Origin of the sequence: Chelatococcus sp. HY11 (assembly GCF_018398335.1) — a bacterium.
Lineage (GTDB): Bacteria > Pseudomonadota > Alphaproteobacteria > Rhizobiales > Beijerinckiaceae > Chelatococcus.
In genome coordinates, this window is the sequence record NZ_JAHBRX010000001.1 from 4557501 (window position 1) to 4615171 (window position 57671).

The window sequence follows — 57671 nt, forward strand, 5'->3', positions numbered from 1 at the left end:
GCCAGAGCTTCCTTCCCTGCAGAATGTGGGGGAGGAGAGAGCGTTTTGCTCACCGAAAAGATGGGCTCGCTTTGGCGATATCCCGCGCCTCACCCCTGTGCGACCTGGGAAGGCTTAAGCCGCCGTGCGAAACAGACCCCGGCATATTGGAACCTTGCCCGTCTTTCGCTAGCTAAAGGCGACGGGCACGGGAGCTGCTGAATGACGGAGCGGATGTTGGACGGGCGGCCGGGCTCGGGCGCGGTGATACATGGGGGACAGTGGCCTTCCCTGTCCATGATGACAGCCTTGACGGCGTTCGCCGGCTACGTGGACGCGGTGGGTTACATCAAGCTCGCCGGTCTCTTCCTCTCCTTCATGAGCGGGAACAGCACCAGTCTTGGTGTCAACCTCGCGGCGGGCCATGTTTCGATGGTCTTCGCCATCCTAAGCGTCGTTGGGTGTTTCGTTGCCGGCGTGGTGATCGGAACACTTCTCGCGGACACCATGCCCACCGCGAAAACCCGGGCGATCCTCGGGGTGGAAACGGTGCTCGTCGCAACTGGCCTGGGGCTGACCTTGGTTGGCGTGGGTTTCGCCAGCCTGATGCCGCTGGTGATGGCGATGGGCATGCAGAACGCACTCCACCGCACGATCGTCGGAGCGGATGTCGGCAAGACATTCGTCACAGGCGTGCTGGTGGCGCTCGGACAGGCCGCTACACGGGCAATGCGGTCGCGGAAGTGGCATCCTGAGATCGGCTTGCTCGCGCTCTCGTGGGCAACTTTCGTCGCCGGTGCGAGCGCGGGTGCGTGGACGCTCGCAGCCACATCCCTTGTATCGGCGCTATTGATCGCCCTTGGCGTGATCCTCGTGCTGACGATCATCGCCTTTGTGTGTGAGCGTTAGCTGTTCCGGGCGATAAGCCGCTCGACAATTGTGCGGGTTTGTTCAGCGGGCCGTTGATGTGAGGGGGCCGGAATCCCAGCCTCGGGGGGGCGCGCGCGATTCAAAATTCAGGAGCAAGCAACGGAGTTTCAGCATCCCCGGGTCGTTTTACGGTTCTCGGCATAGAGCAACCGTTCGACCTTGCCCGCTTTTGGTGATCAGATTGGCCATCAACGCGGGTTCGATACGGTCGAACCAGCATGTAAGGTGTCGTCATGCTAGAAGGTTTGGATCGCGCAAGCTTGGACTTCCGAATGGCAACCCAGTCTGATCCACGCTGGCAGGCGGTGGTCACACGCGATGTGTCAGCCGACGGCGGCTTTGTCTACGGCGTGAAGACCACGGGTGTATACTGCCGGCCGTCCTGTCCCGCGCGGACCGCGAAGCCCGCCCACGTCACGTTTTTCGCAAGCGGTCAGGAGGCGACCGCCGCGGGCTATCGACCCTGCCTGCGATGCCGGCCTGATGACACTCCGCGGGGGGAGCGAGATGCCGCGCTGGTGGCGAGGGCCTGCCGGCTCATCGAGGCGGCGGACAGCCCACTCAGGCTCGAGAAGCTCGCGGCTGCCGTCGGCCTGAGCCCTTCGCATCTGCATAGGCAGTTCAAGACCATTACGGGCATCACGCCCAGGGCCTACGGCGCGGCGGCGCGCATGCGCCGGATGCGTGATGAGCTTGGGGACAAGCAGACCAGCATAACCGCAGCGATCTATGACGCTGGCTTTGCATCAAACAGCCGCTTTTATGAGACGTCCAATGAAGCGCTGGGTATGACGCCGACGCGATTCCGCAGTGGTGGGGAGGGGACAGCCATCCGTTTCGCAGTGGGTGAATGCTCGCTCGGCTCCATTCTCGTCGCGGCGACGGAGAAAGGCGTTTGCGCCATCACATTGGGCGACGATCCGGAGCATCTGGTCCGCGAGCTGCAGGATCGGTTTCCCAAGGCCGATCTGATCGGGGCAGATGCAGCCTTCGAGGCCATGGTCGCCAGGGTGGTCGGCTTCGTCGAGGCTCCGGCGCTCGGGATCGACCTGCCGCTGGACGTCCGCGGCACCGCCTTCCAGCAGCGCGTCTGGGATGCCTTGCGCACCATTCCTGTTGGCCAGACGGTGAGCTATGCCGCGATTGCGGAGCGGATCGGCGCGCCAAAGGCTGTTCGCGCCGTCGCGCAGGCCTGCGGCGCGAATACGATCGCCGTTGCCATTCCCTGCCATCGTGTCGTGCGCAATGACGGTGCGCTTTCCGGCTATCGCTGGGGTGTCGCGCGCAAACGCGCGCTACTCGCGAAGGAGGGCGTGCAATGACCGCGCCCGCCACGGTCCTGCCTCGGCCTCATCATGCGACGAAGGGTGATGTCGATGTCGCCCGCTTCGCCTGGGATGAGATCGCCACCACGCTCGATACCTGGGGCTGCGCGACGCTCGAGGCGCTCCTGGAGCCAGGATTATGCCGTGACATTGCCGCCCTCTACCCCGAGGAGACGCATTTCCGCAGCCATATTCACATGGCTCGTCATGGTTTCGGCAAAGGCGAATATCGTTACTTCAAATATCCGCTCCCCTCTGTACTGGCTGGGCTTCGTCATGAGCTCTATCCGCATCTGGCAGAGGTGGCTAATCACTGGAATGACAAGCTCGGCATAGCCCAGTGTTATCCGTTGGAGCATGCGGAATTTCTGCGGCAATGTAATGAAGCGGGGCAGGCGCGGCCGACGCCCTTGCTGCTGCAATATGGGCCAGGCGACTTCAATTGCCTGCATCAGGATCTCTACGGGGATCTCGCGTTTCCGTTGCAGGTCGCCATCCTCCTCTCGGAGCCGGGGCAGGATTTCACCGGCGGCGAATTCGTCCTGACGGAGCAGCGGCCACGTATGCAGAGCCGGGCGGAGGTGGTGCCGCTGCGCAAAGGCGATGCGGTCATCTTCGCGGTGAATGATCGGCCGGTGACAGGCACCCGTGGCACCTATCGTGTCAAGATGCGCCATGGCGTCAGCCGTGTCCGCTCCGGCCGGCGGCACACCGTCGGCATCATCTTCCATGACGCGCGCTAGCATCGCTTCCACCCCCTTGCTCCTGGACACCGTCGAGACGCCTGTCGGCGGTTTCTTGCTCCTGAGTGACAGTCAGGGGTTGCTCCATGCCGCTGATTTTGCCGATTGCGAGGCGCGTTTGCTGGCGCTGCTTCGCCGGGGCAGAGGGGCCGCGTCGCCGGAGATGGAGCGCGGCGCCGTCCCGGCCGCCTTGAAACGCAGGCTGGCGGACTATTTCGCCGGCGATATCCGTGCGATCGACAGCATCGCGCTCGCGCCGCGAGGCACGGATTTCCAGTCGGTCGTCTGGGCTGCGTTGCGGACAGTGCCGCCTGGATCGACGCTGAGCTATGCCGGCATGGCCGAAGCCATCGGGCGCCCGGCCGCGATGCGCGCCGTGGGCCATGCCAATGGCGCCAACCCCTTTTGCATCATCGTTCCGTGCCATCGCCTCACCGGCGCGGATGGCGGTCTTGTCGGTTATAGCGGAGGACTGGCGCGCAAGAGATGGCTGCTCGACCATGAGCGGCGCCATGCCACGCCGGTCTGAACGGCCGCTGGTAGCTGGTGCTTGAGCCGCTTTCAGACGCCGGTTTTTCTATTCCTAACGTTTTTTTCCCAGCCGAATACGCTGCGGCCGCCGAACAGCGGCGCTTCATCGAACTCCTTGCGAACGATTGTTCCGAAATCGGGGCCTTTCGCGTAGCGTTCCATCTGGCGGGCCTGGTCGTCGAGGCGCTTCAGGGCGGCCAGCTCCTCGTCGCGGCCGAGACGTCCCTTCTCCACGGCCGATTTCATGACCCTGATGGTCTCGTCATAGACCTTCAGCGGAACAGGGAAGGGGTGCCGGTCCTTGCCGCCATGCGCGAAGGAGAAGCGGGCGGGATCAGAGAAGCGGCAAGGCGTGCCGTGCACGACCTCGGCGACCGTCGCGAGCGCTTTCACCGTGCGCTGGCCGACGCCCGGCACCAGCAGGAGCTCGTTGAAATCCTTCGGGCCTCGATCCGCCGCCGCCGCCAGGGTGCCGTGCAGACGCCGCATGACGACATCGGCGGGTCTGACATCGTGATGGGCCGGCATGTCGAGATGAGGTAGAAGCGGCTGCAAAGCCTGGGGGCGAGGCGACTTCGGGGATGGCCCGTCGTTGAGGCGGGTGAGTTCACGCAGAATGGCGTCCGGGCCGGCGTCGTTGAGCAGTGTGAGCTGGTCGCGCCGCGACGGCGCGGCGCGCCTGTCGGCAAGATTGATGATCTTGCCCTGTTCGCGGCCTTCGATCGCGGCATGCGGGGAATCGAGGAAGCTCTCAAGCCCTTCCGATTGCCAGTGATAGCGGCGGGCCTGCCGACGGTCGCCGTTCATGCCCTGCTGAACGATGACCCACGATCCTTCGTCCGTGACGATGAAGCCGTGCAGATAGAGGTCGAAGCCGTCCTGCACCGCCGCGCTGTCGACCTTGGCCACCAAGCGGCTTGTATTCGCAAGGGCTGCGCCATCGAAGCCGACACGCTCGCCGATCGCGACCAGTTCATCGGGCGTCTTGCGGGAATGGGCGCCGCGCCCGCCACAGACATGGATGCCCAATTCGCCTGCCAAGGGCGTGAGGCCGCGCTTCAGCGCGCCGATGACGCTCGTGGTGATGCCGGAGGAATGCCAATCCATGCCCATGACGGCACCGAAGGACTGGAACCAGAAAGGATGCGCCAGCCGGCGCAGCAATTCGTCTCGTCCGTAATGCTGGACAATGGCCTCGGAGATCAACGCTCCAAGCCTGGTCATGCGCTGGCCGAGCCATGGCGGAACGCGACCTCCGTGGAGGGGAAGATTGGCGCTGCCAGCTCTATGAGCCACAGGAGCTTACCCTTCTCTGCGCGACGCCTATCGGATCAATGCGGGCGCCCAAGCCCTGAGACCTAGGCGCTCAACCGTTCGCGCGCAATGGTCAGGCGGATCGAAAGGCCCTCCCGTTGCCAATCACGCTCGATGTCTCCCCCGAGCTGTCCCCTGACTGTCGCATTGGTCAGAACATAGCCAAAGCCGGTGTTCTCCTTCTGGCGATCGGTGGGGGGGCCGCCGCGTTCCGTCCATGTCAGACACAACCGCGTCTCGTCGACGGCGCAGTCGATCGTCACCGTTCCCATGGGCGTCGATAGTGCGCCGTATTTGGCCGCGTTGGTCGCGAATTCATGTAAAAGCAGCGCGAAACTCGTAACCGCGCCGCCTGCGATCGTGATGTCGTCGCCATGGACGGCAGTCCGCGGCCTGCCGGACGGCTCGGCGAGGTCATAGGGCGCGAGGATCGCGGAAATGAGGGCGTGGAGCGTCGTGACCTGCGAGGTGCGCGCGCTTGCCTGTGATGTCTGCGGCACCGTGAGCGCGTGGGCCCGGGCGAGGGACGTCAGCCGTTCCAGGAGGTCTCTGGATAGTTCACTGGCACTCGCGGCCGAGCGCGTGCTGAGGGAGACGAGGCCGCAGGCCAGCGTGAACAGGTTCTTCACCCGGTGGTCCATCTCGCGGATCAGGAGGTGCTGCTGCTCCTCGGCGCGACGCCTTTCCGTGATGTCCCGCGCGATTTTCGATGCGCCGATAATGCGGCCGGAGGCATCCTTGACGGGCGAGATGGTCAAGGAGATCTCGATCAGGCTTCCATCCTTGCGCCGCCGGACTGTCTCGAAATGGTCAATGCGCTCGCCGGCGCGGATGCGCGCCAGGATCCGCGGCTCCTCGTCCTGCCGATCGAGCGGGATAAGCATCATCACCGGCCGGCCGACCGTTTCATCCGCAGTGTAGCCGAACAGCCGTTCCGCGCCGCGATTCCAACTGACGATCGTGCCGTCGAGGTCCTTGGCCAGGATCGCATCCTCCGATGACTCGACGATCGCGGCGTAGCGCTGCGCATCCTCATCGGCGAGTTTGCGATCGCTGAGATCAACCAGCATGTTAACCGCGCCGATCAGGTCCCCTGCCTCGTCGAAGAGCGGCGTCGGAAAGGCGAGAACGGGAACGCGTGTGCCGTCCGGCCGTTCGACGGCCATCTCGTGGCCGCGATTGGCCCGCCGTTCCTGGAGCGCCACCGCGAGCGGGGACCGGTCGTGTGGAAGTACCGAGCCCTGTGGCGTATAGAGCGTTACTGACCCGCAATAGCGGGTTTGTCCAAGCTTCGGATGCGTGCCCCACAACTCGGTCGCGGCCTTGTTATGGAATACGATGCGCCCCGCCGCATCCGTCGTGTAGATCGCTTCGGGCAGCGCGTCGAGAATCGCGGCGGTTGACAGTCCGGTAAGGCTGCTGTCGCGCAATGCGATCTTGGAAAGAGACCGCTTTGGAGGGCTGCTTTCCCGCCCGCGCGTTGCCGCGGATTGTCCGGATGGTTTCCGATGGGACGTGGGTACGCCTGTCACATCATCGATTGCGCCGCCCTTCGCCATCTCGCTCACCCCCCCTTCGCTGCTGGCCAAAGGAACTTAAGTTGGTCCGCGAGAGCCGCGGGCTCAGGCGGAAGCTCAGCTTATCGAAATCCGCCGCCTGAACCTAGTACAATCCCTGAGCAGTCAAGCCGTCGTCCTTGCCCGCTCGCGCCGCTGGCTTGTCACGCTATTCGACCTGGTAGGGGATGATGTTGCGTCGGCTGGCATCCATGGCGATCCGCCGGTCGATCGGCGGGACGGCGCGCTGGTGGCAATCGGCGCGCTCGCAGAGCCGGCAACTCACGCCGATCTTGACAAGCGGTGACGGGTTGCGCAGGTCCACCGCGTCGGAATAGACGAACTCGCTCGCATAGGTTAGCTCGCAGCCGAAGCCGATAGAGTAGCGCAGGCGCAGGGCGTCGAAACGCGCCTCGCCCTTGGTGATGGCCCGCGCGATGGAGAGGTAGCGCGCGCCGTCCGGCATCTCCGCGGCCTGCACGAGGAAGCGGTCCGGCGTCTCGAAGGCTTCATGGATGTTCCAGATGGGGCAGGCGCCGCCGTAGCGGGCGAACTGGAAGCGCGTGGCGCTGTGGCGCTTTGTGATATTGCCGGCGCGGTCCACCCTGAGGAAATAGGTCGGGATACCCTCAAGCCCCGGCCGCTGCAGGGTGGAGAGGCGATGGCAGACCTGCTCCATGCTGACGCTGAAGGTCGTCGCCAGCCGCTCGATGTCGTGCCGGACACGGCGCGCCTCCTCGAGGATATGGCTGTAAGGCATGACAAGTGCGCCGGCGAAATAATTGGCGAGCGCGGCTGCGCAGACCTTGCCGGCGTCCGGGCTGTGAAAGGCCGCGGAGGCGACGAGCTCGTCGATCGCCCCGCCATAGGCCAGAAACGCGAGATGTCGGGCCAAAGCGAAGGACTGCGTCGCGCGCGGCAGCGTATCATTGAGGATGATTAGTCCGCGATCCTTGTCGAGCCGGCTCACGAAATGCGAGCCGTCAGTCGGTGTCTGGCGCTCGATCGTGAAGTTGAACTTCGTTTCCAGATGCTCCGCCAGCGCATTGGCGGTGCCGCCCGGAGCACCGCCCCACTGCCGGACCAGTCTTTCGGCCGCGTGATCGAGGCTGTCGACGTAGTTGCCGATGAAGTGGAAGTAATCGCGCACTTCGTCGAAAGCCGATTGCTGCACCGGCGTGCCGCTCGATCCGCCCGAGGTCGTGAGTGCCTCGTCGAGCGCGCGATGCCGCTCCTCGAGGCGCCGATACAGGGCATGCAGATCGACGAGGGCGCGTCCCACCCGCGGGGCATGCAGCGACAGCGCCTTCAATTCGCGCAGCGTGATGTCCGGCGGGCCGAAGGCGGGGTCGCTCAGGAGTTCGCGGAGGGTGCCGACGAGCCGGTCGCTGTCATTATCCGAGAAGACGGACACATTCACACGCAGCACGCGGGCGAGTTCGACCACGACCGTACCGGACAGGCTGCGCTGGTTGGCTTCGATCTGGCTCATGTAGCTCGGTGAAACGCCGATGCGCTTGGCGAGCTCGATCTGTGTCCAGCCCCGCGCCTCGCGCAGGCTGCGCACCGCATCTCCAGCAAACAATTTCCGTGACATTGGGGACTTTGCGGTTAGCTAAATTGTCAGATTTACATTTTTACAATTTTGCACGAAAAGCCTTTGCAGGACAATATCTCTTCTGGATTATCGACGGCTGTGTTCTAATTTGCCCCATCCCATTTCGCGGACATGGGCGGACAATGCGCGACATATTGGAACGACTGGAAGAACGGCGCGAACAGGCGCGGCAGGGGGGAGGCGAGCGCCGGGTGACGGCGCAGCATGCCCGTGGCAAGCTCACGGCGCGCGAACGCATCGACCTTCTGCTCGATGAGGGATCCTTCGAGGAATTCGACATGTTCGTCGAACACCGCTCGACGGATTTCGGCATGGAGAAGCAGAAGATCCCCGGCGATGGCGTCGTCACCGGCTGGGGCACCATCAACGGGCGCAAGGTCTTCCTTTTTTCCAAGGACTTCACGGTGTTCGGCGGCTCCCTGTCGGAGGCTCATGCCGCCAAGATCGTCAAGATCCAGGACATGGCCGTGAAAATGCGCTGCCCGATCATCGGCCTGTTCGATGCCGGCGGCGCCCGCATCCAGGAGGGCGTGGCGGCGCTCGGCGGTTATGGCGAGGTCTTCAAGCGCAACGTGGTGGCCTCCGGCGTCATCCCGCAGATCTCGGTGATCATGGGCCCCTGCGCGGGTGGCGATGTCTATTCGCCGGCCATGACCGATTTCATCTTCATGGTGCGCGACACCTCCTACATGTTCGTCACCGGTCCCGAGGTGGTGAAGACGGTCACCAACGAGACGGTGACCTCGGAGGAGCTCGGCGGTGCGAAGGTTCACACGTCGCGCTCGTCGGTTGCCGACGGCGCCTTCGACAACGACGTCGAGGCGCTGCTGCAGATCCGCAGGTTCATGGATTTCCTGCCCGCCAACAACACCGAGGGCGCGCCGCACTGGCCGAGCCTCGACGAGCCGGACCGTGTCGAGACCTCGCTCGACACGCTCGTGCCCGACAATCCGAACGTGCCTTACGACATCAAGGAACTGATCCTCAAGGTCGTCGACGAGCGGGATTTCTTCGAGGTCCAGCAGGCCTTCGCCGGCAATATCGTGGTGGGTTTCGGGCGCATCGAGGGGCGCACGGTCGGCATCGTCGCGAACCAGCCGATGGTGCTGGCCGGCGTGCTCGATTCCGACGCCTCCCGCAAGGCGGCGCGCTTCGTGCGCTTCTGCGACGCCTTCGAGATCCCGATCGTCACCTTCGTCGATGTGCCCGGCTTCCTGCCCGGCACGGCGCAGGAATATGGCGGGCTCATCAAGCACGGCGCCAAGCTGCTCTATGCCTATTCGGAAGCCACCGTGCCGCTTGTCACGGTGATCACCCGCAAGGCCTTCGGCGGCGCCTATGACGTGATGGCCTCCAAGCATGTCGGCGGCGACGTCAACTATGCCTGGCCGACGGCGCAGATCGCGGTGATGGGCGCGAAGGGCGCGGTGGAAATCATCTTCCGGCAGGACGCCGGTGACCCGGACGCCATCGCCGCTCACACGAAGGGCTACGAGGAGCGCTTCATGTCGCCCTTCGTGGCGGCCGAGCGCGGCTATATCGACGAGGTGATCAAGCCGCATTCCACCCGCCGGCGCGTGGCTCGCGCGCTCGCCATGCTCGCCTCCAAGCGCGCGGAGACGCCCTGGCGGAAGCACGATAATATACCCTTGTGAGGAAGCGCCGGTGTTCTCGAAAATTCTGATCGCCAATCGCGGCGAGATCGCCTGCCGGATCATCAAGACGGCGCGGCGCATGGGCATCAAGACGGTCGCGGTCTATTCCGACGCCGACCGTGATGCGCTGCATGTGGCCATGGCCGACGAGGCCGTCGCCATCGGCCCGGCGCCTGCCGCCGAGAGCTATCTCGTGATCGACAAGATCATCGCGGCCTGCAAGCAGACCGGCGCCGAGGCGGTCCATCCGGGCTATGGCTTCCTCTCCGAGCGGGCAGCCTTTCCCGAGGCGCTCGCAGCCGCCGGGATCGTCTTCATTGGTCCCAACCCGGCGGCGATCGCCGCGATGGGCGACAAGATCGAATCGAAGAAGGCGGCGGCCGCCGCAAAGGTTTCAACCGTGCCGGGCTATCTCGGCGTGATCGAGAGCCCCGAGCATGCGGTGGCGATTGCCGGGGAGATCGGTTTCCCTGTGATGATCAAGGCCTCTGCCGGCGGTGGCGGCAAGGGCATGCGCATCGCCCATTCGGCGGAAGAGGTCGCGGAGGGCTTCGCGCGCGCCAAATCCGAGGCCGCTTCGTCCTTCGGCGATGACCGCGTCTTCGTGGAGAAGTTCATCACCGACCCGCGCCATGTCGAAATCCAGGTGCTGGGCGACAAGCACGGCCATGTCATCTATCTCGGCGAGCGTGAATGCTCCATCCAGCGCCGCAACCAGAAGGTGCTGGAGGAGGCGCCGTCGCCGCTGCTCGATGAAGAGACCCGCCGGGCCATGGGCGAGCAGGCCGTCGCGCTGGCGCAAGCCGTCGGTTACGATTCCGCCGGCACGGTCGAATTCGTCGCCGGCCAGGATCGCTCCTTCTACTTCCTCGAGATGAACACGCGCTTGCAGGTTGAGCATCCGGTGACGGAACTCGTCACCGGCGTCGATCTCGTCGAGGAGATGATCCGCGTGGCGGCGGGCGAGCCGCTGCGGATGGCGCAGAAGGACGTGAAGCTCGATGGCTGGGCGATCGAGAGCCGCATCTATGCCGAGGACCCGACGCGCAACTTCCTGCCCTCGACGGGCCGGCTCGTCACCTATCGTCCGCCCGCCGAGGGCGTCAGCGATGGCGTGACACTGCGCAACGACACCGGCGTCTACGAGGGCGGCGAGATCTCGATCTACTACGACCCGATGATCGCCAAGCTGGTGACCCACGCGCCGACCCGCGCCGCGGCCATCGCGGCGCAGGCGACCGCCCTGGACGCCTTCGCGATCGAGGGCATCCGGCACAACATCCCGTTCCTGTCGGCGCTGATGCACCATCCGCGTTGGCGGGAGGGGCAGCTCTCCACGGGCTTCATCGCCGAGGAGTTTCCGGAGGGCTTCAACAATGCGATCCCCGCCGGTGAGACGGCGCTGCGAATCGCGGCGGTGGCGACGGCGATCGACCACGTCTTGAACACGCGCAAGCGCCGGATATCAGGGCAGATGCCGACGGCGCGCCCTGTGACCTTCGCGCGCCAGCGCATTGCGCGGGTGGGGGATGAGCGCTTCGTCCTGACGGTGGATGGCGAGGCGGACAGCACGCTCGCGTTGGTCGCCGAGGACGGGCGTCGTATCTCGGTCGCCTCGTCCTGGCGTCCCGGTGAGCCGGTCTGGCACGGCGCCATCGATGGCGTGCCGCTCGCCATGCAGGTGATCGCCATCCCCAACGGCGTCAGGCTCGGCCATGCCGGCGCGATCGCCGACGTGCGGGTGGAAACGCCGCGCGAGGCGGAGCTCGCGGCGCTGATGCCGGTGAAGGTCGTCGCCGACAGCGGCAAGCAGTTGCTCTGCCCGATGCCGGGCCTCGTCAAGCTCATAGCGGTCACGGCCGGGCAGGAGGTGCGCGCCGGCGAGACGCTCGCCATCGTCGAGGCGATGAAGATGGAAAACGTGCTGAAGGCCGACCGGGACGGCACGGTCGCGCAGGTGCTTGCCAAGGAAGGGCAGAGCCTCGCCGTCGATGCCGTCATCCTTGAGTTTGCCTGAGGCACGCGGAGGAAGGTCATGATCGCCCATAGCGAGCCCGCTCCCGCCTCGGCCGAGGCCCACAATCCGGATCTTCCCGGCCCGAATATTCCTGGGCCCAATATTCCTGGGCCTAATATTCCTGGGCTGGAGCAGTGGCGTGCGCTGGTGGACAAGGTGCTCAAGGGCGCCGATTTCGAGCGTGTGCTGGTCGGCCGTACGGCGGACGGCATCAGCATCGATCCGCTTTATGCCAAGGCGAGCGGCGTCCCCCGGGCGTTGAGGGCGGAGGCCGGGCGCTGGGCGGTCTGTCAGCGGCTGGACCATCCCGACGGCGCGGAGGCGAACCGTCTGGCGCTGGCCGATCTCACGGGCGGTGCCGACGCGCTGACGCTCGTTTGCGAAGGCGCGCGCGCGGCGCGTGGTTTCGGCTTGCCAGTGGCGGCGATTCCGGCCGCTCTGAACGATGTCCATCTCGACCTGATCCGCCTGCGCGTCGAGCCGCCGCCCTTTGCCGGGCAGGCGGTATCGGCGGCGCTCAGTGCTGTCATCGCCAGGCGTGGCCTTGATGCCGGCTCGCTCGCCGTCGACTGGGGTATCGACCCCCTCGGGGATATGGCCTCGACCGGGACGGCGCCGAAACCGTGGCCAGAGCTCGCCGCCGATGCGCCGGTCTTGGTCGGGTCCCTGCGTGCGTCAGGATTCACAGGCGCGGTGCTGCGCGCTGACGGGCGCGTGCATCATGAGGCCGGCGCCACCGAGGCGCAGGAACTGGCGGCTGTGCTTGCCTCGGCCGTCGCCTATCTGCGCGCGCTGGAGGCAGCGGGCGTGCCGCTGGATCAGGCGCGGCGCGCCATCAGCTTCACGCTGGTTGCCGATGCCGACGAATTCCTCACGGTGGCCAAGCTGCGCGCGCTGCGGCGTCTCTGGGCCGAGGTGGAGCGCGCCTGCGGGCTGGCGCCTGAGCCCATCCAGCTGGCGACGGAAACGGCGTGGCGGATGACGACGCGGCACGATCCCTTCGTCAACATGCTGCGCAACACCATGGCCGTCTTCTCGGCGGCTGTCGGCGGGGCGGATGTCATCACCGTGCTGCCGCATACCGCGCCCCTTGGCCTTGCCGACGAATTCGCCCGACGCATGGCACGCAACACCCAGATCATCCTCGCCGAGGAAAGCAATATCTGGCGTGTCGCGGACCCGGCGGCCGGGGCGGGCGGCTTCGAGGCCTTGACGGCCGAACTCTGCGACAAGACATGGGGCCTGTTCCAGCGCATCGAGGGTGAAGGGGGGCTTGCCGCGATGCTCGCGAGCGGCGCGTGGCAGACGGAGGTGGCCACGGCGCGCGAGGCGCGCGCCAGGCAGATCGCGCGGCGCAAGCAGCCGCTGACCGGCACGACCGCCTTTCCCAATCTCGATGAGGCGCCGGTCACCGTGCTCATGCCGGCGGTGGAACTGCAGCCCGTCATCGCAACAGCCTTTCCTCCCATGAAAGCCGCCCGGGTGTCGGAGCCCATCGAGCGGTTGCGTGACCATGCCATGGCGCGCGGCTATACGGTGTTCCTCGCGACACTCGGCAAGCCGGCCGATTTCGCGGCGCGCGCGGGTTTCGCGCGGGGTGTCTTCGAGACGGGCGGGCTTCGCACCACGGGCAGCGAGGGCTTCGCGTCCTACGAGGCGCTCATTGCTGCCTATCGTGCGTCGGGAGCGCATGTCGCCTGCATCTGCTCGTCCGATGATCGCTATGACAGCCTGGCGGCCGATGCAACGATCGCGGGTGAGACATTGGCCGAGGAAGCGGCCCGCGGTCTCACGGCGGCTGGCTGCGACCTGGTAATGCTCGCCGGTGCCGGCGGGACGCGTGAGACGGCGCGGCGCGAGGCGGGTGTCCGCGACTTTCTCGTGGCCGGCATGGATGTGGTCGATTTTCTCGACAGGACGATGGCGCTGCTCGACGCGCAGGACGCGTCATCCGTGACGGAGGGCGGAGAATGAGCCGGATCCCCGATTTCACAACGGTGAAGCCGGCTTTCGCGGCGGCGCCCGATGCCCGCGTGCCGGGCGACGTCTGGGAGACGCCGGAGGATATCGCCGTCAAGCCCGTCTACGGCGAGACGGACCGGGAAGGGCTTGATTTCGTCGACAGCCTGCCGGGGATCGTGCCCTTCGTGCGCGGCCCCTATCCCACCATGTATGTCAACCAGCCCTGGACGATCCGGCAATATGCCGGCTTCTCCACGGCCGAGGATTCCAACGCCTTCTACCGCCGCAATCTCGCGGCCGGGCAGAAGGGGTTGTCGGTCGCCTTCGATCTCGCCACCCATCGCGGCTATGACAGCGACCATCCGCGCGTTGCCGGCGACGTCGGCATGGCCGGGGTGGCGATCGATTCGATCTATGACATGCGCACGCTGTTTTCAGGCATCCCGCTCGACAAGATGAGCGTGTCGATGACGATGAATGGCGCGGTGCTGCCGATCCTGGCGCTTTATATCGTCGCGGCGGAAGAGCAGGGCGTGTCGCCTGACAAGCTCTCCGGCACCATCCAGAACGACATTCTCAAAGAATTCATGGTGCGCAACACCTATATCTACCCGCCGGCCGGGTCGATGCGCATTATCTCCGACATATTCGCCTATACCTCGCAGAATATGCCGAAGTTCAATTCCATCTCGATCTCCGGCTATCACATGCAGGAGGCCGGGGCGACGGCGGATCTTGAACTCGCCTATACGCTGGCCGATGGCGTCGATTACATCCGCGCCGGGATCGCGGCGGGCCTGCCTGTCGACAGCTTTGCTCCACGCCTGTCGTTCTTCTGGGCGATCGGCATGAACTTCTTCATGGAAGTCGCCAAGATGCGGGCCGGGCGGCTGTTGTGGTCGCGGCTCGTCAAGCGCTTCAATCCCCGGTCCGACAAGTCGCTGGCGCTCCGCACCCACTGCCAGACCTCGGGCTGGTCGCTGACGGCGCAGGACGTGTTCAACAACGTGACGCGCACCTGCATCGAGGCGATGGCCGCGACCCAGGGCCATACCCAGTCGCTGCACACCAATGCGCTCGACGAGGCGCTGGCGCTGCCGACGGATTTCTCCGCGCGTATTGCCCGCAACACCCAGCTCTTCATCCAGCAGGAATCGGGCACGACGCGCATCATCGATCCCTGGGGTGGTTCCTATTATGTCGAGCGCCTGACCGCCGATCTCGCCGCCAAGGCGTGGGAGCATATCGAGGAGGTCGAGAAACTTGGCGGCATGGCGAAAGCCATCGAGGCGGGCATCCCGAAGCTGCGGATCGAGGAGGCGGCCGCCAAGACCCAGGCGCGTATCGATGCTGGCCAGCAGGTCGTCGTCGGGGTCAACCGCTTCCGTGTCGACAACGAGCCGCCGATCGACGTGCTCAAGGTGGATAATTCCGCCGTCCGCGCCCGCCAGATCGAGAAACTGGAGCGCCTGAAGGCCGAGCGTGACGCGGGCCGGGTCGCGGCGGCGCTCGCGGCGCTCGCCGAGGCGGCGCGCTCGGGTCAAGGCAACCTCCTCGCGCTCGGCGTGGATGCGGCGCGCGAAAAGGCGACGGTGGGCGAGATATCCTCGGCTCTGGAGACAGCCTGGGGCCGCCATAAGGCCGAGGTGAAGATCAATTCCGGCGTCTACAAGACGGCGTTTGGCGCCGATGACGACAGGCTCGCCCGCGTCAATCGCCTCGTCCGCGACTTCACGGATGAGGCGGGCAATCCGCCGCGCATTCTCATCGCCAAGATGGGACAGGATGGGCACGATCGCGGCCAGAAGGTGATCGCGACAGGCTTCGCCGATCTCGGCTTCGACGTGGTGATCGGCCCCTTGTTCGCGACGCCGGAGGAGGCCGCCGACCAGGCGATCGATCAGGATGTGCATGTGGTCGGCGTATCGTCGCTCGCCGCCGGACATCTCACGCTGGTGCCGGCGCTCAAAGCCGAGCTCGACAGGCGCGGCCGCTCCGACATCCTCATCGTCGTCGGCGGCGTCATCCCGCCGCAGGACTATGATGCCCTTTATGATGCGGGCGCCATCGCCATCTTCCCGCCGGGCACGCCCATCACCGATGCGGCCCTTGCGGTGCTCGACCGGCTGAGCAACCATCTCGGCTATCGCCAGAAGGACCCCGCAGACTATCTCTGACGGGCGGACGGGTTGTCACGAAAGGCAGGAGATAGCCATGATCGGACGCTTGAACCACGTGGCCATCGCCGTGCCGGATCTCGAAGCAGCGGCGGCGCTCTATCGCGACAGTCTCGGCGCCAATGTCACGCCGGCGCAGACCTTGCCTGCGCACGGTGTGCGGCTCGTCTTCGTCAACTTGCCCAACACCAAGATCGAATTGATGGAACCGCTCGACGAGAGCTCGCCGATCGCGTCCTTTCTGGCCAAGAGCCCGTCAGGCGGGATTCACCATCTCTGCTACGAGGTGGATGACATTCTGGCGGCGCGGGACCATCTCGTGGCCACGGGCGCGCGCGTGCTCGGCAGCGGGGAGCCCAAGACCGGCGCCCATGGCCTGCCGGTGCTGTTCCTGCATCCCAAGGATTTCAACGGCACTCTGATCGAGCTGGAAGAAGCCGCGCCTTAGCGCGCCGCATTCCGAGAAAATCCGCTGGTCATTCCGGGTCTTCGCGTCAGCGAAGAGCCCGGAACCCATGAACACGAGGGCGCACAAGAAAGCGCGTCGGGCCGGCGTTCCGTTGATTCACCGTGGTGTTCATGGGTTCCGGGCTCGGGCCTTATGGCGCGCCCCGGAATGACGAGGTGGTTCCGTGTGAATCACCATGCTCCAGCGCGCCGCCTCTGGGTAGCCTCGTCCAGCCTTGACGAGGCAGGTGACAATGTCCTGCATTGTATGCCACATTTGCGTGAGCCCTCGCGGGCTTGCATGAAATCGCTGGCTTCGCTTCAAGGCTGAGGTCTTCAATCAAAAGAGTTTCGCTTGCCGGAGGGGCACGTGAAGGTATTGAGCGCAAACGGGGTGACGTCGTGAGTGATAGTGTGAACAAGGCCGGGGTTAAGCCCGTCATCTCCGTCGCGAATTTGACCACATCGTTCCTTGTCGAGGGTCAGCTTCGCCCCGTTGTACGCAATATCTCCTTTGATGTAGCGCCGCGCGAAACCGTGGCCATCGTCGGTGAATCAGGCTCTGGCAAGAGCGTGACGGCGCTGTCGATCATGCGGCTTATCTCCGCCTCGAGCGGTCGTGTGGAAGGCTCCATCCGCCTCGGTGACCGGGATCTCCTGACTTTGCCTGAGCATGAGATGCGCAAGATTCGCGGCAACGACATCGCGATGATCTTCCAGGAGCCGATGACGTCGCTCAACCCGGTGCTGACGATCGGCTACCAGATCGCCGAAGCATTGATGCTGCACCGCGGCATGTCGCAGAGCGAGGCCAAGGCCGAGACGATCCGTCTCCTGGAGAAGGTGCGCATCCCTGCGGCGAAGTCCCGCTTCGATGAATATCCACACCGTTTCTCGGGCGGCATGCGCCAGCGCGTGATGATCGCCATGGCGCTCGCCTGCAAGCCGAAGCTTCTCATCGCCGACGAACCGACGACGGCGCTCGACGTCACCATCCAGGCCCAGATCCTCGACCTGATCAAAATACTCCAGGACGAGGAGGGCATGTCGGTGCTCTTCATCACCCATGACATGGGCGTGGTGGCCGAGATCGCCGACCGCACCGTGGTCATGTACAAGGGCGAGGCAGTCGAAGCGGGCGACACGGCAACGATCTTCAGTGCCCCGAAGGCGCCTTACACCCGTGCGCTGCTGTCGGCCGTGCCACGTCTGGGCTCGATGGAAGGCCGCGCGCGGCCGATGCGCTTCCCGGTGGTCGACAAAACGACGGGCGAGTCCGACGTGCCGGTGGAAACGCCGGACACGGTGAAGGAGAAGGACCGGCCGGTGCTCGAGGTGAAGAACCTCATCACCCGCTTCGACATCCACTCCGGGCTGTTCGGCGGGGTCTCGGGACGCGTGCATGCGGTGGAAAACGTGTCCTTCTCCGTCAAATCAGGCGAGACACTGGCGCTTGTCGGCGAATCCGGTTGCGGCAAGTCGACGACCGGCCGCTCGATCGTGCGGCTCGTCGAGCCGAATTCCGGCACAGTGATGGTCGACGGCCAGAACGTTCTGGAACTGAAGCGTGAGAAGCTGCGCGAGATGCGCCGCAACATGCAGATGATCTTCCAGGATCCCTTCGCGAGCCTCAACCCGCGCGCGACGGTGGGTGCGGCCATCGCCGAGCCGATCCTGACGCACGGCCTCGCTTCGAGGGCGCAGGCGCGCGAGATGACGGCGGACCTTCTGCACCGCGTCGGCCTCACCGCCGATATGGCGAGTCGCTATCCGCACGAGTTCTCGGGCGGCCAGCGCCAGCGCATCTGCATCGCGCGAGCCTTGGCGCTGAAGCCGAAGCTGATCATCGCGGACGAGGCGGTGTCGGCGCTCGACGTCTCGATCAAGGCGCAGGTGGTGAACCTGATGCTCGATCTGCAGGAGAGCATGGGCCTCGCCTATCTCTTCATCTCGCATGACATGGCGGTCGTGGAGCGCGTCAGCCATCGTGTGGCGGTGATGTATCTCGGCGAGATCGTGGAGATCGGTCCTCGCGCCGCGGTGTTCGGCAACGCGCAGCACCCCTATACGAAGAAGCTGATGGCGGCGGTGCCGATCCCGGATCCGGCCCGGCGCGGCCAGAAGCATCCGGTCTCGAACGACGAGATCAAGAGTCCGGTGCGCGCGGCCGACTACGTCCCTCCAGTTCGCGAATATCGCGAAGTCTCTCCGGGCCATTTCGTGCAGGTCTGGGGCGCTGAATGGGAACCCAAGACAGCGCTCGCCGCCTGATTGTTCAGCTGGACATAGCTCAGACCCCGGATCTTCGTTGATCCGGGGTCTTTTCTTTGGGGCGTGCGTTGAAATGCCCGAGTGGTTTCGGCGGGGGCCTTTTCGATTGCGAGGCCGGGCGGATCACCGGAGGGACGAGAGCATTCCCGACAGAACGGGGTTTGGAAGATACTCTGTCTCTCTGCCCGCCTTTGATTCCGGACGGGAGACCGCCGCGCGCTACCGTTGGAACTGCTTTTGAGCCTCGCAGTGGTGCGTTTGCCAGAATGGCTGCGGTCCGCTGCCAGCTTGACGATTGCCGGTGCCGCTGGCAACGATCGATAAATGCTAGTGATTGTGGCTCTCTTGCTGAGAATGTCGCACAGGAGCAGCGGGCCGATTGGAATGCCGGAAACTCTGCCGTGTTCCGCAAACATGTTGCTGCAGTCGGGTTTACGATGAGGACGACGGAATGAACGATGTAACTGACATGGCAGAGATCACGGCTGAGTTTCGCTCTGCCATGCGCACATTGGCCGGTGCGGTCTCCGTGCTGACGGTTGGTGAGGGCGACGACCGCAACGGCTTTACCGCCACGTCCGTGTCCTCCTTTTCCATGGAACCGCCGCGCGTTACCGCCTTCATCAACAAAAACGCCTCATCCTGGCCGACAATGAGGAAATACCAGGCCTTCGGCGTCAATATCCTTGCCGAGGGCCAGGAGGAGATCGCGGATCGGTTCGCCGGGCGTCATGGCACGAAAGGCCAGGATCGGTTCGCCGGGGCCACCTGGATCACCGCCGCCACCGGCGCTCCCCTACTGGAGGGAGCGTTGGTCGCTATCGATTGCAAGCTCGAAGAGGCGATCGAGCGCCATACCCATGCAATCCTGATCGGTCAGGTCTGCGCTGTCAGGCTTGCCGGCACCGACGTCGACCCGTTGCTCTACTGGCATGGCCGTTACCGCGCCCTCAAGTGAGAGCAGCTGACGGGGTGGGTGTGACGCCGGTCCCGTTTTTCAGCGCGTAAGCTGTTCATCGTGTTCTCGGAAAAGCGTAGCCGGCTTGCTCACAACGCAATGCCGGCTATCATCGTCCGCTTGTGCCAAAGATCAGCGTTTGCGCATTGATTTTGGACTTTATCGCCTCTTGCCCGAGCCGTTTCCTGTTTTTTAGGATGTGGACGCCTTCAGGTGAGGTCGATTGGAGTATCGGCATCAGGTGTCAGTGCCGCCTGGACCACATGCCAATAGAACAAGATGCGCTGAGGAAAGCACGGTCCCTCCATGGCCATTTCTTTCGCACTGATTAACTTGGCCGGCTACGTCGCGTTGCTGCTCTGGGGCACCCACATGGTCCAGACCGGAGTGCAGCGCGCTTTTGGGCCCCATCTGCGGACATTCCTCGGCTCGGCACTGCGGAATCGACTGTCCGCCTTTCTCGCCGGTCTCGGCGTCACGGCCGTCCTGCAGAGCAGTACGGCGACTGGCCTTATGGTGACCGGCTTTGCGGCGGACGGCCTGGTTCGCCTGATGCCGGCGCTTGCGGTCATGCTCGGGGCCAATGTCGGCACCACGCTGATCGTGCAGGTGCTGTCCTTCGACGTCGCCGCCTTCGCGCCCGGCCTGATCCTGTTCGGCGTCGTGATGTTCCGCCGCGATTCCAGCACGCGGCTGCATGATCTCGGGCGCGTCTTCATCGGGCTTGGGCTCATCCTGATCGCGCTGCATCAGATGCTGACGCTGATGGCGCCCTTTGAGAATGCGCCTGGCCTCAAGGTCTTGCTCGGAGCGGTTTCGACCCTGCCGATCATCGATGTGCTGCTGGGTATCATCGTCACCTGGGCGTTTCATTCCAGCGTGGCGGTCGTGCTGCTGATCATGTCGCTTGCGACCAACGGCGTCATTCCGCCGGAAGCCGCCATCGCCTTCGTCATCGGCGCCAATATCGGAACCGCGGTCAATCCCGTGCTCGAGGGAACGACGAGTGACGACCCGGCTGCCAAGCGGCTGCCCATTGGCAATCTGCTGAACCGGATCGTCGGTGGCGTTATCGCGCTCGCGCTGATCGATCCGATCTCAGGCTTGATGGTTCGCCTCGACGGGGATGCGGGGCGCATGGTGGCTGATTTCCACACCTTCTTTAATCTTGTCATCGCGGCTGTGTTCTTTCCGTTTCTCGGACCCTACAGTCGTTTCCTCGAGAAGATCTTGCCCGAGCGCGCCAAGGCGAACGATCCGGCGCAGCCGATCTATCTCGACAACGCCGCCAAGGAGACGCCGATCGTCGCGTTGGGCAGCGCCTCCCGCGAGGCCTTGCGACTGGCCGACATGCTGGAGAACATGTTACGGGGCGCGCGCGATGCCCTAGCCAAGGATGACCGCAAGATCATCAGCGAGACCAAGCGCCTCGATGATATTCTCGATAGCCTCAATACCGCGATCAAGACTTACCTCACCTCGATCGATCCCGAGGAATTAAGCGACGCCGATCATCGGCGCCTGAACGAGGTTCTCGCGTTTACAATGAATCTCGAACAGGCCGGCGATGTCATCGATCGCAACCTGCTGCCCCATGCCTCAAAGCGCCTCAAGCGAGGGCTCACCTTTTCCAAGGAGGGGCAGGAAGAACTGCTGGCTTTGATGGATCGGCTCATCGCCAACCTTCGAACGGCTGCGTCGCTTTTCATGACAGAGGACGCGCGGGCGGCGCGGCTTCTCGCGGAGGAGAAGGTAGCCTTTCGTGACGCCGAGAACGCTGCTACGGGCGCGCATTTTGCGCGTCTCCGCACCGGGCGCCTGGATACCACTGAGACCAGCTCACTGCATCTTGATCTTCTGCGCGACATCAAGCTCATCAATTCGCATATAGTCGCGGCCGCCGCCTACCCTGTACTTGAGCGTACAGGGGATCTGTTACCAAGCCGCATTGCGGCCACCGGCGAATAGTCCCGACGGATTTTGGTGGCAGAGATTTTGACAATGAGGATCTGTAATCGATGTTAAAGCCATCGGCGACCTTGTTCATTTTCTGTCTGATGGTCACTCCCTCTTACGCCGTCGATCCGCGACTGGAAGCCAGTCTCCGGAAGCTCGATCCGGCGGAGCGTTTCACGCAGCTTTGCGATGTTGAGGCGATGGCGCGCATCCGTCACGATGCAACTGCCTATCGTCCGGACCGTGCCCTCGCCGATGCCATCAGCCCCACCGAGCGCGACGGTGATCGGCTCACTGGCGCTGGCGGGGCTTTTCGCAGCGCCGGCCATTGGTATCGCTACAGCTTCAGCTGCGAGGCCAGCCCGGATCGCATGACGATTACGGCGTTTGACTATAAGATCGGGCCCATGATCCCCGAAGCGCAATGGGCGAAATTCGGGCTCTGGCAGTAGCGAAGACCTTATCCGGTGCCGTCGCGGCCACGGCCGCCGCTCCTTGAAGTCGTGTCTCGCCCATGCTTTGAGCGCAGATCAGCGTTCTATCATGGGAATTTGTGCCAGAATTGATGATATGTCATCTATTGGTAGGGCATCTAGTTCCGAGACCGTCATGTCTGTTCTTCCCTTCCAGGAGCGCAGCCGCCTTGGGCCGCTGCTCGCCCATGCCGCGCGCCAATGGCGCCGTGCTGTTGATCGCCACCTGCAACCCTTCGATTTGACGGAAGCGACCTGGCTTCCGCTGCTGCGCATTGCCCGCGCGCCGCATCCCATGTACCAGAAGGATCTGGCCGCATCCTTGTCGCTGGATCGTTCATCCGTCGTCCGATTGCTCGATTCGTTGCAGCGTGCCGGGTTGGTCGAGCGTCGTGAGGGGAGGGACCGTCGCACGAAGGCCATCGTGCTGACGGCGCTTGGCCATGCCACGGTGCAGCGCGTGGAGGTATTTGCGCGGGAAGTGCGCGAGATGGCGCTGGCGGATGTCGCCCCCGACGATCTCGCCACCACAATGCGTGTTCTGGATCATATCGCGACGGTTCTTTCCCCATCCGGTGAGGAGATCATCGCGTGAACGCCCCGATGAAGGAGCCTACGGCCGGCGGCCTGGTTGAAGAGCCACGTCCGAGGGTACCATTGTGGCTTCTCGCCTCGCTCACTTTCAGCGCGACGCTCGCCATGCACATCTTCGTGCCGGCTTTGCCGCAGGTGGCGCAGGATCTGAGCGCCAGCGTCGGTGCGATGCAGCTGACGATCAGCCTCTACATCCTCGGGCTTGCTGTCGGGCAGTTGATCTATGGTCCGATCGCGGACCGTTTCGGCAGACGGCCGACACTCATTGCGGGGCTATCCCTCTATATCATGGCCGGCATCGCCGCCGCGATGGCGCCGAGCGCGCATGCGCTGATCGCGGCGCGCCTGTTCCAGGCCATGGGTGGCTGTGTTGGGATGGTGCTCAGCCGCGCCATCATCCGCGATACCTCCAGCCCGCAGGATTCTGTCCGAAGCCTTGCACTCGTGAATCTGTTCATCACGGCCGGGCCTGCGGTCGCGCCGCTGATAGGCAGCGCGGTGATGTCCACGGCTGGCTGGCGCTTCATCTTTGTGCTGCTTGCCTTGTTCGGTGTGATGAACATCATGTTCACGGTGTGGCTTCTGCCGGAGACGCGGCGGGCGGGCGGCGACAATTCCGTTACGACGCTGGCGCGCAACTATCGCAGCCTTCTCACATCGCCTGCTTTCCTCGGCTACGCCATCGGCGGCGGCTGCGCCACGACGTCTATGTATGCGTTCATCGGTGCGGCCCCCTTCATCTTCATCAACGAGCTGGGGCGTTCCGCCTATGAGGTGGGGATTTATCTTGCGATCCTGGTCACCGGCATCTGGATCGGCAGCATCGTCGTCAGCCGTCTGATCATGCGCGTGCCGATCCGATCGCTCTTGATCGGTGGCAATCTCGTGAGCCTCGTGGCGGCGCTCGTGTTCCTTGGGGTCGTCGCAAGCGGACATCTCACCGTGTCCTGGGTCGTCGGCCTTATGTTCCTCTTCCTGTTCGGGGCCGGCTTTGCCGCGCCAACGGCTCTCACTCAGGCCGTCAGCGTCAACCCGAAGGTGGTGGGTTCGGCATCGGGACTCTACGGCTTCGCGCAGATGTCGGTGGGCGCGCTTTGCGCGGGGCTGGCCGGCGTCGGCTCGCATCCCGCGCTGGCGGCCGCCCTGGTACTGGGCGGCGCCACCATCGTCGCGCAGATCGCCTTCATGATCGCCCAGCGCAACGCGCCGAAGCTCCGCTAATGCAGGTCGGATGGTCGCGGGCTCGCCCCGCTCAGGAATAGACGAACCAAGTCGGAGACTTGGATGGTATCGGATGATGCCACCCAAGCTGGATCCGCCTTAGTTTTGTGAGGCCTGCTCGGCGAGCCACTGCCTGCCGAGGTTGACATCGGCCTGGGATAGGCCGTGTCCGGTGGGCAGCACGTGGTGTGTCACAGCCGCACCGGCCTCGGCAAGGGCGGCGGTGAGCCGGTTGGCATTCTCTTCGGGCACAATGGGATCCATCGCTCCAGAGAGGATGAGCACGGGATGCCCGGCCAGGCCCTGTGTGGGCGCCTCCGGCAGAGGGACCATGGCGCGCAGCAACACCGCGCCGGCCAGCGCATCCGGCTGGCGATAGAGGAGGGCGGCCGCGATATTCGCGCCATTGGAGAAGCCGACCGCAATCGGTGCCGCAAGCTCATAGGCCGCCCGCGCCTCGCGAACGAAGCCCGCGAGTTCGTCGGCGCGGCGGCGGACATCGTCCTCGTCGAAGACCCCTTCGGCGAGACGCCGGAAAAAGCGCGGCGCTCCACCCTCTGATACCTTGCCACGCGGTGACAGGAGCGCGGCGCCGGGCGCCAGCAGACGGCCGAGCGACAGGAGGTCGTTCTCGTCACCCCCGGTTCCATGCAGCAACAGGAGTGGAGCGAGGCCGGCCTGCGTGGCGGGTTCGAAGCGGTGGATAAACGACAAAGCGGCGCTCATGACGGCCTCCTTGCAAATCAGGTTAAGCGCTGTCCCGCGCCGCGAGGGCGCAGGACAGGTGTCTTGTCTTCGCTCGCCCGGGATTAGCCGAGCTCGGGAAGCACAGCCTCGATCTCCGCGCGGCGGCGCTCCAGGAACGACGGAAGCTTCAGCGCCTGGCCGAGCGAGGCCAGCGGCTCGTCGGCTGCGAAGCCGGGATCATCGGTCGCGATCTCGAAGAGCACATGGCCGGGTTCGCGGAAATAGACGGACCGGAAGTAATTGCGGTCCTTCTGCTCCGTGGTCTGGATGCCGTGGTTCTCCCGCAGCTTCCTGACCATCGCCTCCTGCGCGGCATCGTCAGCCGCGCGGAAGGCGACATGGTGAACCGACCCACCCCCCATGCGCGCCGGCAGGAACTCGCCGGCGGCGCGCAGGTCGACGATACCGCCGATCGCGGTATCGCCCGCCTTGTAGCGGATGAGCGTGCCCTCACGGCCGACTTCGCTGAAGCCGAGAACGTCCGTCAGGATCGCGCCTGTTGGTGCTGCGTCCTTGATCAGCAGGCTGACACTGTGAAAGCCGCGGATCGCGTTCTCCGCGGGAACGTCGCTGCCGCCCCATGCGGGTTCGGCTTCGATGCCCGCAACGCCGACGAGGGAAAGCCGCATGCCGTCCGGATCCTTGAACGCCAGCACCGTTTCACCGAAGCGTTTCTCCGGAGCCTGGTGCACCACGCCCTTCTCGACGAAGCGGTGCGTCCAGTACCCGATGGAACCCTCCGGCACGCGGAACACCGTCTCCTGCGTCTCGCCGACGCCGAGGCGGCCGGGCGCCACATGCTCCCACGGAAAGAAGGTGAGGATGGTGCCGGGTGATCCGGCCTCGTCCCCGAAATAGAAGTGGTAGGTGCCGGGATCATCGAAGTTCACCGTGCGCTTCACGAAACGCAGGCCGAGGACTTCCGTGTAGAAATGAAAATTGCGACGCGCGGGACCGGCGATAGCGGTGACGTGGTGAATGCCATTCTGGACCATCGATCGTACCCTCCTTCGGGGGAGCTTCGACGGACACGCATCCGGAAGCTCGGTGCCGGGCGGTCATGGCCGCCTTCGATGTGTCTAGAGATAGCGCCAATCGCTCGAAGCGCCAGGGTGTTTCCATTGCGTTGATGCAATGTCTGTTCTGCTTTTCTCGATATGAGTTTGCCGTTAAGCTCAGGGGCCCTTGGCCAACCCGGCCGATGGTTGTGGCATGGGGAGCCGCGTCATGGTTGAGCCTTTCAAGCATCTGGCCTGGGACGACTTCCGTCTGGTCAAGGCGATCGCGGACGCGCGCGGGTTACCCGCCGCCGCGGCGCAGATGGGCGTGAACCATTCGACCGTTTTCAGACGTCTCGGCCAGATCGAGGAGGCGCTCGGCGTCAAGCTGTTCGAGCGCCACCGGGCGGGCTACGCGCTGACGCCGGCGGGAGAGGAGATCGTCGCCGTCGCGGAACGGGTCGATGCCGACATCACGGCGGTGACCCGCAAGCTTGTCGGGCGGGAACTGGCGCCGGCCGGTGAACTGCGCGTCACCACCAACGACTCACTCCTGGTGCATCTTCTGACATCCCTGTTCGCCCAGTTTCGTGAGGCCTACCCGACGATCCAGCTTGACGTCGTGCTGACCAACCAGGCGCTCAACCTGTCCAAGCGGGATGCCGATGTCGCCATCCGCGCGACTGACAAGCCACCCGAGAATCTCGTCGGACGCCGCATCGCCAATGTCGCCTGGGCGCTCTATGGCCGGGCGAGCGACTTTCCCGACCCGGAGACCCAGCGCAACGCCGATCTTGCGACGCTGTGCAACAGGACCTGGGTCTCACTCGGTGACAATCTCGGCTCGCTCAATGTGGTACGCTTCGTGCGGACCCATATCGCGCCCGAGAATGTCGGCTACAAGGTCAATACGGTGCTCGGGCTCGCCGAGGCGATCGAGGCGGGTCTGGGCATCGGTCATCTGCCCTGTTTCATCGCCGATGCGCGCCCGTCGCTGGTTCGGCTGCAGCCCCCGGACAAGCAGTTCGAGGCGCAGCTGTGGCTTCTCACCCACCCGGACCTGCGCCACAACGCCCGCGTGCGCGCGCTGATGGATTTTCTCGCCGCCGAAATGAGCCAGTGCCGCCGCTATATGGAGGGTGACCTGATCTGACTCGGGGAGGCCGCCAGCGGTTCTCCCTCTCCCCGGCGGGGAGAGGGTTGGGGTGAGGGGAGTTGGCGCTGCTCGTCGGACCCCTCACCCTGTCCCTCTCCCACACGGGAGAGGGGACGCTAGCGAATGACCGCGCGGCCGCCTGCCGCTCGCCGTCGCCTCAGGCTTCCGGCGGAAGGAAGTGAATGTTGTGAAGCGCCGCCCGGCGCACGACCTCGGCCGGGTCGGGAACGCCGTGGATGGCGGTGAACAGCTCGAACAGCTTTTGCGTCGGGCTTACCCAGAACAGGCATTTGGCGGGCTGGTCACTCTTGTTGAAGATGCCATGGGCCTTGTCGCGCGGCAGGCGGGCGAGATCACCGGGGCCGGCCTTGTTCTCGACGCCTTCCAGCCAGAAGGTCAATTCGCCTTCAAGCATATAGATATATTCATCCTGGTCGGGATGGATATGCGGCGGCACGAAGGTGCCGGGCGGGAAGGTCGCGTGCCAGGAGAAGCTGTCGTCTGTTCGTGTCTTCGGCACATAAGTCTGGCCAAGGATATTCCAGGTGATGCCATCCAGACCGTCATTGGCCTTGCGAATACCTGCGGTCTCTGCAATCGACATGGGGTTTACCTCTCTTTTTACGCTCTTGGATTGGAGGGGCCGTTTTCAGTCAGCCTCACACATGGAGAAAGCGGTCCTTCACGCTCGGATCAGATTTCAGCGCGCTGCTCGTGCCGGTCCACACAACCGCGCCCTTTTCGATGACCACATGGCGATCCGCGAAAGTGGTCAAGGCATCGACATTCTTGTCCACGACGAGGATCGCCTGATGCTCGTTCTTGAGCTGGCGCAGGCAGTTCCAGATCTCTTCCCGGATCAGCGGCGCGAGTCCCTCAGTCGCCTCGTCGAGCATGAGAAGGCGGGGGTTCGTCATCAACGCGCGGCCGATGGCGAGCATCTGCTGCTCACCACCAGAGAGCTGGTTGCCGAGATTGCCGCGCCGCTCCTTGAGGCGTGGAAAAAGCGCGTAGATATCGGGCAGCGACCAGCGCGGCGCCTTGCTGCGGTCCGGGCCGGGCGAGGCCGTCGCGACCAGGTTTTCCTCCACCGTGAGATTGGGGAAGATCTGCCGGCCTTCCGGCACGAGGCCAATGCCCTGGCGAGCGACCCGATAGGCCGGCTGCCCCGCCAGCGGCTTGTCGTTGAAGCTCACCGAGCCGCCGGTCGCGGGCAACAGGCCGATAATGGTCTTGATCGTCGTCGTCTTGCCCATGCCGTTGCGGCCAAGCAGCGTGACGACCTCGCCGGCGCCGATCTCGAAGGAGATGTCGAAGAGAACCTTGGCAGGCCCGTAGGCCGCCTGGAGATCACGCACACGGAGCATCAGGCGGCCTCCTCGCCGAGATAGGCCGAGCGGACCTCCGCATTGTTGCGCACCTCATCGGCGGATCCCGTGGCGATGACGCGGCCGTAGACGAGCACGGAAATGCGATCGGCCAGCTGGAAGACCGCGTCCATGTCATGCTCGATCAGGAGGATGCCGAGCGTGCCCTTGAGGCTCTTGAGCGTCGCGATGATGCGTGCCGATTCCTCATGGCTCGTGCCGGCGAGCGGTTCATCAAGCAACAGCAGGCGGGGGCGTGTCGCGAGCGCGATGGCGAGTTCGAGCTGCCGTTTCTCACCGTAGGAGAGGAGACCGGCCGGCACGGCCGCGCGCGGCAGCAGGCCGAACTGGTTGAGGATGACCCGCGCGGGGGCGTTCAGTTCCTCCTCCTTGCTCGCGTTGCGGAAGAAACGGAAGCTCGACCCCGAGCGCCCCTGGACCGCGAGCGCGACATTCTCCAGCACCGAGAAGTCCGGCAGGATGGAGGTGATCTGGAAGGAACGGGCGAGGCCTCCCGCGGTGCGTTCCGCCATGGTCCGCTGCGTGATGTCCTCGCCCGCGAAGAGGATGCGCCCCGTATCGGGACGGGCGAGGCCCGAGATCTGGTGGATCAGCGTCGTCTTGCCGGCGCCGTTCGGGCCGATGATGGCGTGAAGCTCATTGGCGCCGACATGCAAGGACACGTCGTCCGTGACCTTCAGCGCTCCATAGTTCTTCGCAAGGTGATCGAGGACGAGAAGAGGTCCGTTCATAGCCTGGTTCACCGCCGCGTCCTCTCGATGAGGGGGGTGATACCGCCCCTGATATAGAGCACGCAGAGGATCAGGAGTGGGCCGAAGATGATGTGCCAATGCTCCGTGAACCCCGCGAGCACCTCTTCCGCCAGAAGGAAGACGATGGCGCCGGCGATCGCCCCATGCAGGGAACCCATGCCGCCGAGCACCACCATGAAGATCAGGTCGCCGGAGCGCTGCCAGCTCATGGTCGCCGGGCTCACGAACTCGCTGGTGTTGGCGAGCAGCACGCCGGCCAGCGCCGCGATCATGCCCGCGATGACATAGAGCACGAGCTGGTAGCGATAGGGCGAGAAGCCGATGGCCTGCATGCGCACCGGGTTCTGCCGGGCGCCCCGCAGCACACGTCCGAAACGGGAGGCGACCAGCATGCGGCAGGCGAGATAGACCACGCCCAGCGTCGCGAAGGCCGTGTAGTAGAGCATGCGGTCGTTGTCGAGCGGGTCAAAGCCGAAGAACAGGCTGCGGCTCGGCAGATTCATGCCATCGTCGCCGCCATAGGCCGCCAACGATGTAGCCAGGAAGAAAAGCATCTGCCCGAAGGCCAGCGTGATCATGATGAAATAGACGCCCCGGGTCCGCAGCGAGATGGCGCCCGTGATGGCCGCGAAAATGGCAGAGACCGCGAGCGCGGCGACGACCTGCAGGCCAATGCCGTTGATCCCGTGGCTGGCAAGTATGCCGACCGAATAAGCGCCGATGCCGATGAAGGCGGCGTGGCCGAAGCTGACGAGCCCGGCGTAGCCGATGAGGAGGTCGAGCGAGAGCGCGGCGAGGCCCAACACCATCACGCGCGTCAGGAGCGACAGGAGGAAGCTCTCCGTGCCGAACTGCGCGAGCCACGGCGCGATGGCGAGGCCCGCGAAGACGATGATCGGCATCACGAGCCGTCGCAGGTTTGGCGGCGCGTCTGCCGGCGCGCTTTGCTGGACCGGACGGGCGGCATCCGTCATCGCGGATCTCTCGGCATGGGGAGGCCTTTCACGCGCGTCACTCTCAACGTTTGGCCGGGAAAAGGCCGGCGGGTCGGATGCACAGGGTCACGGCCATCAGCACGTAGATCAGCATCGGGGCAATCGCCCGGCCGGTCTGGCTTGCCGTGGATGGATCAAGGATGGCGCGCAGCAGCATCGGCGCCATGAAGCGCCCGAGCGTGTCGACGACGCCGATGAGAAGCGCGGCCAGGAAGGCGCCGCGCACCGAACCGATGCCGCCGATGACGATGACGACGAAGGCAAGGATCAGCACGTTGTCGCCCATGCCCGGCTCGACCGAGAGGATGGGGGTGACCATCGCACCCGCGAAGCCCGCAAGCATGGCGCCGAAGCCAAAGACGAAAGTGAAGAGGAGCCGGATGTTGACGCCGAGCGCGGACACCATCGGCGCATTCGAGGCGCCGGCGCGCACGAGCATGCCGACCTTGGTGCGGTTGACGAGAAGGTAGAGCAACAGGCCGACCGCAAGGCCCGCGATGATGATGGCAATGCGGTAGACGGGGTAGCGCAGCCCGCCGATCAGCGGGATCGACCCCGACAGGATGTCCGGCACCGGGACGCTGAGGGGCGCAGCACCCCACAGGATCTTCACCGCCTCGTTCAGCGTGATGATCACGCCGAAGGTCGCCAGCACCTGATCGAGGTGATCGCGGTCATATAATTTGCGGAAGACGAGCACCTCGAGCAGAAGGCCGAAGGCGAGCGCCGTCGGCAGCGCCAGCAGGAGCCCGAACAGGAAGTTGCCCGTCAGTGCCGTGAACATGGCGGCGAGATAGGCTCCGACCATGTACTGGACGCCATGGGCGAGATTGATGAAGTCCATAACGCCGAAGACCAGCGTCAGGCCCGCGGCGATGAGGAAGAGAATGAGCCCGAACTGCAGGCCATTCAGCATCTGGACGAGGAACAGGCTCAGCGGCATCAGGCGCTCATGGTCGGCAGTAAAAGGAATGACATCCGCATCCGGTCATCCCGGAGTGGGGCGAAACGTGAGGCCTGGGATCCAGGCCTCCGGCTAGAGCGAATCCGACTTGCACGACATCCGATGCAACAATCCAAGTCGATAAATTTGCTCTTCGATTTCTTGCATCGAGCAAATCCCCGACAGAAGGGTTGCCCTTGGGACAGGTCGAAATTCCGGAGCCCCTTTTTGTCCCGTGTCATCAAGTCAGCCGCGACGCGTCGATCCCTCCCCTTGAGGGGAGGGATCAGTGGCGGCGGTTCCCCGATCCATGGATATGCTGGTGGCAAGTCCCGCATCAGCGGCGTCCATCCATTCCGGGCTCAGCCTGCGCCATCCCGGAATGACCTGTCCCCGCAGCGCTGACCTTAATTGGTCAGCGAGCATTCCTTCGCATAGGGATCCGCATAGTTCGTGAAGACCTTCTCCACGACCTCGGTCTGGAACTTGCCGTCCGGCCGCTTGGCAACCTTCGTCAGGTAGAAGTCCTGGATCGGATAGCCGTTGGCGCTGAACTTGAAGTTGCCACGCAGCGACTTGAAGTCAGCCTTCAGGAGCGCGGCGCGCAGCGCCTCCTTGTTGGAGAGGTCACCCTTCGTGGCCTTGACCGCGCTGTCGATGAGCTTGGCCGCGTCATAGGCCTGGAAGGCATAGCTTCCCGGAACCGAGTTATAGGCCTTCTCGTAGGCCGCCACGAAGGCCTTGTTCTCGGGGGTGTCGAGGTTCGGCGCCCAGTTCGAGCCCGCGAACATGCCGACAGCCGCATCCTTCTGGGCGGGAAGCGTCGATTCGTCCACCGTGAAGGCGGAGAGAACCGGGATCGTGAGGCCAGCCTGCTGATACTGCCGCACCAGGTTCACGCCCATGCCGCCCGGCATGAAGGTATAAATGGCGTCCGGCTGCAACGCGGCGATATTGGCGAGCTCCGACTGGAAGTCGAGCGTGTTGAGCGGGACATAGGACTCCGCCACGACCTCACCCTTGAAGTCGCGCTTGAAGCCGGCGATCGCGTCCTTGCCCGCCTGGTAGTTCGGCGCCAGCAGATAGACTTTCTTGTAGCCGCGATCCTGCGCCACCTTGCCCGAAATCTGGTGGACCTGATCGTTCTGGTAGGATGTGACGAAGAAATACGGGTTGCAGCTCTTGCCGGCGAGCACCGAAGGGCCGGCATTCGGGCTGATCAGGAAGGTCTTCGCGTCCGTCACCGGCTTCGAAATCGCCATCAGAACGTTGGAGAAGATCGGTCCGACGACGAAATCGACCTGATCGCGCTCAAGCATGCCCTTGACGCGGGTGACGGCGACGTCAGGCTTCAGTTCGTCATCGACGACGATCACCTCGGCCGGCAATCCGCCAAGCTTGCCGCCAAGCTCCTTGACGGCGAGTTCGAACCCGTCACGGGCCTGCTGCCCGAGAACCGCGGAGGGGCCGGAGAGTGAAACGATAACGCCGACCTTGACCTTGTCCGCCGCCACGGCAGCCTCAGTGAAGGCCTGCCCGGCAAGCAACGTCACTGCTGCGATTGCGCCGAGACCAAGGCGAGTTACGCAATCTTTCATATCTTCGATCTCCCCAACTTCTGTTCCCCTGGGTGGTGCGCTGCTTGAGGCGCTCACTTTGCCGTGGAGAGCTTATCATCTCTCCGAACGGATCGCTCGTCGAGCAATGCTTTGGGATGAAAGCCTCATGAAAGCCCTTGCCAGACGATAGTTCAAGATTAAAATAAATTCCATACAGGCCGCAAGGGCCTTGCGAGCCGCGCGATGAAAATGGTCGGCGCGGCGGCGCAAATCCTTGTGAGGCACCCCTTTTTCGGGTGTCGGCCTTCGACCGGATGGAGCGTGCGGACCCGCGATAAGGGGAGGGGCCGCACACGAGGGAGATGACGATGGCACACACGGCGCATGTGGACACCTTTGCGCGTGACAACCTGCCGGCCCGTGAATCGTGGCCGGAGATGATCTTCGATCGGCCCGAGTTCCAATATCCCGAACGCTTGAACTGTTGTGTCGCGTTTCTCGATCGCTGGATCGCCGAGGGGCATGGTGATGCGCCCTGCATGTTCGGTCTCGATGAGGCGTTGACCTATCGCGAACTCTACGAGCGTGTGAACCGCATCTGCAACGTACTGGTCAACGACCTCGGCCTCGTGCCCGGTGGCCGCGTTCTACTGCGCTCCGCCAATAATACGATGATGGTCGCGACTTATCTCGCCGTTCTGAAAGCGGGTGGCGTGGTCGTCGCCACCATGCCACTCCTGCGCGCCAAGGAGTTGGTCTATCCCATCGACAAGGCGAAGATCGCGCTTGCCCTGTGCGATCACAAGCTCGCCGACGAGATGGAAAAGGCCGCGAGCCAGACCTCCGCGCTGAAGCGCATCGTCTATTGGGGATCAGGCAAGAACGGTTCACTCGAAAGCCTGATCGCCGGGGCCAGCCCAGAGTTTACGGCCGTTGATACGGCCGCCGATGACGTCTGCCTCATCGCCTTCACGTCGGGCACGACCGGTGTGCCGAAGGGCACCATGCATTTCCATCGGGATATGCTGGCGATCTGCGACGGCTTCTCGCGCAACGTGCTGCGGCCGGTTGAGAGCGATCGCTTCATCGGCTCGGCTCCGCTCGGCTTTACCTTCGGGCTCGGCGGTATCGTGCTCTTTCCCATGCGCATCGGCGCCTCCTTCGTCGTGCTGGAGAAAGCCGGGCCCGACGATCTGCTGCCGGCTATCGAGAAATTCAAGGTCACGATCTGCTTCACGGCGCCGACGGCCTATCGCGCCATGATCCCGAAGCTCGATCAGTTCGATATCTCCACCTTGCGCAAATGCGTCTCGGCGGGCGAGGCCTTGCCGAAGAGCACCTTCGATGCGTGGTTGGCCGCTACCGGCCTCAAGCTTATCGACGGCATCGGCGGCACGGAGATGCTGCATATCTTCATCAGCGCGCGCGAGGAGGAGATCCGTCCGGGCTCGACCGGCAAGCCCGTCCCGGGCTTCGAGGCCAAGGTGGTGGACGACGAGGGCCACGAGGTGCCGCCCGGTACCCCGGGACGCCTCGCGGTGCGTGGCCCCACCGGCTGCCGTTATCTCGCCGACGAGCGCCAGCTCAAATTCGTCCAGAACGGCTGGAACATGACCGGCGACACCTATGTCATGGATGAGGACGGTTACTTCTGGTACCAGGCGCGCTCCGACGACATGATCGTCTCGTCGGGCTACAATATCGCCGGTCCGGAAGTCGAGGCGGGGCTTCTCACTCACGCGGCTGTCGTCGAATGCGGCGTCGTGGGGGCGCCCTGCGAGCAGCGCGGTCGCATCGTCAAGGCCTATGTTGTGCTGCGCGAGGGCGAACCGCGCGATGCCGACATGGTCAAGCGTCTGCAGGAGCATGTCAAAGCCGAGATCGCGCCTTACAAATACCCGCGCGAGATCGTCTTCGTGGACGAATTGCCGAAGACCTCAAGCGGCAAGTTGCAGCGTTATGCGTTGCGCGTGCGGGCCGAGGAAGAGGCTTTCACCGCCAAGGGAACAGCCTGATCCTTGAAGGGCGGGCTACTCCATGAAACGGGGCAGGGCATGACGGCAGGTATGGGAGCGCAAAATTGCGACGAGCGAGGTCGAGACTGGTACGAGCGCGAGTATAACCCGCGCGTCACGGTTCCCGAACTGCCGGACATCCTTGCTGACTGGATCGCGCGCTCCAAGGCCACGCGCGAGCGGCACCCACCGCTGGCCGACATCGCCTATGGCGCGCATCCTCGTGAGGTGTTCGACCTTTTCCGGGCGCCGCATGCGCGAGGGACCGTGGTTTTCATCCACGGCGGCTACTGGCGCGCGTTGTCGAAATTTGAAACGAGCTGGGTCGCGGATGCCTTCCTCGATCAGGGCCTGTCGGTCGCTCTTCTGAATTATCCGCTCTGCCCGGATGTGACGCTCGCCCATATCCGTGAGTCGGCGCTCAGCGCTTTCGCGAAGCTCTACGGGGACGTGCTGAACGACGACGAGCGCCGCAGCATCGTCGTCACCGGCCACTCGGCCGGCGGCTATCTCGCCGCGCTCCATCTCATGACGGACTGGACGGCACGGGGATTACCGGAGAAGCCGATCGCCGGCATCGTCTCCATTTCCGGCGTGTTCGAGCTTCTGCCGCTCCTCAACACCTCCATGAATGAGGCGCTGAGGCTCGATGCCACGGAGGCGGAGCGTCTCACCTTGCTCGGCCAGCCGTGGGTCACACCGGCCAAGGCTGCTTTCGCGGTCGGTGGCCGTGAGCCAGAAGCTTTCCATCGCCAGTCCTGCGACATGGCGGCTGGCTGGGCCGATCTCTCACCGCGATCCTTCGCGGTGCCGGGCACCCACCACTTCAACGTCTTCGATGGCCTGGCCGTGCCAGGCAGCACGCTCAATGCCGCCGTCATCGAGATGGTGGGCGAATAGATTTGTGGGCGGGGTAACACTTGCCAGGATCCCTTGGGCGCTGCCGATAGTCGGTAGCGTCCCCTCTCCCGTGTGGAAGAGGGACAGGGTGAGGGTTTACCGTTTGCTGTCATATCGAGGGTTTCCCCCTCACCCCAACCCTCTCCCCGCTGGGGAGAGGGGGCCTGTCACGCCCGGCGGCACGCTCTGTGCCGCTGTCGTCAAGATTCTGGAGTGATCGCTGGCGTTCCCTCTCCCGCTGGGAGAGGGACAGGGTGAGGGTTTGCGGTCCGTTGTCGTATGGAGGGTTTCCCTTCGCCCACCCTCTCCCCGCCGGGAAGAGGGGGCTGTCGCGCGAGCCGGACGCTAGGCCGCCTTGCCTTTGTCCGCCGCGAAGCCGGCGCGCTGGGCATAGCCGCGGACAATAGCTTCGCGCTCGGCGTAGCTCAGCACCTCTTCGATGTTCGTGAACCCCTCGGGCGCCAGCTTTTCCACCGCGTCGATCACGCCTTCCGGCCCGCCTTTACGGTTGGAATGCACGATCTCGGCCGTCTTTGGCAGCCGCTCGGCGTCATAGGCGGCGAGCGCCTGCATGGGATGCTCGGCGCGAACCAACGCATCACCCAGCGCGCGCGCATCGAGGATCGCCTGGGATGCTCCGTTCGAGCCCACGGGATACATAGGATGAGCGGCATCACCGAGGAGGGTGACGCGGCCGTGTGACCAGCGCGGCAGGGGGTTGCGATCGCTCAGGGGATATTCCCAGAAGGTCTCTGTCGCACGCATCAGCGCGTGGACGTCGACATGCGGGATACTGATCCCGGCGGTGTTTGGCGTCAGATCGTCCCAATGGCCCGGTCGCGACCAGTTCTCGCGGGCCGGCAGGCTTGTGCCATCCCCGAGCTTGCCGATGACCGCCCAGTTGGTGAAGACCGTGTCCGGTGTCGAGCCCTCGGCGATGGGATAAACCACCATCTTGGATTCAAGACCGCCGGCGATGATCATCGACCGGCCGGTCAGGAAGCGTGGCCAGTCCCGCGCGCCGCGCCACAGAACAAGGCCGTTCCAGATCGGCCCGCCCTCGTCGGGAAACAGCGTCCGGCGCACGACGGAATGAATGCCGTCCGCGCCGACAAGGATCTCCCCGCGTGCGGTTTCGACGGGCGTGCCGGCATGGTCGGTGAATTCAGCACTGACACCGCCTTCATCCTGGGTGAAGGATGCGAGCCGACGGCCTGTATGCACCTTGTCCGCGCCAAGGCGCTCGATCACGGCATCGAGGATGACCGACTGCAGCCGGCCGCGGTGGATGGAAAACTGCGGCACGTCGTGGCCGGCGTCGAGCCCGCGTGGCTCGTGCCACACTTCCTGGCCCTGCCGGTTGAGGTAAAAGAGCTCATGGGTGCGGATCGCCACGGCATCCAGACGGTCGAGGAGGCCAAGCGCCGCCAATTCACGAATGGCGTGGGGCAGGACATTGATGCCGACACCGAGCTCCTGGATGCTCGCCGCCTGCTCGTAGATTTCACACTCAAGGCCGCGGGCATGCAGCATCAAGGCCGTGGTCAGGCCGCCAATACCCCCGCCGACGATAATGGCCTTCATGGCTCGTTCCCCTCGTTCTCTGGATCGACGCTTTTCGACGCGGTTCTATGGGATCACGTCAATGCTTTAAGTTTAAAACAATAGCATAGGGCAGACGAGGGAGGGATACAAAAAATCGCGCCCGATCGAAAGACCGGACGCGTTGACGATCGTTCAGCTCTTCCGGGCTTAGAGGTCGCACCGCAGTTGCAGGTGAGGGGCAGCCCGCAACCCTCTCCCGACGGGAGAGGGGGGCCTGTCGCGCCAGGCGGCACGCTCAACGTCGCTGTCGTCGGGATCGTGGAGTGATCGCTGGCGTTCCCTCTCCCGGTGGGAGAGGGACAGGGTGAGGGTTTGCGGTCTGTCGTCGTAGTGGGCTTCCCCTCACTCCAATCCTCTGCCCGGGGGAGAGGGAGACATGCGTCGCGCCTTCTGCCATTCGAACGACTGTAGGGCGCAACGCGAGTTGGTCGACTTACGGCATGACCGCTTCGATGAGGAAGGGGCCGCGCCGCTTGAGGGCGGCCTCGAAAACTGTCGCCAGTTCATCGGTTGTCGTGACGCGGACGCCCTCGACACCCATACCCTTGGCTATGCTGACCCAATCGAGCGCCGGATCATCGAAGCCGAGCATGCGTTCGGCATTACGGCCGAATTCCTTGACGCCGACATTGCGCATCTCGCCTTGCAGGATCGCATAGGCGCGGTTCGAGTAGATGATCGAGATGACGTCGAGCTGCTCGCGTGCCTGCGTCCACAAGGCCTGGACGGTATACATGCCACTGCCATCGGCCTGCAGGCCAATGACCTTGCGGTCGGGGCAGGCGACGGCCGCGCCGGTGGCAAGCGGCAGGCCGATGCCGATGGAGCCGCCCGTCAGCGCCAGCATGTCGTGGGGGGCGGCAAGATGCGCGTAGTTATGGAAGGCGCCCGACGTGACGGCCTCGTCGCAGAGGATCGCGTTTTCCGGAACACGCTGCATGACGACGCGTGCGATGGCATCAGCCGTCAGCGGGCCGGAAGGCACCGCCGCGGTCAGGGCCTCGGCGTCGGGCGCGGGACGCAGCTGGACCTTGCGCGGCGCGCCCACTTCGTCGGCCAGCCATTCCAGCGCGGCGGTGAGGTCCTGTCCCGCCGCCGCGAGCGTGATCAGTTCGCAGTCGTTGCGCACCACGCGGCCCGGCTTGCCGGGATAAGCGAAGAAGGCGACCGGCACGGTTGCGCCGACCATGATCATCACATCGACGTCCTTGAGCGCCTCCACAGCCACATCGACCACATAAGGCACGCGCTCGTAGGCCACGCGACCCCGGCCGCGCTCGGCCCGCGCGTTTGATGTCGGCGCCATCACGCGTGCGTTCGCCGTCTGCGCGATCGCGTCAGCCACGCTGAGCGGCTCCACGCGCAGGGCGCGCCCGCCGAGGAGCAGGGCGACGCGCTTGCCGGAGCGAAGCGCGGCGGCGGCCGCCTTCACCGTCTTCTCGTCGATCCCCGGGGGCTTCGGGCGCTCGGAGCGCTTGATGGAACGCGGTGTCACCGCGCCCCAGGCCATGTCACCAGGCAGGATGAGCGTGGTTACACCCGGCAGCGAGACGGCGGCCCGCCAAGCTGCCGCCGCATCCTCGTCGATCGTCTCCGCATTGATGATCCGGCGCACCCAGTTGGACATGGGCTTTGCCAGACTCTCGATATCGCTGGTCAGCGGCGCGTCGTGCTGCAGATGGTAGCTCGCATGGTCGCCGACGACATTGATCATCGGCGTCTTCGCGCGTCGGGCGTTGTGCATGTTGGCGAGGCTGTTCGCGAGACCAGGTCCGGTATGCAGAAGCGTCGCCGCCGGCTTGTCCGCCATGCGCGCATAACCATCGGCGGCGGCCGTCACGACACCTTCGAACAGGCCCAGCACGCAACGCATGCGCGGCTTGGCATCGAGCGCCGCCACGAAATGCATCTCGGACGTCCCGGGATTGGCGAAGCAGACGTCGACGTCGTGGGCCAGCAGCGTGTCGCAGAGAAGATCGGCACCATTCATCAGTTCTGGCTCTCGGTCACGAGTTCGGTGAGGGCGGCCTCGAGGATGGCGAGACCTTCCTTTACCTGTGCCACGGGCGTGGTGAGCGGTGCAAGCAAGCGCACGACATTGGCATCCGGCCCGCAGGACAGGAGAATGAGGCCCTTGTCCTCCGCCCGGGCGATGAGCGCGCTCGTCAAGGCCGCGTCAGGCGCACGCGTCGCACGGTCCTTCACAAGCTCGAAGGCCGTCATGGCGCCGAGACCGCGCACGTCGCCGATGCAGGCGAATTCATTGCGCTTCGCCATCGCGGTCAGATGGTCGCGCATGATCTCCCCGATCTCGGCTGCGCGGCCGGTCAGGTTCTCTTCCTCGACCACGTCGAGCACCGCATGGGCGGCCGCCACGCCGATGGGGCTGCCGCCATAGGTGCCGCCGAGACCTCCGGGCGCTGCCGCGTCCATGATCTCCGCCCGCCCGGTGACGGCCGACAGCGGGAAGCCGCCGGCGAGCCCCTTGGCCATGGTCACGATGTCAGCCGCGACGCCAGCGTGCTCGGCCGCGAACAGCTTGCCCGTGCGGGCGATGCCGGTCTGGATCTCGTCGATGATCATGAGGATGCCGTGCTCGTCGCAGACCTTGCGAACCTCGCGCAGGAAATCGAAGGGCGCGACATAGAAGCCGCCTTCGCCTTGCACCGGCTCGACGATGATGGCGGCGACCCGCGCTGGGTCGACATCGGTCAGGAACAGGCTCTTCAGCCCAGCGATGGCCTGCGCCGTGTCGATGCCGTGATAGGTCTTCGGGAAGGGCGCGTGGAACACGTCGGCCGGGAAGGGGCCGAAGCCCTTCTTGTAGGGCACGACCTTGCCGGTGAGCGCCATGCCGAGCAGCGTGCGGCCGTGGAAGGCGCCGCCGAAGGCGATGACGGCCGGGCGGCCGGTGGCGTTGCGGGCGATCTTGACGGCATTCTCGACAGCTTCGGCGCCGGTGGTGACCAGCATCGTCTTCTTCGCGAAATCCCCTGGCGTCAGCCCATTGAGCCGCTCGGCGAGGCTGACGTAGCTCTCATAGGGCGCCACGTGGAAGCAGGTGTGGGTGAACGCCTGCGCCTGTTCGGTGACGGCGGCGATGACCTTGGGGTGGCAGTGGCCGGTGTTCACCACCGCGATGCCGGCGGCGAAATCGATATAGCGCTTGCCATCGACGTCCCACAGCTCGGCATTCTGAGCGCGCGCCACATAGATCGACTTGGTGGCCACGCCGCGTGCCACGGCGCTCTTGTGCCGGTCCGCCAACTGAGCTGTTGCATTCATCGCCATCGTCTCCCAGAAAATGCGCCACCCGCGTCCCTGCGCGAAAGTCGGCCTGCCAATGCGGCGGACGATAGTCTTGCCCAGAATTTTAAGCAATATGGATAAAATAGTCCGCAACATGTCGGAGCTGGATGGATGGAGTTTGACGTCGGTGCGCGGCTGCGCGAGTTGAGGGCCGCGGCGGGACTGTCGCAGCGCGATCTCGCGGAACGCGCGGGTGTGACGCATGGGTTGATCTCGATGATCGAGCGCAACCGCAACAGCCCGTCCGTGGCTTCGCTGCGCAAGATTCTCGGCGGCATTCCGACGACGATGTCGGAGTTCTTCAATGAGGACCAGGCAACCAACGACAAGATCTTCTTCGCGGCGACCGAACTGACCGATCTGACCTCCCGCGTCGTCCCGCGTGGGCGTGGCGCGGCCGGGCGCATGGCTTTCCGCCAGGTGGGCGACGCCCGCGCCCATGACCTGCAGATCCTGCACGAGCGCTACGAGCCGGGCGCCGACACCGGCCCGACGATGCTGGAGCATCCCTCGCGCGAAGGCGGCGTGGTCATCTCCGGCGAGATCGAGCTGACCGTTGGCGATCAGGTCCGGCGTCTGAAGGCTGGCGAGGCTTATCTGTTCGACAGCCGCATTCCCCATCGCTTCCGCAATATCGGCAAGGAGCCTTGCGAAGTCGTGAGCGCCTGCACCCCGCCTTATCTGTGAGGTGGCCGGCGCCCTATGCGGCGCTTGCTTAAAATATTAAGCGCGGCGACCAGCCCAGCCGTGCATCCGGCGTGCCCCGGTCAGCGCAAAAAGGCTTGCCCTGCCACGGCAGTTGCGGTCCATGTGGCGAAAAGGTCGGCGGATCGACGGAACGGATAGGGTGGAGGGTACTTTGGACGACAAGGCGATCTTGAGGGCGTTGTTCGATGCCGCGCTCGCGGCGGCCTACCCCGACGGCAAATTCGCAGGACGTCTGCCCGAGCCGCCCAAGGGACGTACCATCGTCATTGGCGCCGGCAAGGGGGCCGCGCGGATGGCGGCTGCCTTCGAGGCGGAATGGCCGGGCGCTTGCGAGGGACTTGTCGTCACGCGCTATGGCCACGGCATGGCGACGCGCGCGATCGAGGTTGTAGAGGCCGCTCACCCGGTGCCGGACGAGGCGGGGATGGCGGCTGCGGCCCGCATCCTGGCATTGGCGCAGTCCGCTGGCCCTGACGACCTCGTGGTCTGCCTTATGTCGGGCGGCGCCTCGGCCTTGCTGACCCTTCCGGCGGACGGCGTGACACTGGCCGACAAGCAGGCGGTCAACAAGGCCTTGCTGAAATCAGGCGCGCCCATCGGCGCGATGAACCAGGTGCGCAAGGCGCTCTCCGCCATCAAGGGGGGGCGGCTGGCCGCTGCCGCCGCGCCCGCCCGGCTCGTCACCTATCTCATCTCCGACGTGCCGGGCGATGAGCCGCGCAGCATCGGTTCCGGCCCCACCGTGCCGGAAGCCTCGGATGCGGAGGCCGCGCTCGCCATCCTGAAGCGGTATGAGATCGCCGTTCCAGCAGCCATCGAGGCGGCCATCCGCGCCAATGTGATCAAGGACGTGCCGGCGCCGGCGCCCATGCATATGCTGGCGACGCCGCATATGGCGCTCGAGGCCGCGGCAGCGAAGGCCAGGGAATTCGGCCTGACGCCGCTCATCCTCGGTGACGCGCTGGAGGGTGAGGCGCGCGAGGTGGCGACGGTGCTCGCCGGCATCGGCCGCTCGGTCGCCGAGCATGATGAGCCGGCAAAGCGCCCCTGTGTGCTGCTGTCTGGGGGCGAGACCACGGTGACCGTGCGCGGCAAGGGGCGGGGCGGGCGCAACGCGGAGTTTCTGCTGGCCTTCGCGCTGGCCTCCCAATCGGTGCCCGGGATCTCCGCGATCGCCTGCGATACCGACGGCATCGACGGCTCGGAGGACAATGCAGGCGCCATCGTCGACGGCGATCTGATCGCGCAGGCAAAGGCTCGGGGAATCGATCTCGTCGCGCATCTGGCTAATAACGACGCCTATTCCGCCTTCTCGGCCCTCGACAGGCTCGTCGTGACGGGTCCGACCCTCACAAACGTCAACGATTTTCGCGCCATCCTGGTGCGCTGAGCCGCGAGACGCGTTTGGAACCCGCCGGTCATCCCTGAGGTCGCGAAGCACGGCGTTCCGGGGAGGACTGTGGCCTCATCGCATCGCCGCCGTGATCGGATGCTGCACGTGTTGCCAATCCATTGCTTACCGAACGACGCGATGACATAAGCGAAACTGCGGATCTTGAGCAGGTTCACCGATGATCGATTGGTTGATGAAGAGGCCGGCATCGACGGTGCTGGGCGGCTGTCTCGCCCTGTTTCTGCTCTATGAGCTATCGGTCGTCTTCTTCGCCTATACCGGCGATGCTTATGTCAACAGCGACACCGTGACCCTTTCGGCGGAAATCGAGGGGCCGATCGCCCGGCTCGACGTGCATGAAAACCAGGTCGTTGCCAAGGGCGCCCCGCTTTTCACGATCGACCCAACGCCGTATCAGCTCGCCGTGGACGAGAGTACGGCGGCGCTTGCCAATGCCGAGGCGACACTCGCTCTCTCGCGGGACCGTTTGACCGCGTCCCAGGCGGACCTCGTCTCTGCCCAGGCGAGCGAGACGGCGGCGCGGCAGACCTATAATCGGGTCAGCAGCCTCGCGCGCTCCGAGTTCGCCTCCGGCCAGGCCATCGATGACGCGACGCGCGACCTTGCGACGGCGACGGCGCGCGCGGCAGCCTCGGCCGCCGATGTGGATGTGGCCCGACAGACCATTGCCGTGAATGCCGCAAGCGTTCAGCAGGCGCAGGCGACGCTCAATCGCGCGCGCTACCAGCTCGGCAAGACGGCGGTGATCGCGCCGGATGCAGGCCGCGTCGCGCCCTTCACGGCGCGCGTAGGGGATTATCTGCAGGTTGGCAACCAGGTGCTGACCCTCGTCACCGACAACAGGCGGCGGGTGGTGGCGAACCTGTCGGAGCGGCATCTGGCGCGTCTGCGGCCGGGGCAGCGGGTGTGGCTGACGCTTGGCTCCCAGCCCTGGGTCGTGCATGCCGGCCGGGTGACGAGCGTGGCGCCCGGCGTGGCGCGCTCGCCGACCGCGCCGCTCACGCTGCCTTATGTCGATCCGACGACCGACTGGGTGCGTCTGCCGCGTCGCTTCCCGGTCGATATCGCGCTCGACACGTGGCCCGCGGATCTCGGCTTCTACCTGGGTGCCGACGCGCGCGTTCTCGTCATCTTCTGAGGGGGCGGGGCGGATGGACGCGATCTCCCGCCAAAGCCTCGTGACTGCCGTGGCCTGTCTGATGGCGACGCTTATCGCCATCGCAGCCGGCCTTGAACAGCCTTTCTGGGCGACCATTACGGCCTTCATCGTCTCCAACGTCGACACATCGGCGCTGGTGACGAAGGCCGTGCTGCGGCTTGTGGGGACGGCGATCGGCTGCGTCATCGGCTATTTCGCGGCGGTGGCAATGGAAGGATTGCCTTTCGCGCAGGCGGCAGTCCTGTTCCTGGCCTCCGCGATCGGCACCTACGGCCGTTTTCGCAGCCGCTTCGGCTATGCGTGGATCCTCGGAGCCGCGAGCGTGATGCTGCTCGTCACCAGCAGCATGAGCGATCCGACGGACCTCTATATCTTTGCCTGGACGCGCTTCTACGAGATCTCCATCGGCGTCTTGGTCGCGACCGTGCTTGCCTGGGGCTTCTCGGCCAGCGGCCCCATCAGCCTTCAGCCGGCGCCGGTCGCTGTCGCCCGCGACGCCGCGCTGGAGCAGGGCTTGTCGGCGGGTATAGCGGCTGTCGTCATCGCGCTGCTCTGGAACTGGTTCGATCTGCCGAGCCTGCCGCAGGTCATCGTGACGAGCCTCGTCGTGGTCAGCCAGGATCTGGGGGCCTCACGCCTGCGCGGCGCGCAGCGGATGATGGGATGCATCCTTGGCGGCTGCCTCGGCCTCATCGTCATCCTGATCGACGCCGCCGATTTCCTGTGGTGGGCCGTCGCGCTCGTGTCAGGCATCTTCCTGGCGTCGCGCCTGCATCTCAGCCCGCACAAGCATGCCTATGTCGGCACGCAGATCGGCATCGCCTTCATGATCACGCTCGTGACGGGCGGCGGCCCGCCCGACAGCATCCTCGCCCCGGTCAACCGCCTCTCCGGCATGGTCGCCGGCGTGGCGGTGATGCTGACGGTGATGTGGATGATGAGCGGCAAGCTGCACCGCGCCGTGTCCGCCTGAGCTCGTATTCGCAATTTGCATAACACTTCGGCGCAGGTTGCGTCACAATCGCGGCGCGAAGGCCCTCGGCATCGTCACAGGTCGCATGCTTAAGGTCCGGGGCAATTCGGGGAAACGCCATGGAATTCCGCAATCTCGGCCGGTCGGGCCTGCGTGTCTCGGTGGTTGGTCTTGGCTGCAACAATTTTGGTGGCCGGCTTGATGTGGAGGCGACGCGCCGCGTCGTGCACAAGGCGATCGACGCCGGGATCACCCTGTTCGACACTGCAGACATCTATGGCAACCGAGGTGGTTCAGAAAGCCAGCTTGGGGAGGTCCTCGGTCCACGCCGCAAGGACATCGTGCTCGCCACCAAATTCGGCATGGCGATGGACGATGGGGACATCCTCAAGGGCGGCTCGCGCCGCTATATCATGTCCGCCGTCGAGGCGAGCCTGAAGCGCCTGAAAACCGACTGGATCGACCTCTACCAGCTGCACCGACCCGATCCGCTGACGCCGATCGAGGAGACGCTGCGCGCCCTCGACGATCTCGTCCGCGCCGGCAAGGTGCGCTATATCGGCTGCTCCAACCTGCCGGGCTGGCAGGTTGTCGAGGCATATTTCACGGCGCGTGAGCTCGGCATCAACGGCTTCGCCTCCGTCCAGGACGAATACAGCCTCGTCGAGCGCGGCATCGAGCGGGAGCTGGTGCCGGCCGCGTCCCGCTACGGCTTCGGTCTGCTGCCTTTCTTCCCGCTGGCGAGCGGCCTGCTCACAGGCAAGTACAAGCGTGGCGAGGCCGCGCCCGCCGGCACGCGCTTCGCCGAGCAGCGCTATGCCGATCGCTATTTCAACGATCGGAACTGGGACGTCGTCGAGGGCCTGCGCGGCTTCGCCGAGGCGCGCGGCCATAGCCTGCTCGAGCTCGCTTTCAGCTGGCTGGCAGCGCGGCCACTCGTCGCGAGCGTGATCGCCGGCGCCACCAAGCCGGAACAGGTGGAGGCCAATATCGAGGCCGCCGGCTGGCGTCTCACGGCGGAGGACCTGGCCGAGATCGATCGCATCACCGGCACGCCAGCCTGAGGGGAGCCGCACACCGTCCATGGCGTCCTCCAGTTGGCGCATCTTCCGGGAGAGGGATTTCTCTCTTTTCCTCAGCGCGCGCTTCTGCGCGTCGATCTCCCAACAGATCACCGATATCGCCGTTGGCTGGCTGGTCTATGACCTGACAGGCAGTGCACTTGCGCTCGGGCTGGTCGGCCTCGCGGCGTTCCTGCCCGTCATCAGTCTCGTGCTGGTGACCGGCCATGTGGCCGATCGGGTGGACCGCCGGCTCATCATGATGGCCTGTTTCGCTTTGAACACGCTCATCTGTGTCGGTCTCGCCCTCTTCGCCATCTGGCAGCCGCCCGAGGTTTGGCCGCTCTATGCGCTCGTCGTGCTGATGGGCGTGGCGCGGGCCTTCTACCAGCCGGCAAGCCAGGCCTTCGTGCCGAATCTCGTGCCTCGGCACCTCTTCGGCCAAGCCATAGCCTGGAGTTCATCGATCGGGCAGGTCGCTGTCATCGCCGGTCCGGCGATCGGTGGCCTCCTGTATATCGCGGGCGCCCATGTCGCTTTTGGGGGCGCGGCCCTGCTCTTCCTCGTGGCGGCGGTCGCGGTGACGCTGATCCGCCTGCGTGCGGAGAAGGTTCCGGCATCGAAGGTCAACTGGTCGACGCTCATCGCAGGATTGACCTTCATCCGCGGCAAGCCTGTGCTCTTCGGCGCCATCACGCTCGATCTCTTCGGCGTGCTGCTTGGCGGCGCGACCGCGCTCCTGCCCATCTATGCCAGCGACATCCTGCATATCGGCCCGGCGGGCCTGGGGCTTCTACGCAGCGCCCCGGCGGTGGGAGCGGCGGCGATGGCCCTGGTGCTGGCGCATCACCCGATCGCGCGCAACGCCGGCAAGCGCATGTTCGGCGCCGTCATCCTGTTCGGGCTGGCGACCATCGTCTTCGGCCTGTCGACGAACTTCTACCTGTCGCTTGGCGCGCTGGTCGTCCTCGGCGCCTCGGACATGATCAGCGTGTTCGTTCGCCAGACGCTCGTCCAGGCCGATACGCCGGATACCATGCGCGGCCGGGTGGCTGCCGTGAACACGGTGTTCATCGGCGCCTCGAACCAGCTCGGTGAATTCGAGTCCGGCACGCTGGCGGCCTTCATCGGCGCGGCGCCGGCCGTCGCGCTGGGCGGCCTTGGAACCATTGCCATCGCCTTGGCGTGGACCCGGCTATTTCCGACACTGCTCCACCGCGACAAGCTCGTCGAATAAGGTTGGCGCGTTGACTTTTGGCGGGAGTAGGCGTCTAGCTTCGGCAAGCGATGGTCCTCGTCAGAGGTCAAAAGGGAATGCCGGTGCGGGGTGTGTCACCCCAAGGCCGGAGCTGCCCCCGCAACTGTGAGCGGTTGAGGCGCGAACCACGACAGCCACTGGATCTGCCGTCCTTCCGGCGGGGGTCTGGGAAGGCGGTTCGCTCCGATGATCCGCAAGCCAGGAGACCTGCCTTCGCGATGGAAGCCATGGAACTGCCGGTGGGGCAGTGAAGGAGGTCGCGGTGTCGAATGTTGCTGTTGCGGGATTGGGTTCTCGCGCTGAGGTATTGAAAGTTGCCCTTGTTGCCTTTGCCATGGGCGTTGCCCTGGTGTTCGTGACGGGTTTCGCGCATCCCGAGGCCGTCCACAACGCGGCCCATGACACGCGCCACGCGCTGAGCTTTCCCTGCCACTGATCGCGGCATGTTCAATCGTGTGCTGGCCGTTGCCCTGGTGGCCGGCCTTGTTGCGGGACTTGCGATCGCGGTCCTGCAGCATTTCACCACGACTCCGCTGATCCTGGCCGGCGAAAAATTCGAGAAACCCGAGGGCACCGCCGCGCTTGGCGGCATGTCCGCCGGCCTGTTCGGCGCCCACATGGTTCAGACATCGGGCGTCATGCTGGCACATAACGTCGTCAAGGCGCATGCGCCGACAGGCGAAGGCGGCGACCACGCCGAGGGCTGGAGCCCCGCCGATGGCTTGGAGCGATCGGCCTTCACCGGGCTTACCACCATCGTCACAGCGATCGGTTTTGCCTTGATCCTGATGGCGGCTCTCCTGGTGGCGGGCGAGACGATCGATGTCCGGAGCGCGCTCGCCTTCGCGGCGGCGGCCTTCGTCGCAACCGGTCTCGCGCCAGCCCTGGGGCTCGCTCCCGAGCTGCCGGGGAGCGCGGCCGGGCCGCTCGTCGCGCGGCAGATCTGGTGGGTGTCCACCGCCGTCGCGACGGCAGTCGCGCTGTGGCTCCTCATCCGCACACCGGCTGTCTGGGCGAAGATCATCGGCATCCTCCTGCTCATCGCGCCACATGTCGTTGGCGCGCCGCATCCGGAGGCCTATGCCAGCGGCGCGCCCGCCGAGCTTGCCGGCCATTTCGCCGCGGCCTCGCTCGTCGTGCACGCGGCTTTGTGGGCCGCGGTCGCGGTCGCCGTCGGTTTCTTCTGGCCGCGCCTCGCCCGGCGCGCGGCATGAACGCACCTCAAACCGTCGCGCCAACCACGCTGATGGTCTGCGTGACCTGCCGGCGACGGCAGGGTGGCGCGACGGAAGGACCTTATGACGAGCCGGGGCGTGAGCTCGTGCAGACACTGGCTGAGCGGCTCGCCGCCGATGCCGATGTCACAGTCACGCCCGTGGAGTGTCTCTCGGTCTGCCGCAGGCCCTGTACGGTGGCCTTCGCCGCCCCCGGCAAATGGACCTATGTGATCGGCGATCTCGACGCCGACACGCATCTCGACGATCTCGTGCTCGCCGCCCGCCAGTATGCGGTGGCGGCGGACGGTATCATTCCCTGGCGTGAGCGCCCGCTGCCGATCCGTAAGGGTGTGGTCGCGCGTGTTCCGCCGCTCGTCTGCAAGATGGAAACGACCTCATGACCTCTCCTGTGGCGGCCACGGCCAAGGTTCCCTGCACCATCGTCACCGGCTTCCTCGGCGCCGGCAAGACGAGCCTCCTGCGCCACGTGCTCACCAACGCGGACGGGCGCCGGCTCGCCGTCATCGTCAACGAGTTCGGCGATGTCGGCATCGACGGCGAGATCCTGAAGGGCTGCGGCGTCGAGGCCTGCCCGGAGGACAATATCGTCGAGCTCGCCAACGGGTGCCTCTGCTGCACGGTTGCGGATGATTTCATCCCGGCGCTGGAGGGCCTGCTGGCCAAGGCGGAACCGCCGGAGCACATCCTCATCGAGACCTCGGGGCTCGCCCTGCCGAAGCCTCTGGTCAAGGCCTTCAACTGGCCGGCGATCGCCTCGCGCGTCACCGTCGATGGCGTCATCACCGTTGTCGATGGCGCGGCGACCGCCGCCGGGCGCTTTGCCGACGATCTCGAGGCGCTCGCCCGCCAGCGCGCGGCCGATCCCTCGCTCGAGCACGACAATCCCCTCGAGGAGGTCTTCGAGGACCAGTTGCTCTCGGCCGATCTCGTCATCCTCAACAAGGCCGACCTTCTCACGGGCGATGACGAGGCCCGGGTGCGCGCCGAGATCGCGGAAACCGTGCCGCGCGCCGTGAAGGTCGTCACCACCCGCGAGGGCGTGGTCGATCCCAAGGTTCTGCTCGGCCTCGGCGCGGCGGCGGAAAGCGACCTCGACGCGCGTCCTTCCCATCACGATGCGGAAGGGGAGCACGATCACGACGATTTCGACTCGTTCGTCGTCGAAATCCCCGAGCAGGGGGACGCGGAGGCGATGATCGCGCGGCTCAGGGCGGCCGCCGAAGCCCATGACATCCTGCGAATCAAGGGCTTTCTCGCCATCGCCGGCAAGCCGCTGCGGCTTCTCGTGCAGGGCGTCGGCGCCCGCTTCCAGCAGCAGTTCGAGCGCCCCTTCGCGGCCACCGAGGCGCGGGGCGGCCGGCTCGTGGTCATCGGCCAGAAGGGCTTCGACCGCGAGGCCGTGACGGCTGCCATCCTCGGCTGAGGGGAGGGGGCGATGCATCTCCTGCCGGTTACGGCTGTCGGGCTCGACCAGGCGGAAACGCCGGTCGACCTCGGCCAGACGCCGGCGGAGATGGTGATCCTCTCCTTCACCGACACGGACCTCGCCGCGCTCGCCACGGCCCATGAGCGCGCCGGCAAATCCCTTCCGACACTCCGGCTCGCCAATCTCCAGCGCCTCAGGCACCCGCTGTCGGTCGATCTCTATGTGGAGGAGGTCATCGATAAGGCGCGGATCGTCGTGATGCGCTGCCTCGGCGGGCTCGATTATCTCGACTACGGCCTCAACGAGATTGCCGCGAGTTGCATCAGGCGCGGGGCCATCCTCGTGGCCCTCGCCGGCGACGACCGGCCCGACGAGCGCCTCGCCGCCCTGTCGCGCGCCGACGGCGACTTCTACGACGCGCTGGACGGCTATTTCCGCGCCGGCGGCGTGGACAATCTCGGCGCGGCGCTTACGCTGATGGCTAATGCGCTCGGCGCAAGCCTTCCTATCGTACCCGCGCGCCCCGTACCGGCAGCGGGGGACTTTCCCCTGAAAGCGCCCGTTTCACCTCTCCCCGGCGGGGAGAGGTCGGACGCGCAGCGTCCGGGTGAGGGGGGGGCTTACGCTTCTCCGACGTTGCTCCCCCTCACCTCAGCCCTCTCCCCGCCGGGGAGAGGGAGTGGAGCCAGTCTTGCCCGGCCAGGGGCCAGTGAAGAAGAGGCCGGAGCGCAAGGCCCGGGTGAGGGCACTGGAAGCGCCGCCGCCGATCCCTCCCCTCCAGGGGAGGGTGGCGCCGCAGGCGCCGGGTGGGGCCCCGGCCTCCACCATTTCCACGCAGACAGACGCACGCTGACCCCACCCGACCTTGCCGGAGGCAAGGCCACCCTCCCCTGGAGGGGAGGGATCGCGGAGCCTTTCGCGGAGAGCGGCGCAACAGCGCTCATCCTGTTCTACCGCTCGGTCTATCTCGCGGGCGATACCGCACCGATCACGGCGCTGGCGGCGGCCCTCGTGGAACGGGGCCTCACCCCCGTCGCACTCTTCGTCTCCAGCCTGAAGGATCCCGAGGCGATCGCGATCGTCGAGGCGGCGATCGCGCGTCACAGGCCGGCGGTGATCTTGAACACGACGGCCTTCTCGGCGCAGCGGAACGAGGGCGGCAGCGTGCTCGATCGCGCCGACTGCCCTGTGCTGCAGGTGATCCTCGCCGGGGCACCGCGGGCGGCCTGGGACGAGAGCCCGCGCGGCCTCGGAGCCGCCGATTTCGCCATGAATGTCGCCCTGCCGGAGATCGACGGGCGGCTCACGACGACCGCGATTTCCTTCAAGGCCGAGGCACCGGCCAATCCGGCGCTCGAATTCGCCGTGGTGCGCCATCAGCCCGATCAGGCCCAGATCGCCCTCGTCGCGGAGCGCGCGGCGGGATGGGCGCGGCTCGCCGCCACGCCGCCCGCCGCGCGGCGCATCGCGGTGATCGTCGCCGACTATCCCTCGCGCGGCGGGCGCACCGGCTATGCGGTGGGTCTCGACACCGGCCGCAGCGCCGCCAATGTGCTGTCCTGGCTGGCGGGAGCGGGCTACGCGGCTGACAAGACCGTTCCGGCCGAGGCCATCCTGCTGCGGCTGGAAGCCGGCACGGAGCGCGCGGCGCTCAGCCTGTCACACTACCGGGATTGGCTTATGGCCACACCGCAAGCCTTCCGCGACGCGGTGACGGCGGCCTGGGGCGAGCCGGAGGACGACTCGGCGGTTGGGGACGGCGCGTTCTCCTTCCCTGTCCTGAGGGCCGGCCATGTCGTGCTCGCCCTTCAGCCGGAGCGCGGGCGAGACGCCGACCGCAAGGCGAGCTATCATGACCCGGCGCTGCCGCCGCGCCACGCCTATTGCGCCTTCTATGCCTGGCTTGCGCTCGGCCGGTCGGGCGGCGGCGAGGAGGTCGATGCCATCGTCCATCTCGGCACCCATGGCACGCTCGAATGGCTGCCGGGCAAGACCGCCGCGCTGTCGCCCGCCTGCGCGCCGCAGGTGCTGACGGGCGCGCTGCCGGTGATCTATCCCTTCATCGTCAATAATCCCGGCGAGGCGGCGGTGGCGCGCCGGCGGATAGGGGCGGTGACCATCGGCCATCTCACGCCGCCGATCAGCGAGGCGGGGCTCCATGGCGCGTCGGCCGAGCTCGAGGCGCTGGTTGATGAATACGCGGCCGCCGACGGCCTTGATAGCAAGCGCCAACGGCTCCTGAAATCCGCCATCGTCGACAAGGCGCGCGAGACGGGCCTTGCCGCCGAATGCGGCGCCGAGGCGAGCGATGACGACACGCTGATCACCGCGCTCGATGCCTGGCTGTGCGACCTCAAGGAGTTCGCCATACGCGACGGGCTGCATGTGCTCGGCGAGGCGCCCACACCCGCCTCCGGCGAGGCGATGGCGGTCTTGATGGGAGGCGCCGCAGCGGAAACGCGCCTGCGTATCGCGGCTTCTCCACAAGCGGAAAAAGCCGCGCTGCTGGCGGCGCTCGACGGGCGCTTCGTACCGCCGGGACCGGCGGGAGCGCCGACGCGCGGCCGGCTCGACGTGCTGCCGACCGGCCGCAATCTCACCGGGCTCGACCCGCGCGCCATCCCGACACGCACGGCGCTTGCCATCGGGGAGCGGGCGGCAGCGGAAGTGCTGCGACGCTATCTACAGGATCATGGCGACTGGCCGCGCGCGCTCGTCATGGACCTCTGGGCCTCGATGACGCTGCGCACCGGTGGCGACGACCTTGCCGAGGCACTGGTGCTGATGGGCGCACGCCCGCGCTGGGACCATGCCTCGAACCGTGTCACTGGCGTCGAGATCGTGCCCGGGCCGCGCATGGACCGGCCGCGCATCGATGTGACCTTGCGTATTTCCGGCCTTTTCCGGGATGCCTTCGCCCAGCAGATCACCCTGTTCGACCAGGCGGTCAAGGCGATTGCGGCGCTCGACGAGGAGGACGACTTCAACCCGCTCGCGGCCGCGCGGCGGCGCGGCGAGCCGCTCGACCGTATTTTCTCCGGCGCGCCGGGCACCTATGGCGCGGGGGTGTCCGCGCAGGTGCTGGATGGCGACTGGTCGGGGCGTGACGCCCTTGGCGCCAGCTATCTCGCGGCCGGCGGCTATGCCATCGGGGCCGACGGGACGGCGCGGCCGGCGTCCGAGGCCTTCAGGGAGCGCGTGCGGACCGCCGACGCGCTGGTTCACGCCCGCGACGACGGCGAGCGCGACGCGCTCGACACCGAGGACGTGGCCGATTTCGTCGGCGGCTTCGCGGCGGCAGCCGAGGCGCTCGGCGCGAGCCCCGCGCTCATCCATCTCGACACCAGCCGGCCGGACGCGCCGCGCGCGCGCCTGATGGCCGAGGAAATCGCCCGCATCGCCCGCAGCCGCCTCGCCAATCCGCGCTGGATCGCGGGACAGCTGCGCCATGGCTATCGCGGCGTCGCCGAGCTCGCGCAGGGGGTCGATGCGCTCTATGCCTTCGCGGCGACCTCGAACGCGGTCGGCCATCGGCCCTTTGAGCTGGTCTTTGACGCCTATGTCGCCGACGAGGCCGTGTGGTCGGCCCTGTCGGCCGCCAATCCCGCCGCTGCCCGCGCCATCGCCGCGCGCTTCGCCGATGCCCTGAAGCGCGGTCTGTGGCAGCCTCGCCGCAATTCGGTCTACGGGCGGCTCGCGGCCGCCCTCGATGCGATGCCGGAGGCTGCGCAGTGAGCGCGGCGACCGCTGCCGATCGCCGGCGCGGCTGGTGCCCTGGGGCCCTGCGGCCGATGGCGACGGGTGATGGCCTGCTCGTGCGGCTGCGTCTCACCGCAGGGTATCTGCCGGCGGCGACCGCGCGGCTGATCGCCGATCTCGCCATGCGCCACGGCAACGGGCTGATCGACCTCAGCAGCCGCGCCAATCTGCAACTGCGCGGCGTGACCGAGACAAGCCTCGGTTCGCTGCAGTCGGAACTGGCGCAAGCCGGCCTCCTCGATGAGAGCCCCGCCCATGAAGCCGCGCGCAACGTGCTGGCGAGCCCGCTGTCGGATTGCGACCCGACGGCCTTGTGCGACGCGCGCGGGGCGGCGCGAGCGCTGGAAGCGGCGCTGATGGCTGCCGCTGATCCCTCCCCTCAAGGGGAGGGTGGCCTTGCCTTCGGCAAGGTCGGGTGGGGAAAAAGGGCGGCGGATGTCTGGTCCCCACCCGGCGCCTGCGGCGCCACCCTCACCTTGAGGGGAGGGATCGGCGCGCCACTGGCTCTGCCGCCCAAGTTCTCCTGGATCGTCGACGACGGCGGCGCGCTGGCGCTGGACGACATCGCAGCCGATGTCCGTTTTCGCGCTGTCATGCACGAAGGCGTGGTGCTCTGGGCGGTCGGCCTCGATACGCTGGCGGGCATCGACTGGATCGGCGCCTCACCGCTTTCAGCCTTGCCGGATATCGCCCGCGCGATCGGCCTCGCCTTTGTCGAGGCGATGGCGCGGAATCCCGGCTTGCGCCGCATGCGCCAGCTCGATGCGGCGGGGCGGCGAGAGTTCGTCTTGGCGCTCGTCATGGCGCTTGCGCCGTTGCAGGCGGCACCCCCTCACCCCGGCCCTCTCCCCGCCGGGGAGAGGGCCGGGGTGAGGGGTATTCCGACACCCGGAATGGCAACAGACCCAGCCGTTCTCACGCTCGCCCTACCGTTCGGGCGCATGGCCGCGCGGCAGCTCGCCCTTCTCGCGGAGCTTGTCGAGGAGGGCTGCGGGGCGCTGAGGCTCGGGCCGTGGCGGCAGGCCCACCTGCCGGGGATCGCCCAGGGCCGGGCGGCAGCGCTGATGGCCAGCGCCGAGGCGGCCGGGTTCATCACGGCGGCCGGTGATGCACGGCTCGCCATCGCCGCCTGTCCCGGCGCGCCCGCCTGTGGCAGTGGGGAGATGTCGGCCCAGGAGGACGCGGTCCGTATCGCCACGGCGGCTGAGGATTTGGCGGACGCCGGCCTCAGCCTCCATGTCTCCGGCTGCGCCAAGGGCTGCGCGGCGCAGGCGACGGGGCGCCGTCCGCCGGGGCTGACACTCGTCGGCAGCGATGGCCGCTACGAATTGGTGCGCGGCGGCGCGGCCCATGCTAGGCCCATCGTCGCGCTCGGCGCGGCTGAGGCGGCGGCGGGGCTCGCGCGCCTCGCCGCCCATTGCCGGGCGCGCGGCGGCGCAGCCGCGCTGGCGGCGCTGGGCGACAGGGAATTGGCAGGGATGTTCGTGGCGTCTGATGGTTGAGGCAAGGAATTCCGATCGCGACTACATTCGCGAGGGTGACGAGATCTACCGGCGATCCTTCGCCATCATCCGCTCCGAGGCGCGGCTTGCGCGCTTCTCGCCGGTGGAAGAGCGGGTCGCCGTGCGCATCATCCACGCCTCGGGCATGGTCGAGGTGGCCGACGACATCGCCATGACGCCGGATTTCGCCGAGACCGCGCGATCGGCGCTCCGCGCCGGCGCGCCCATCCTCTGCGACTCCAAGATGGTCGCGAACGGCATCACCCGCGCGCGCCTGCCGGCGGACAATGCGGTGATCTGCACGCTCGACGATCCCTCCGTGCCGGGTCTCGTGCGCGAGATCGGCAATACGCGCAGCGCCGCGGCGCTCGAATTGTGGCGTCCGCATCTCGATGGCGCCGTCGCCGTCTTCGGCAATGCGCCGACCGCCGTGTTCCGCCTGCTCGAGATGCTGGATGCGGGAGCTCCCAAGCCTGCCGCCGTCATCGGCCTCCCCGTCGGCTTCGTCGGCGCGGCCGAGTCCAAGGAGGCGCTGATGGCCGATGGCCGCGTGCCGGCGCTCATCGTGAAAGGGCGCAAGGGCGGCAGCGCCATGGCGGCGGCGGCCGTGAACGCGCTGGCGAGGGACGCCGAGTGAGCCTTCCCCCCATCAAGCCCGGCACGCTCTATGGCGTGGGTCTCGGCCCCGGCGAGCCCGACTACATGACCGTGCGCGCGACACGCGTGATCGCGAACGCGGACATCATCGCTTTCTTCGCCAAGCGCGGGCGCTCCGGCCATGCGCGCACCATCGCCGGCGGGCTGATCGAGGCAGGCCGGCGCGAGATGCCGCTGATCTATCCCATGACCACTGAGATGCCGGCGGATTCGGCTGAATACCGCGCGAGCCTCGCGGCCTTCTATGAGGAGAGTGTCGCGGCGATCTCCGCCGAGCTCGCCGCCGGGGCGAGCGTTGCCGTGCTCTGCGAGGGCGACCCCTTCTTCTACGGGTCCTTCATGCATCTCTGGCGGCGGCTCTACGGCCGCTGGCCGCTCGAGGTGGTGCCGGGAGTCACCGGCATGTCGGGCGCCTGGACTCGGGCGGCCGCGCCGATCACCTGGGGGGACGACGTCCTGACGGTGCTCCCCGCGACTTTGCCCGAGGAGGCGCTGACCCGGCGCCTTTCCGAGACGGACGCGGCCGTCATCATGAAGCTCGGGCGGCATCTGCCGAAGGTGCGGCGGGCGCTTGAGGGAGCCGGCATCGCCGGCCGCGCCATCTATATCGAGCGCGGCACCATGGCGGACGAGCGCATCATGCCGCTCGGCGCGATGACCGACGCCGATGCGCCCTATTTCGCCATGGTGATCGTGCCGGGCGAGGGCAGGCGGCCATGATCGGGGCTGTGACATCGGAGAAGACAGGGGAGAAGGCAGAGGATAGGGCTGGCGACGAGGCCGGCTGGCTCGTGGTGGTGGGCCTTGGCCCGGGGCCTGACCGCTGGCTGACCCCGGCCGCTTCCGCCGTGCTCGACGCCGCGACCGATATCATCGGCTATGGCCCCTACACGGCGCGTTTGCCGGCGAGGGCGGGATGCGAGGTGCATGCCAGCGACAACCGCGTCGAGATCGAGCGCGCGCGCCACGCGCTGGAGCTCGCGAGCGCCGGGCATCGGGTCGCGGTGGTGTCGGGCGGGGACCCCGGCGTCTTTGCCATGGCGGCCGCCGTGTTCGAGGCTGTCGAGCATGGCCCGGGGGCGTGGCGCGCGCTCGATATCCGCGTCGAGCCGGGCGTGACGGCCATGCTGGCGGCGGCCGCCCGCGTCGGCGCGCCGCTCGGGCATGATTTCGCGGCGATCTCACTCTCCGATAATCTGAAGCCCTGGGAGATCATCTTGCGCCGCCTGCGGCTGGCGGCAGAGGCCGATCTCGTCATCGCCCTCTACAATCCCGTCTCCCGCGCGCGGCCGGACAAGCTGCGCGAAGCCTTCGCGGCTCTCGGCGCCATCCGCGCGCCGGAAACGCCTGTCATCATGGCCCGCGCGGTGGGACGTCCGGACGAGCGCATTGCGCTGACGACGCTTGGCGAGGCGCCGGGCATCGAGGCCGATATGGCGACCGTCGTGATCATCGGCTCCTCGGAAACCCGCCTCATCGCGCGCTCCGGCACGCCCTTCGTCTATACGCCGCGCAGCTATGGAGCCGCGCGGTGAGACGGCGAGGCCAGCTTCTTCGCCCGGGCCAATTTCTCGACCCAGGCCAAGGCTTCGCTTGGCTCGTGGAATGTCGGGACGTCGGGCTCGGGCGGCCGCGCGACCATCACGACGGGCAGACCGAGATTGCGAGCCGCCTTGAGCTTGGCGGCGGTCGCCGCGCCGCCGGCATTCTTGGTGACGAGCACGTCGATGGCATGGGCGTGCATCAGCGCTTCCTCATCCGCCAAAGCGAAGGGGCCGCGCGCCGTTATGAATGTCGCCTGCGGGGCGGTGAAGCCATCCGGCGCGTCGATGCTGCGCACGACATAGTGATGTTGCGGCGCGCCGTTGAAGGGCGCGAGCTCCTGCCGCCCGATGGTGAGGAAGACGCGGCGTGGCGTCGAGCCGAGCGCCGCCACGGCGGCTGCCATGTCGGGCACCACCTGCCAGCGATCTCCGGGTTCGGGCATCCAGGCCGGGCGGGTGAGGCGTGCGAGGGGAACGTCCCCAATGGCGCAGGCGCTCGCCGCATGGGCGGAGATCCGCGCCGCGAAGGGATGGGTCGCGTCGATGACCGCATCGATGCTGTTCGTGGCGAGATAGGTGGCGAGCCCCGCCACGCCGCCGAAGCCGCCGACACGGAGCGGGATCGGCGCCGGAGCATGCTCCCGGGTTCGACCGGCGAGCGACAGCACCGGCGCGATCTCAGCATTGTCCGCGACGAGAGCGGCAAGTCGGCTCGCCTCGGTCGTTCCGCCAAGGATCAGAAGGCTGAGCGCCACGGTGGGGCGCGGCGTTATGGGGGAGCTTGAGGCCATGTCCGGTCGCGATATCCTTTCATCCCGCGATATCCCTTCTTCCACGGTCGTGTCGAGAGCATCCTCGGCAACGCCCTGGCTTGCCAT

At 66.0% G+C, this 57671-nt stretch carries 49 protein-coding genes and 1 riboswitch (1 of these 50 only partly in view); of the genes, 34 read left to right on the plus strand and 15 right to left on the minus strand.

What is annotated here, in order from left to right:
• Nucleotides 1-201: 201 nt before the first annotated feature.
• The 4 genes from KIO74_RS20815 (at nucleotide 202) to KIO74_RS20830 (ending at nucleotide 3506) form a co-directional block, all read left to right on the plus strand.
• Nucleotides 202-888 carry a YoaK family protein gene (locus tag KIO74_RS20815; RefSeq protein ID WP_249731097.1) on the plus strand — a complete coding sequence of 229 codons (687 nt, stop codon included), beginning with the start codon at nucleotides 202-204 and terminating at the stop codon, nucleotides 886-888.
• A gap of 293 nt (nucleotides 889-1181) precedes the next feature.
• Entirely contained in the window at nucleotides 1182-2231 is a 1050-nt protein-coding gene (gene ada, locus KIO74_RS20820) for a bifunctional DNA-binding transcriptional regulator/O6-methylguanine-DNA methyltransferase Ada (RefSeq protein WP_213333720.1), read from the plus strand.
• Nucleotides 2228-2977, plus strand: coding sequence for a 2OG-Fe(II) oxygenase (locus KIO74_RS20825; RefSeq protein ID WP_213333721.1), 750 nt, complete (start codon nucleotides 2228-2230; stop codon nucleotides 2975-2977). The genes ada and KIO74_RS20825 overlap by 4 nt, the downstream gene beginning before the upstream one ends.
• The gene (locus KIO74_RS20830; protein WP_213333722.1) at nucleotides 2964-3506 is read left to right on the plus strand and encodes a methylated-DNA--[protein]-cysteine S-methyltransferase; all 543 of its coding nucleotides are present in this window, start codon (nucleotides 2964-2966) and stop codon (nucleotides 3504-3506) included. Before KIO74_RS20825 ends, KIO74_RS20830 begins: the two co-directional genes overlap by 14 nt.
• 32 nt (nucleotides 3507-3538) lie before the next feature.
• Here KIO74_RS20830 and KIO74_RS20835 read toward each other — a convergent pair whose 3' ends face one another.
• From KIO74_RS20835 to KIO74_RS20845, 3 genes are all read right to left on the minus strand, one after another.
• Nucleotides 3539-4804, minus strand: coding sequence for a DUF763 domain-containing protein (locus tag KIO74_RS20835; protein WP_213333723.1), 1266 nt, complete (start codon nucleotides 4802-4804; stop codon nucleotides 3539-3541).
• Nucleotides 4805-4866: 62 nt separating this feature from the next.
• A complete protein-coding gene (locus KIO74_RS20840) occupies nucleotides 4867-6381 on the minus strand; it encodes a PAS domain-containing HWE histidine kinase family protein (protein ID WP_213336092.1) in 1515 nt (504 codons plus the stop codon).
• 166 nt (nucleotides 6382-6547) lie between these two features.
• Complete coding sequence (locus KIO74_RS20845; protein WP_213333724.1) at nucleotides 6548-7975, minus strand: helix-turn-helix domain-containing protein; 1428 nt, start codon at nucleotides 7973-7975, stop codon at nucleotides 6548-6550.
• Nucleotides 7976-8118: 143 nt separating this feature from the next.
• Between KIO74_RS20845 and KIO74_RS20850 the strand changes: the two genes are divergently transcribed.
• The 11 genes from KIO74_RS20850 (at nucleotide 8119) to KIO74_RS20900 (ending at nucleotide 23727) form a co-directional block, all read left to right on the plus strand.
• Entirely contained in the window at nucleotides 8119-9651 is a 1533-nt protein-coding gene (locus KIO74_RS20850) for an acyl-CoA carboxylase subunit beta (protein WP_213333726.1), read from the plus strand.
• Between the two features lie 10 nt (nucleotides 9652-9661).
• Nucleotides 9662-11668 (plus strand): acetyl-CoA carboxylase biotin carboxylase subunit, encoded by a 2007-nt coding sequence (locus tag KIO74_RS20855; RefSeq protein ID WP_213333728.1) that lies wholly within the window; start codon nucleotides 9662-9664, stop codon nucleotides 11666-11668.
• A gap of 18 nt (nucleotides 11669-11686) precedes the next feature.
• On the plus strand, nucleotides 11687-13642 hold the full coding sequence (locus KIO74_RS20860) for a methylmalonyl-CoA mutase subunit beta (protein WP_213333730.1): 1956 nt from the start codon (nucleotides 11687-11689) through the stop codon (nucleotides 13640-13642).
• Nucleotides 13639-15807: a methylmalonyl-CoA mutase gene (gene scpA / locus KIO74_RS20865; protein WP_213333732.1), complete on the plus strand. Its 2169-nt coding sequence runs from the start codon at nucleotides 13639-13641 to the stop codon at nucleotides 15805-15807. Before KIO74_RS20860 ends, scpA begins: the two co-directional genes overlap by 4 nt.
• Before the next feature lie 37 nt (nucleotides 15808-15844).
• On the plus strand, nucleotides 15845-16255 hold the full coding sequence (gene mce, locus KIO74_RS20870) for a methylmalonyl-CoA epimerase (protein ID WP_213333734.1): 411 nt from the start codon (nucleotides 15845-15847) through the stop codon (nucleotides 16253-16255).
• A 401-nt stretch (nucleotides 16256-16656) separates the two neighbouring features.
• Nucleotides 16657-18525: an ABC transporter ATP-binding protein gene (locus tag KIO74_RS20875; RefSeq protein ID WP_213333742.1), complete on the plus strand. Its 1869-nt coding sequence runs from the start codon at nucleotides 16657-16659 to the stop codon at nucleotides 18523-18525.
• Between the two features lie 451 nt (nucleotides 18526-18976).
• On the plus strand, nucleotides 18977-19483 hold the full coding sequence (locus tag KIO74_RS20880; RefSeq protein ID WP_213333744.1) for a flavin reductase family protein: 507 nt from the start codon (nucleotides 18977-18979) through the stop codon (nucleotides 19481-19483).
• 306 nt (nucleotides 19484-19789) lie between these two features.
• Complete coding sequence (locus KIO74_RS20885; RefSeq protein ID WP_213333745.1) at nucleotides 19790-21451, plus strand: Na/Pi cotransporter family protein; 1662 nt, start codon at nucleotides 19790-19792, stop codon at nucleotides 21449-21451.
• Between the two features lie 50 nt (nucleotides 21452-21501).
• Nucleotides 21502-21891 (plus strand): DUF930 domain-containing protein, encoded by a 390-nt coding sequence (locus KIO74_RS20890; protein WP_213333749.1) that lies wholly within the window; start codon nucleotides 21502-21504, stop codon nucleotides 21889-21891.
• 157 nt (nucleotides 21892-22048) lie between these two features.
• Nucleotides 22049-22507: a MarR family winged helix-turn-helix transcriptional regulator gene (locus KIO74_RS20895; protein ID WP_213333751.1), complete on the plus strand. Its 459-nt coding sequence runs from the start codon at nucleotides 22049-22051 to the stop codon at nucleotides 22505-22507.
• Nucleotides 22504-23727, plus strand: coding sequence for a multidrug effflux MFS transporter (locus tag KIO74_RS20900; RefSeq protein WP_291979569.1), 1224 nt, complete (start codon nucleotides 22504-22506; stop codon nucleotides 23725-23727). Before KIO74_RS20895 ends, KIO74_RS20900 begins: the two co-directional genes overlap by 4 nt.
• Before the next feature lie 99 nt (nucleotides 23728-23826).
• Here KIO74_RS20900 and KIO74_RS20905 read toward each other — a convergent pair whose 3' ends face one another.
• The gene (locus KIO74_RS20905) at nucleotides 23827-24453 is read right to left on the minus strand and encodes an alpha/beta hydrolase (RefSeq protein WP_213333753.1); all 627 of its coding nucleotides are present in this window, start codon (nucleotides 24451-24453) and stop codon (nucleotides 23827-23829) included.
• Nucleotides 24454-24536: 83 nt separating this feature from the next.
• Nucleotides 24537-25469 carry a ring-cleaving dioxygenase gene (locus tag KIO74_RS20910; RefSeq protein WP_213333755.1) on the minus strand — a complete coding sequence of 311 codons (933 nt, stop codon included), beginning with the start codon at nucleotides 25467-25469 and terminating at the stop codon, nucleotides 24537-24539.
• A 232-nt stretch (nucleotides 25470-25701) separates the two neighbouring features.
• Here KIO74_RS20910 and KIO74_RS20915 point away from each other — a divergent pair, with 232 nt between their 5' ends.
• Nucleotides 25702-26625 (plus strand): LysR family transcriptional regulator, encoded by a 924-nt coding sequence (locus KIO74_RS20915; protein ID WP_213333756.1) that lies wholly within the window; start codon nucleotides 25702-25704, stop codon nucleotides 26623-26625.
• Nucleotides 26626-26785: 160 nt separating this feature from the next.
• Here KIO74_RS20915 and KIO74_RS20920 read toward each other — a convergent pair whose 3' ends face one another.
• The 6 genes from KIO74_RS20920 to KIO74_RS20945 form a co-directional block, all read right to left on the minus strand.
• Nucleotides 26786-27232 carry a cupin domain-containing protein gene (locus KIO74_RS20920; protein WP_213333758.1) on the minus strand — a complete coding sequence of 149 codons (447 nt, stop codon included), beginning with the start codon at nucleotides 27230-27232 and terminating at the stop codon, nucleotides 26786-26788.
• Nucleotides 27233-27287: 55 nt separating this feature from the next.
• Nucleotides 27288-27995, minus strand: a complete 708-nt coding sequence (locus tag KIO74_RS20925) for an ABC transporter ATP-binding protein (protein WP_213333759.1) — start codon at nucleotides 27993-27995, stop codon at nucleotides 27288-27290.
• Nucleotides 27995-28747 (minus strand): ABC transporter ATP-binding protein, encoded by a 753-nt coding sequence (locus KIO74_RS20930; protein ID WP_213333761.1) that lies wholly within the window; start codon nucleotides 28745-28747, stop codon nucleotides 27995-27997. The genes KIO74_RS20925 and KIO74_RS20930 overlap by 1 nt, the downstream gene beginning before the upstream one ends.
• Nucleotides 28748-28755: 8 nt before the next feature.
• A complete protein-coding gene (locus tag KIO74_RS20935; protein ID WP_213333762.1) occupies nucleotides 28756-29742 on the minus strand; it encodes a branched-chain amino acid ABC transporter permease in 987 nt (328 codons plus the stop codon).
• Nucleotides 29743-29785: 43 nt separating this feature from the next.
• Nucleotides 29786-30700: a branched-chain amino acid ABC transporter permease gene (locus tag KIO74_RS20940; protein WP_213336098.1), complete on the minus strand. Its 915-nt coding sequence runs from the start codon at nucleotides 30698-30700 to the stop codon at nucleotides 29786-29788.
• Between the two features lie 413 nt (nucleotides 30701-31113).
• Nucleotides 31114-32304, minus strand: coding sequence for an ABC transporter substrate-binding protein (locus KIO74_RS20945; protein ID WP_213333764.1), 1191 nt, complete (start codon nucleotides 32302-32304; stop codon nucleotides 31114-31116).
• 329 nt (nucleotides 32305-32633) lie between these two features.
• Between KIO74_RS20945 and KIO74_RS20950 the strand changes: the two genes are divergently transcribed.
• Together KIO74_RS20950 and KIO74_RS20955 are read left to right on the plus strand one after the other, a co-directional pair.
• Entirely contained in the window at nucleotides 32634-34280 is a 1647-nt protein-coding gene (locus KIO74_RS20950) for a benzoate-CoA ligase family protein (protein WP_213333766.1), read from the plus strand.
• A 39-nt stretch (nucleotides 34281-34319) separates the two neighbouring features.
• Nucleotides 34320-35180 carry an alpha/beta hydrolase gene (locus KIO74_RS20955; RefSeq protein WP_213333768.1) on the plus strand — a complete coding sequence of 287 codons (861 nt, stop codon included), beginning with the start codon at nucleotides 34320-34322 and terminating at the stop codon, nucleotides 35178-35180.
• A 345-nt stretch (nucleotides 35181-35525) separates the two neighbouring features.
• Here KIO74_RS20955 and KIO74_RS20960 read toward each other — a convergent pair whose 3' ends face one another.
• The 3 genes from KIO74_RS20960 to gabT all read right to left on the minus strand — a co-directional run bounded on the left by KIO74_RS20960 (nucleotide 35526) and on the right by gabT (nucleotide 40070).
• Nucleotides 35526-36764 (minus strand): flavin-dependent oxidoreductase, encoded by a 1239-nt coding sequence (locus KIO74_RS20960; protein WP_213333770.1) that lies wholly within the window; start codon nucleotides 36762-36764, stop codon nucleotides 35526-35528.
• Nucleotides 36765-37218: 454 nt separating this feature from the next.
• Nucleotides 37219-38775 (minus strand): acetolactate synthase large subunit, encoded by a 1557-nt coding sequence (locus tag KIO74_RS20965; RefSeq protein WP_213333772.1) that lies wholly within the window; start codon nucleotides 38773-38775, stop codon nucleotides 37219-37221.
• Entirely contained in the window at nucleotides 38775-40070 is a 1296-nt protein-coding gene (gabT, locus tag KIO74_RS20970; protein ID WP_213333781.1) for a 4-aminobutyrate--2-oxoglutarate transaminase, read from the minus strand. Before gabT ends, KIO74_RS20965 begins: the two co-directional genes overlap by 1 nt.
• Nucleotides 40071-40205: 135 nt before the next feature.
• Here gabT and KIO74_RS20975 point away from each other — a divergent pair, with 135 nt between their 5' ends.
• From KIO74_RS20975 to cobJ, 15 genes are all read left to right on the plus strand, one after another.
• Nucleotides 40206-40781, plus strand: a complete 576-nt coding sequence (locus KIO74_RS20975; protein WP_213333783.1) for a cupin domain-containing protein — start codon at nucleotides 40206-40208, stop codon at nucleotides 40779-40781.
• Nucleotides 40782-40902: 121 nt separating this feature from the next.
• Nucleotides 40903-42192 (plus strand): glycerate kinase type-2 family protein, encoded by a 1290-nt coding sequence (locus KIO74_RS20980; protein WP_213333791.1) that lies wholly within the window; start codon nucleotides 40903-40905, stop codon nucleotides 42190-42192.
• A 196-nt stretch (nucleotides 42193-42388) separates the two neighbouring features.
• A complete protein-coding gene (locus KIO74_RS20985; RefSeq protein ID WP_249731098.1) occupies nucleotides 42389-43354 on the plus strand; it encodes an HlyD family secretion protein in 966 nt (321 codons plus the stop codon).
• 13 nt (nucleotides 43355-43367) lie between these two features.
• Nucleotides 43368-44348 carry an FUSC family protein gene (locus KIO74_RS20990; RefSeq protein ID WP_213333795.1) on the plus strand — a complete coding sequence of 327 codons (981 nt, stop codon included), beginning with the start codon at nucleotides 43368-43370 and terminating at the stop codon, nucleotides 44346-44348.
• A gap of 119 nt (nucleotides 44349-44467) precedes the next feature.
• The gene (locus KIO74_RS20995; protein ID WP_213333803.1) at nucleotides 44468-45412 is read left to right on the plus strand and encodes an aldo/keto reductase; all 945 of its coding nucleotides are present in this window, start codon (nucleotides 44468-44470) and stop codon (nucleotides 45410-45412) included.
• A 19-nt stretch (nucleotides 45413-45431) separates the two neighbouring features.
• Nucleotides 45432-46646 carry an MFS transporter gene (locus KIO74_RS21000; RefSeq protein ID WP_213333810.1) on the plus strand — a complete coding sequence of 405 codons (1215 nt, stop codon included), beginning with the start codon at nucleotides 45432-45434 and terminating at the stop codon, nucleotides 46644-46646.
• 34 nt (nucleotides 46647-46680) lie between these two features.
• Nucleotides 46681-46896, plus strand: a riboswitch (cobalamin riboswitch).
• 33 nt (nucleotides 46897-46929) lie between these two features.
• Complete coding sequence (locus KIO74_RS21005; RefSeq protein WP_213323257.1) at nucleotides 46930-47103, plus strand: CbtB domain-containing protein; 174 nt, start codon at nucleotides 46930-46932, stop codon at nucleotides 47101-47103.
• Nucleotides 47104-47110: 7 nt separating this feature from the next.
• Nucleotides 47111-47881 carry a CbtA family protein gene (locus tag KIO74_RS21010; RefSeq protein WP_213333813.1) on the plus strand — a complete coding sequence of 257 codons (771 nt, stop codon included), beginning with the start codon at nucleotides 47111-47113 and terminating at the stop codon, nucleotides 47879-47881.
• Nucleotides 47878-48285 carry a DUF1636 family protein gene (locus KIO74_RS21015; RefSeq protein WP_249731099.1) on the plus strand — a complete coding sequence of 136 codons (408 nt, stop codon included), beginning with the start codon at nucleotides 47878-47880 and terminating at the stop codon, nucleotides 48283-48285. Before KIO74_RS21010 ends, KIO74_RS21015 begins: the two co-directional genes overlap by 4 nt.
• On the plus strand, nucleotides 48282-49328 hold the full coding sequence (gene cobW, locus KIO74_RS21020) for a cobalamin biosynthesis protein CobW (protein WP_213333815.1): 1047 nt from the start codon (nucleotides 48282-48284) through the stop codon (nucleotides 49326-49328). Before KIO74_RS21015 ends, cobW begins: the two co-directional genes overlap by 4 nt.
• Nucleotides 49329-49340: 12 nt before the next feature.
• A complete protein-coding gene (gene cobN / locus KIO74_RS21025; RefSeq protein ID WP_213333817.1) occupies nucleotides 49341-53066 on the plus strand; it encodes a cobaltochelatase subunit CobN in 3726 nt (1241 codons plus the stop codon).
• Entirely contained in the window at nucleotides 53063-54592 is a 1530-nt protein-coding gene (locus KIO74_RS21030; protein WP_213333819.1) for a ferredoxin-like domain-containing protein, read from the plus strand. The genes cobN and KIO74_RS21030 overlap by 4 nt, the downstream gene beginning before the upstream one ends.
• A complete protein-coding gene (locus tag KIO74_RS21035; protein WP_213333821.1) occupies nucleotides 54585-55229 on the plus strand; it encodes a precorrin-8X methylmutase in 645 nt (214 codons plus the stop codon). Before KIO74_RS21030 ends, KIO74_RS21035 begins: the two co-directional genes overlap by 8 nt.
• Entirely contained in the window at nucleotides 55226-55969 is a 744-nt protein-coding gene (locus KIO74_RS21040; protein WP_213333823.1) for a precorrin-2 C(20)-methyltransferase, read from the plus strand. Before KIO74_RS21035 ends, KIO74_RS21040 begins: the two co-directional genes overlap by 4 nt.
• On the plus strand, nucleotides 55966-56784 hold the full coding sequence (cobJ, locus tag KIO74_RS21045) for a precorrin-3B C(17)-methyltransferase (protein ID WP_213333825.1): 819 nt from the start codon (nucleotides 55966-55968) through the stop codon (nucleotides 56782-56784). The genes KIO74_RS21040 and cobJ overlap by 4 nt, the downstream gene beginning before the upstream one ends.
• Here cobJ and KIO74_RS21050 read toward each other — a convergent pair.
• Entirely contained in the window at nucleotides 56766-57584 is an 819-nt protein-coding gene (locus KIO74_RS21050; protein ID WP_213333827.1) for a cobalt-precorrin-6A reductase, read from the minus strand. The two genes, cobJ and KIO74_RS21050, sit on opposite strands and share 19 nt — an antisense overlap.
• Between KIO74_RS21050 and cbiE the strand changes: the two genes are divergently transcribed.
• On the plus strand, nucleotides 57583-57671 hold the 5' end (the start) of the coding sequence (gene cbiE, locus KIO74_RS21055) for a precorrin-6y C5,15-methyltransferase (decarboxylating) subunit CbiE (RefSeq protein WP_213333834.1). Its footprint extends 1198 nt past the window's final position; 89 of the gene's 1287 nt are visible here — the first part of the coding sequence; its start codon is at nucleotides 57583-57585; its stop codon lies off the right edge, out of view. The two genes, KIO74_RS21050 and cbiE, sit on opposite strands and share 2 nt — an antisense overlap.

Excerpts from the sequence above, each read along its gene's own strand:
- KIO74_RS20950 (WP_213333766.1), top strand. The coding sequence starts at position 32,634 with ATGGCACACACGGCGCATGTGGACACCTTTGCGCGTGACAACCTGCCG.
- KIO74_RS20845 (WP_213333724.1), bottom strand. The coding sequence starts at position 7,975 with ATGTCACGGAAATTGTTTGCTGGAGATGCGGTGCGCAGCCTGCGCGAG.
- KIO74_RS20825 (WP_213333721.1), top strand. The coding sequence starts at position 2,228 with ATGACCGCGCCCGCCACGGTCCTGCCTCGGCCTCATCATGCGACGAAG.
- KIO74_RS20990 (WP_213333795.1), top strand. The coding sequence starts at position 43,368 with ATGGACGCGATCTCCCGCCAAAGCCTCGTGACTGCCGTGGCCTGTCTG.
- ada (WP_213333720.1), top strand. The coding sequence starts at position 1,182 with ATGGCAACCCAGTCTGATCCACGCTGGCAGGCGGTGGTCACACGCGAT.
- cobJ (WP_213333825.1), top strand. The coding sequence starts at position 55,966 with ATGATCGGGGCTGTGACATCGGAGAAGACAGGGGAGAAGGCAGAGGAT.
- KIO74_RS20980 (WP_213333791.1), top strand. The coding sequence starts at position 40,903 with ATGTGGCGAAAAGGTCGGCGGATCGACGGAACGGATAGGGTGGAGGGT.
- KIO74_RS21000 (WP_213333810.1), top strand. The coding sequence starts at position 45,432 with ATGGCGTCCTCCAGTTGGCGCATCTTCCGGGAGAGGGATTTCTCTCTT.
- KIO74_RS20935 (WP_213333762.1), bottom strand. The coding sequence starts at position 29,742 with ATGACGGATGCCGCCCGTCCGGTCCAGCAAAGCGCGCCGGCAGACGCG.
- KIO74_RS20960 (WP_213333770.1), bottom strand. The coding sequence starts at position 36,764 with ATGAAGGCCATTATCGTCGGCGGGGGTATTGGCGGCCTGACCACGGCC.
- KIO74_RS20815 (WP_249731097.1), top strand. The coding sequence starts at position 202 with ATGACGGAGCGGATGTTGGACGGGCGGCCGGGCTCGGGCGCGGTGATA.
- KIO74_RS21035 (WP_213333821.1), top strand. The coding sequence starts at position 54,585 with ATGGTTGAGGCAAGGAATTCCGATCGCGACTACATTCGCGAGGGTGAC.
- KIO74_RS21050 (WP_213333827.1), bottom strand. The coding sequence starts at position 57,584 with ATGGCCTCAAGCTCCCCCATAACGCCGCGCCCCACCGTGGCGCTCAGC.
- KIO74_RS20975 (WP_213333783.1), top strand. The coding sequence starts at position 40,206 with ATGGAGTTTGACGTCGGTGCGCGGCTGCGCGAGTTGAGGGCCGCGGCG.
- scpA (WP_213333732.1), top strand. The coding sequence starts at position 13,639 with ATGAGCCGGATCCCCGATTTCACAACGGTGAAGCCGGCTTTCGCGGCG.
- KIO74_RS20910 (WP_213333755.1), bottom strand. The coding sequence starts at position 25,469 with ATGGTCCAGAATGGCATTCACCACGTCACCGCTATCGCCGGTCCCGCG.
- KIO74_RS20925 (WP_213333759.1), bottom strand. The coding sequence starts at position 27,995 with ATGCTCCGTGTGCGTGATCTCCAGGCGGCCTACGGGCCTGCCAAGGTT.
- KIO74_RS20955 (WP_213333768.1), top strand. The coding sequence starts at position 34,320 with ATGACGGCAGGTATGGGAGCGCAAAATTGCGACGAGCGAGGTCGAGAC.
- KIO74_RS21015 (WP_249731099.1), top strand. The coding sequence starts at position 47,878 with ATGAACGCACCTCAAACCGTCGCGCCAACCACGCTGATGGTCTGCGTG.
- KIO74_RS20830 (WP_213333722.1), top strand. The coding sequence starts at position 2,964 with ATGACGCGCGCTAGCATCGCTTCCACCCCCTTGCTCCTGGACACCGTC.
- KIO74_RS20850 (WP_213333726.1), top strand. The coding sequence starts at position 8,119 with ATGCGCGACATATTGGAACGACTGGAAGAACGGCGCGAACAGGCGCGG.
- KIO74_RS20885 (WP_213333745.1), top strand. The coding sequence starts at position 19,790 with ATGGCCATTTCTTTCGCACTGATTAACTTGGCCGGCTACGTCGCGTTG.
- KIO74_RS20965 (WP_213333772.1), bottom strand. The coding sequence starts at position 38,775 with ATGAATGGTGCCGATCTTCTCTGCGACACGCTGCTGGCCCACGACGTC.
- KIO74_RS20920 (WP_213333758.1), bottom strand. The coding sequence starts at position 27,232 with ATGTCGATTGCAGAGACCGCAGGTATTCGCAAGGCCAATGACGGTCTG.
- cobW (WP_213333815.1), top strand. The coding sequence starts at position 48,282 with ATGACCTCTCCTGTGGCGGCCACGGCCAAGGTTCCCTGCACCATCGTC.
- KIO74_RS21010 (WP_213333813.1), top strand. The coding sequence starts at position 47,111 with ATGTTCAATCGTGTGCTGGCCGTTGCCCTGGTGGCCGGCCTTGTTGCG.
- KIO74_RS20890 (WP_213333749.1), top strand. The coding sequence starts at position 21,502 with ATGTTAAAGCCATCGGCGACCTTGTTCATTTTCTGTCTGATGGTCACT.
- gabT (WP_213333781.1), bottom strand. The coding sequence starts at position 40,070 with ATGAATGCAACAGCTCAGTTGGCGGACCGGCACAAGAGCGCCGTGGCA.
- KIO74_RS20915 (WP_213333756.1), top strand. The coding sequence starts at position 25,702 with ATGGTTGAGCCTTTCAAGCATCTGGCCTGGGACGACTTCCGTCTGGTC.
- KIO74_RS20895 (WP_213333751.1), top strand. The coding sequence starts at position 22,049 with ATGTCTGTTCTTCCCTTCCAGGAGCGCAGCCGCCTTGGGCCGCTGCTC.
- cobN (WP_213333817.1), top strand. The coding sequence starts at position 49,341 with ATGCATCTCCTGCCGGTTACGGCTGTCGGGCTCGACCAGGCGGAAACG.
- KIO74_RS20945 (WP_213333764.1), bottom strand. The coding sequence starts at position 32,304 with ATGAAAGATTGCGTAACTCGCCTTGGTCTCGGCGCAATCGCAGCAGTG.
- mce (WP_213333734.1), top strand. The coding sequence starts at position 15,845 with ATGATCGGACGCTTGAACCACGTGGCCATCGCCGTGCCGGATCTCGAA.
- KIO74_RS20930 (WP_213333761.1), bottom strand. The coding sequence starts at position 28,747 with ATGAACGGACCTCTTCTCGTCCTCGATCACCTTGCGAAGAACTATGGA.
- KIO74_RS20860 (WP_213333730.1), top strand. The coding sequence starts at position 11,687 with ATGATCGCCCATAGCGAGCCCGCTCCCGCCTCGGCCGAGGCCCACAAT.
- KIO74_RS20880 (WP_213333744.1), top strand. The coding sequence starts at position 18,977 with ATGAACGATGTAACTGACATGGCAGAGATCACGGCTGAGTTTCGCTCT.
- KIO74_RS20905 (WP_213333753.1), bottom strand. The coding sequence starts at position 24,453 with ATGAGCGCCGCTTTGTCGTTTATCCACCGCTTCGAACCCGCCACGCAG.
- KIO74_RS20985 (WP_249731098.1), top strand. The coding sequence starts at position 42,389 with ATGAAGAGGCCGGCATCGACGGTGCTGGGCGGCTGTCTCGCCCTGTTT.
- KIO74_RS20840 (WP_213336092.1), bottom strand. The coding sequence starts at position 6,381 with ATGGCGAAGGGCGGCGCAATCGATGATGTGACAGGCGTACCCACGTCC.
- KIO74_RS20995 (WP_213333803.1), top strand. The coding sequence starts at position 44,468 with ATGGAATTCCGCAATCTCGGCCGGTCGGGCCTGCGTGTCTCGGTGGTT.